The 55468-nt window shown below is 72.9% G+C and carries 60 protein-coding genes and 1 pseudogene (1 of these 61 cut by a window edge); 26 read left to right on the top strand and 35 right to left on the bottom strand.

Going from position 1 to position 55468, the window contains the following annotated elements; genetic code table 11:
- Together ACN28F_RS11615 and ACN28F_RS11620 are read right to left on the bottom strand one after the other, a co-directional pair.
- Positions 1-177, bottom strand: partial view of a UTP--glucose-1-phosphate uridylyltransferase gene (locus tag ACN28F_RS11615; RefSeq protein ID WP_289208004.1) — the 5' end (the start) only. Its footprint begins 783 nt before the window's first position; the window shows 177 of its 960 coding nt (coding positions 1-177); its start codon is at positions 175-177; its stop codon lies off the left edge, out of view.
- 9 nt (positions 178-186) lie between these two features.
- A complete protein-coding gene (locus tag ACN28F_RS11620; RefSeq protein WP_421357697.1) occupies positions 187-2481 on the bottom strand; it encodes a diguanylate cyclase in 2295 nt (764 codons plus the stop codon).
- Between the two features lie 84 nt (positions 2482-2565).
- Here ACN28F_RS11620 and ACN28F_RS11625 point away from each other — a divergent pair, with 84 nt between their 5' ends.
- Together ACN28F_RS11625 and ACN28F_RS11630 are read left to right on the top strand one after the other, a co-directional pair.
- Positions 2566-3165, top strand: a complete 600-nt coding sequence (locus ACN28F_RS11625) for a 5-formyltetrahydrofolate cyclo-ligase (RefSeq protein ID WP_421357698.1) — start codon at positions 2566-2568, stop codon at positions 3163-3165.
- A 99-nt stretch (positions 3166-3264) separates the two neighbouring features.
- Positions 3265-3687, top strand: coding sequence for an FmdB family zinc ribbon protein (locus tag ACN28F_RS11630; RefSeq protein ID WP_289208007.1), 423 nt, complete (start codon positions 3265-3267; stop codon positions 3685-3687).
- 7 nt (positions 3688-3694) lie between these two features.
- On the opposite strand, the gene ACN28F_RS11635 is transcribed toward ACN28F_RS11630, so the two are convergent.
- A complete protein-coding gene (locus tag ACN28F_RS11635; protein WP_289211152.1) occupies positions 3695-3880 on the bottom strand; it encodes a hypothetical protein in 186 nt (61 codons plus the stop codon).
- Positions 3881-3948: 68 nt separating this feature from the next.
- On the opposite strand from ACN28F_RS11635, the gene ACN28F_RS11640 reads away from it, so the two are divergent.
- The 3 genes from ACN28F_RS11640 to ACN28F_RS11650 all read left to right on the top strand — a co-directional run bounded on the left by ACN28F_RS11640 (position 3949) and on the right by ACN28F_RS11650 (position 5826).
- Positions 3949-4287, top strand: a complete 339-nt coding sequence (locus tag ACN28F_RS11640) for a translation initiation factor 2 (RefSeq protein WP_421357699.1) — start codon at positions 3949-3951, stop codon at positions 4285-4287.
- A gap of 88 nt (positions 4288-4375) precedes the next feature.
- Positions 4376-4795: a Fur family transcriptional regulator gene (locus ACN28F_RS11645; RefSeq protein WP_421357700.1), complete on the top strand. Its 420-nt coding sequence runs from the start codon at positions 4376-4378 to the stop codon at positions 4793-4795.
- Positions 4792-5826 carry an oxygenase MpaB family protein gene (locus ACN28F_RS11650; protein ID WP_421357701.1) on the top strand — a complete coding sequence of 345 codons (1035 nt, stop codon included), beginning with the start codon at positions 4792-4794 and terminating at the stop codon, positions 5824-5826. Before ACN28F_RS11645 ends, ACN28F_RS11650 begins: the two co-directional genes overlap by 4 nt.
- On the opposite strand, the gene ACN28F_RS11655 is transcribed toward ACN28F_RS11650, so the two are convergent.
- The 9 genes from ACN28F_RS11655 to ACN28F_RS11695 form a co-directional block, all read right to left on the bottom strand.
- A complete protein-coding gene (locus ACN28F_RS11655) occupies positions 5786-6643 on the bottom strand; it encodes a RecB family exonuclease (RefSeq protein ID WP_289211126.1) in 858 nt (285 codons plus the stop codon). The genes ACN28F_RS11650 and ACN28F_RS11655 overlap by 41 nt on opposite strands.
- Positions 6644-6768: 125 nt before the next feature.
- Entirely contained in the window at positions 6769-7383 is a 615-nt protein-coding gene (locus ACN28F_RS11660) for a MarC family protein (RefSeq protein WP_289208011.1), read from the bottom strand.
- A gap of 102 nt (positions 7384-7485) precedes the next feature.
- Entirely contained in the window at positions 7486-8343 is an 858-nt protein-coding gene (locus ACN28F_RS11665) for a PHP domain-containing protein (RefSeq protein WP_289208012.1), read from the bottom strand.
- The gene (locus tag ACN28F_RS11670; protein ID WP_421357702.1) at positions 8340-9641 is read right to left on the bottom strand and encodes a hypothetical protein; all 1302 of its coding nucleotides are present in this window, start codon (positions 9639-9641) and stop codon (positions 8340-8342) included. Before ACN28F_RS11670 ends, ACN28F_RS11665 begins: the two co-directional genes overlap by 4 nt.
- Positions 9642-9742: 101 nt before the next feature.
- Positions 9743-10447, bottom strand: coding sequence for a SigE family RNA polymerase sigma factor (locus tag ACN28F_RS11675; protein ID WP_421357703.1), 705 nt, complete (start codon positions 10445-10447; stop codon positions 9743-9745).
- Positions 10448-10522: 75 nt separating this feature from the next.
- Complete coding sequence (locus ACN28F_RS11680) at positions 10523-11389, bottom strand: PH domain-containing protein (protein WP_282225421.1); 867 nt, start codon at positions 11387-11389, stop codon at positions 10523-10525.
- 6 nt (positions 11390-11395) lie between these two features.
- Entirely contained in the window at positions 11396-11554 is a 159-nt protein-coding gene (locus ACN28F_RS11685; protein WP_282225420.1) for a hypothetical protein, read from the bottom strand.
- A 106-nt stretch (positions 11555-11660) separates the two neighbouring features.
- A complete protein-coding gene (locus ACN28F_RS11690) occupies positions 11661-12326 on the bottom strand; it encodes a DUF6758 family protein (protein ID WP_353850589.1) in 666 nt (221 codons plus the stop codon).
- A gap of 225 nt (positions 12327-12551) precedes the next feature.
- Positions 12552-13172: a TrmH family RNA methyltransferase gene (locus ACN28F_RS11695; protein WP_289211128.1), complete on the bottom strand. Its 621-nt coding sequence runs from the start codon at positions 13170-13172 to the stop codon at positions 12552-12554.
- Positions 13173-13857: 685 nt separating this feature from the next.
- On the opposite strand from ACN28F_RS11695, the gene trxA reads away from it, so the two are divergent.
- Entirely contained in the window at positions 13858-14220 is a 363-nt protein-coding gene (gene trxA, locus ACN28F_RS11700; protein WP_289208015.1) for a thioredoxin, read from the top strand.
- A 98-nt stretch (positions 14221-14318) separates the two neighbouring features.
- Here the strand turns inward: trxA and ACN28F_RS11705 are convergent, their stop codons facing one another.
- Together ACN28F_RS11705 and ACN28F_RS11710 are read right to left on the bottom strand one after the other, a co-directional pair.
- Positions 14319-15197 carry a sugar phosphate isomerase/epimerase family protein gene (locus tag ACN28F_RS11705; RefSeq protein WP_421361355.1) on the bottom strand — a complete coding sequence of 293 codons (879 nt, stop codon included), beginning with the start codon at positions 15195-15197 and terminating at the stop codon, positions 14319-14321.
- Between the two features lie 91 nt (positions 15198-15288).
- A complete protein-coding gene (locus ACN28F_RS11710; protein ID WP_421357705.1) occupies positions 15289-16461 on the bottom strand; it encodes a Gfo/Idh/MocA family protein in 1173 nt (390 codons plus the stop codon).
- A 227-nt stretch (positions 16462-16688) separates the two neighbouring features.
- On the opposite strand from ACN28F_RS11710, the gene ACN28F_RS11715 reads away from it, so the two are divergent.
- From ACN28F_RS11715 to ACN28F_RS11730, 4 genes are all read left to right on the top strand, one after another.
- Complete coding sequence (locus tag ACN28F_RS11715) at positions 16689-17720, top strand: LacI family DNA-binding transcriptional regulator (RefSeq protein ID WP_289208017.1); 1032 nt, start codon at positions 16689-16691, stop codon at positions 17718-17720.
- Positions 17721-17800: 80 nt separating this feature from the next.
- The gene (locus ACN28F_RS11720; protein WP_289208018.1) at positions 17801-18886 is read left to right on the top strand and encodes an Rv2578c family radical SAM protein; all 1086 of its coding nucleotides are present in this window, start codon (positions 17801-17803) and stop codon (positions 18884-18886) included.
- Between the two features lie 69 nt (positions 18887-18955).
- Positions 18956-19405 carry a CoA-binding protein gene (locus ACN28F_RS11725; RefSeq protein ID WP_289208019.1) on the top strand — a complete coding sequence of 150 codons (450 nt, stop codon included), beginning with the start codon at positions 18956-18958 and terminating at the stop codon, positions 19403-19405.
- A 78-nt stretch (positions 19406-19483) separates the two neighbouring features.
- A complete protein-coding gene (locus tag ACN28F_RS11730; protein ID WP_289208020.1) occupies positions 19484-19705 on the top strand; it encodes a DUF4190 domain-containing protein in 222 nt (73 codons plus the stop codon).
- Here the strand turns inward: ACN28F_RS11730 and ACN28F_RS11735 are convergent, their stop codons facing one another.
- Positions 19706-20635, bottom strand: a complete 930-nt coding sequence (locus ACN28F_RS11735; protein ID WP_421357708.1) for an SDR family NAD(P)-dependent oxidoreductase — start codon at positions 20633-20635, stop codon at positions 19706-19708.
- A 179-nt stretch (positions 20636-20814) separates the two neighbouring features.
- Between ACN28F_RS11735 and ACN28F_RS11740 the strand changes: the two genes are divergently transcribed.
- Both ACN28F_RS11740 and ACN28F_RS11745 read left to right on the top strand, forming a co-directional pair.
- Entirely contained in the window at positions 20815-21312 is a 498-nt protein-coding gene (locus ACN28F_RS11740; RefSeq protein WP_289208021.1) for a DUF4190 domain-containing protein, read from the top strand.
- A gap of 77 nt (positions 21313-21389) precedes the next feature.
- Positions 21390-21788, top strand: coding sequence for a DUF4190 domain-containing protein (locus ACN28F_RS11745; protein ID WP_289208022.1), 399 nt, complete (start codon positions 21390-21392; stop codon positions 21786-21788).
- Positions 21789-21816: 28 nt separating this feature from the next.
- Here ACN28F_RS11745 and ACN28F_RS11750 read toward each other — a convergent pair whose 3' ends face one another.
- Together ACN28F_RS11750 and ACN28F_RS11755 are read right to left on the bottom strand one after the other, a co-directional pair.
- Positions 21817-22476: an MOSC domain-containing protein gene (locus tag ACN28F_RS11750; RefSeq protein ID WP_421357710.1), complete on the bottom strand. Its 660-nt coding sequence runs from the start codon at positions 22474-22476 to the stop codon at positions 21817-21819.
- Positions 22477-22485: 9 nt separating this feature from the next.
- Positions 22486-23454 (bottom strand): DMT family transporter, encoded by a 969-nt coding sequence (locus tag ACN28F_RS11755; RefSeq protein WP_289208024.1) that lies wholly within the window; start codon positions 23452-23454, stop codon positions 22486-22488.
- Between the two features lie 63 nt (positions 23455-23517).
- On the opposite strand from ACN28F_RS11755, the gene ACN28F_RS11760 reads away from it, so the two are divergent.
- Entirely contained in the window at positions 23518-24045 is a 528-nt protein-coding gene (locus ACN28F_RS11760; RefSeq protein ID WP_421357712.1) for a pyridoxamine 5'-phosphate oxidase family protein, read from the top strand.
- 30 nt (positions 24046-24075) lie between these two features.
- Here the strand turns inward: ACN28F_RS11760 and ACN28F_RS11765 are convergent, their stop codons facing one another.
- Complete coding sequence (locus ACN28F_RS11765; RefSeq protein WP_421357714.1) at positions 24076-24960, bottom strand: PhzF family phenazine biosynthesis protein; 885 nt, start codon at positions 24958-24960, stop codon at positions 24076-24078.
- A 38-nt stretch (positions 24961-24998) separates the two neighbouring features.
- Between ACN28F_RS11765 and ACN28F_RS11770 the strand changes: the two genes are divergently transcribed.
- Genes ACN28F_RS11770 through ACN28F_RS11780 form a run of 3 tightly spaced genes read left to right on the top strand, consistent with a single transcriptional unit; the run spans position 24999 to position 27973 of the window.
- Complete coding sequence (locus tag ACN28F_RS11770; protein WP_421361357.1) at positions 24999-26258, top strand: magnesium transporter MgtE N-terminal domain-containing protein; 1260 nt, start codon at positions 24999-25001, stop codon at positions 26256-26258.
- Positions 26251-26796: a DUF1003 domain-containing protein gene (locus tag ACN28F_RS11775; protein WP_289208028.1), complete on the top strand. Its 546-nt coding sequence runs from the start codon at positions 26251-26253 to the stop codon at positions 26794-26796. Before ACN28F_RS11770 ends, ACN28F_RS11775 begins: the two co-directional genes overlap by 8 nt.
- 28 nt (positions 26797-26824) lie before the next feature.
- A complete protein-coding gene (locus ACN28F_RS11780; RefSeq protein ID WP_289208029.1) occupies positions 26825-27973 on the top strand; it encodes a P-loop NTPase in 1149 nt (382 codons plus the stop codon).
- 33 nt (positions 27974-28006) lie between these two features.
- Here ACN28F_RS11780 and ACN28F_RS11785 read toward each other — a convergent pair whose 3' ends face one another.
- Positions 28007-28447: a preprotein translocase subunit TatB gene (locus tag ACN28F_RS11785; protein ID WP_289208030.1), complete on the bottom strand. Its 441-nt coding sequence runs from the start codon at positions 28445-28447 to the stop codon at positions 28007-28009.
- A gap of 75 nt (positions 28448-28522) precedes the next feature.
- Positions 28523-29848: a S1C family serine protease gene (locus ACN28F_RS11790; RefSeq protein ID WP_421357717.1), complete on the bottom strand. Its 1326-nt coding sequence runs from the start codon at positions 29846-29848 to the stop codon at positions 28523-28525.
- 280 nt (positions 29849-30128) lie between these two features.
- On the opposite strand from ACN28F_RS11790, the gene ACN28F_RS11795 reads away from it, so the two are divergent.
- On the top strand, positions 30129-30701 hold the full coding sequence (locus tag ACN28F_RS11795) for an O-methyltransferase (RefSeq protein ID WP_289211130.1): 573 nt from the start codon (positions 30129-30131) through the stop codon (positions 30699-30701).
- A gap of 80 nt (positions 30702-30781) precedes the next feature.
- On the opposite strand, the gene ACN28F_RS11800 is transcribed toward ACN28F_RS11795, so the two are convergent.
- Entirely contained in the window at positions 30782-32404 is a 1623-nt protein-coding gene (locus ACN28F_RS11800) for a leucyl aminopeptidase family protein (RefSeq protein WP_421357719.1), read from the bottom strand.
- Positions 32405-32501: 97 nt separating this feature from the next.
- Positions 32502-32669: a DUF3117 domain-containing protein gene (locus tag ACN28F_RS11805; protein WP_007455245.1), complete on the bottom strand. Its 168-nt coding sequence runs from the start codon at positions 32667-32669 to the stop codon at positions 32502-32504.
- Positions 32670-32858: 189 nt separating this feature from the next.
- Between ACN28F_RS11805 and ACN28F_RS11810 the strand changes: the two genes are divergently transcribed.
- Together ACN28F_RS11810 and ACN28F_RS11815 are read left to right on the top strand one after the other, a co-directional pair.
- The gene (locus ACN28F_RS11810; protein WP_289208032.1) at positions 32859-33656 is read left to right on the top strand and encodes a PaaX family transcriptional regulator C-terminal domain-containing protein; all 798 of its coding nucleotides are present in this window, start codon (positions 32859-32861) and stop codon (positions 33654-33656) included.
- Between the two features lie 89 nt (positions 33657-33745).
- The gene (locus ACN28F_RS11815; protein ID WP_289208033.1) at positions 33746-34537 is read left to right on the top strand and encodes an enoyl-CoA hydratase-related protein; all 792 of its coding nucleotides are present in this window, start codon (positions 33746-33748) and stop codon (positions 34535-34537) included.
- 70 nt (positions 34538-34607) lie between these two features.
- Here the strand turns inward: ACN28F_RS11815 and ACN28F_RS11820 are convergent, their stop codons facing one another.
- From ACN28F_RS11820 to ACN28F_RS11835, 4 genes are read right to left on the bottom strand one after another with little or no spacing between them, the layout of a single operon-like run.
- Positions 34608-35234, bottom strand: coding sequence for a hypothetical protein (locus ACN28F_RS11820; RefSeq protein WP_289208034.1), 627 nt, complete (start codon positions 35232-35234; stop codon positions 34608-34610).
- A 33-nt stretch (positions 35235-35267) separates the two neighbouring features.
- Positions 35268-35849, bottom strand: coding sequence for a DNA-3-methyladenine glycosylase I (locus ACN28F_RS11825; RefSeq protein WP_421361359.1), 582 nt, complete (start codon positions 35847-35849; stop codon positions 35268-35270).
- A 32-nt stretch (positions 35850-35881) separates the two neighbouring features.
- Positions 35882-36367, bottom strand: coding sequence for an SRPBCC family protein (locus ACN28F_RS11830; protein WP_289208035.1), 486 nt, complete (start codon positions 36365-36367; stop codon positions 35882-35884).
- Complete coding sequence (locus ACN28F_RS11835) at positions 36364-36918, bottom strand: DivIVA domain-containing protein (protein ID WP_289208036.1); 555 nt, start codon at positions 36916-36918, stop codon at positions 36364-36366. The genes ACN28F_RS11830 and ACN28F_RS11835 overlap by 4 nt, the downstream gene beginning before the upstream one ends.
- Positions 36919-37062: 144 nt before the next feature.
- On the opposite strand from ACN28F_RS11835, the gene folP reads away from it, so the two are divergent.
- Complete coding sequence (gene folP, locus ACN28F_RS11840; protein WP_421357725.1) at positions 37063-37932, top strand: dihydropteroate synthase; 870 nt, start codon at positions 37063-37065, stop codon at positions 37930-37932.
- A 91-nt stretch (positions 37933-38023) separates the two neighbouring features.
- On the opposite strand, the gene ACN28F_RS11845 is transcribed toward folP, so the two are convergent.
- Positions 38024-38401: an NADH-quinone oxidoreductase subunit A gene (locus ACN28F_RS11845; RefSeq protein ID WP_282225398.1), complete on the bottom strand. Its 378-nt coding sequence runs from the start codon at positions 38399-38401 to the stop codon at positions 38024-38026.
- 307 nt (positions 38402-38708) lie between these two features.
- On the opposite strand from ACN28F_RS11845, the gene ACN28F_RS11850 reads away from it, so the two are divergent.
- Positions 38709-40556: a 2-oxoacid:acceptor oxidoreductase subunit alpha gene (locus tag ACN28F_RS11850; RefSeq protein ID WP_289208038.1), complete on the top strand. Its 1848-nt coding sequence runs from the start codon at positions 38709-38711 to the stop codon at positions 40554-40556.
- Complete coding sequence (locus ACN28F_RS11855) at positions 40549-41616, top strand: 2-oxoacid:ferredoxin oxidoreductase subunit beta (RefSeq protein WP_289208039.1); 1068 nt, start codon at positions 40549-40551, stop codon at positions 41614-41616. Before ACN28F_RS11850 ends, ACN28F_RS11855 begins: the two co-directional genes overlap by 8 nt.
- A gap of 52 nt (positions 41617-41668) precedes the next feature.
- Here the strand turns inward: ACN28F_RS11855 and ACN28F_RS11860 are convergent, their stop codons facing one another.
- A complete protein-coding gene (locus ACN28F_RS11860) occupies positions 41669-42688 on the bottom strand; it encodes a potassium channel family protein (RefSeq protein ID WP_289208040.1) in 1020 nt (339 codons plus the stop codon).
- Positions 42689-42909: 221 nt separating this feature from the next.
- Here ACN28F_RS11860 and ACN28F_RS11865 point away from each other — a divergent pair, with 221 nt between their 5' ends.
- Together ACN28F_RS11865 and ACN28F_RS11870 are read left to right on the top strand one after the other, a co-directional pair.
- Positions 42910-43170 (top strand): hypothetical protein, encoded by a 261-nt coding sequence (locus ACN28F_RS11865; protein ID WP_421357728.1) that lies wholly within the window; start codon positions 42910-42912, stop codon positions 43168-43170.
- Positions 43171-43335: 165 nt separating this feature from the next.
- Positions 43336-43866, top strand: coding sequence for a phospholipase (locus tag ACN28F_RS11870; protein WP_289208042.1), 531 nt, complete (start codon positions 43336-43338; stop codon positions 43864-43866).
- 36 nt (positions 43867-43902) lie between these two features.
- Here ACN28F_RS11870 and ACN28F_RS11875 read toward each other — a convergent pair whose 3' ends face one another.
- Together ACN28F_RS11875 and ACN28F_RS11880 are read right to left on the bottom strand one after the other, a co-directional pair.
- The gene (locus tag ACN28F_RS11875) at positions 43903-46683 is read right to left on the bottom strand and encodes an ATP-binding protein (RefSeq protein WP_421361360.1); all 2781 of its coding nucleotides are present in this window, start codon (positions 46681-46683) and stop codon (positions 43903-43905) included.
- A gap of 171 nt (positions 46684-46854) precedes the next feature.
- Complete coding sequence (locus ACN28F_RS11880) at positions 46855-47082, bottom strand: FmdB family zinc ribbon protein (protein WP_289208043.1); 228 nt, start codon at positions 47080-47082, stop codon at positions 46855-46857.
- A 58-nt stretch (positions 47083-47140) separates the two neighbouring features.
- Between ACN28F_RS11880 and ACN28F_RS11885 the strand changes: the two genes are divergently transcribed.
- On the top strand, positions 47141-48463 hold the full coding sequence (locus tag ACN28F_RS11885) for a lytic murein transglycosylase (protein WP_421357729.1): 1323 nt from the start codon (positions 47141-47143) through the stop codon (positions 48461-48463).
- Positions 48464-48535: 72 nt separating this feature from the next.
- A complete protein-coding gene (locus ACN28F_RS11890) occupies positions 48536-49552 on the top strand; it encodes a GNAT family N-acetyltransferase (RefSeq protein WP_289211133.1) in 1017 nt (338 codons plus the stop codon).
- Between the two features lie 12 nt (positions 49553-49564).
- Here ACN28F_RS11890 and hemB read toward each other — a convergent pair whose 3' ends face one another.
- From hemB to ACN28F_RS11915, 5 genes and pseudogenes are all read right to left on the bottom strand, one after another.
- A complete protein-coding gene (gene hemB, locus ACN28F_RS11895) occupies positions 49565-50542 on the bottom strand; it encodes a porphobilinogen synthase (RefSeq protein WP_289208044.1) in 978 nt (325 codons plus the stop codon).
- Positions 50543-50576: 34 nt separating this feature from the next.
- The gene (locus tag ACN28F_RS11900) at positions 50577-52157 is read right to left on the bottom strand and encodes a uroporphyrinogen-III synthase (protein ID WP_289208045.1); all 1581 of its coding nucleotides are present in this window, start codon (positions 52155-52157) and stop codon (positions 50577-50579) included.
- Positions 52158-52239: 82 nt separating this feature from the next.
- Positions 52240-53181: pseudogene (gene hemC / locus ACN28F_RS11905) on the bottom strand (hydroxymethylbilane synthase); the annotation flags it as partial.
- A complete protein-coding gene (locus tag ACN28F_RS11910; RefSeq protein WP_289208046.1) occupies positions 53178-54566 on the bottom strand; it encodes a glutamyl-tRNA reductase in 1389 nt (462 codons plus the stop codon). The pseudogene hemC and the gene ACN28F_RS11910, both read right to left, overlap by 4 nt.
- Positions 54563-55363 carry a redox-sensing transcriptional repressor Rex gene (locus ACN28F_RS11915; protein ID WP_289208047.1) on the bottom strand — a complete coding sequence of 267 codons (801 nt, stop codon included), beginning with the start codon at positions 55361-55363 and terminating at the stop codon, positions 54563-54565. Before ACN28F_RS11915 ends, ACN28F_RS11910 begins: the two co-directional genes overlap by 4 nt.
- Positions 55364-55468 lie beyond the last annotated feature (105 nt).

A 55468-nucleotide genomic window follows, 5' to 3' on the forward strand; every position in this document is an offset into this window, starting at 1 on the left:
CTCGACGATGTACTGCAGGACCGGCCGGTCGACCAACGGGAGGAGTTCCTTCGGTACGGCCTTGGTGGCGGGCAGGAACCGGGTGGCGAGCCCGGCGGCGGGGATGACCGCCTTCACCGCCCGCCGGTCCGTGCCGGCGGTGGGGGTCGTTGCTGGGGTGGCTGCATGCTCCGACATGCCGCGAGACTATCGGCCACGGGTCTGTCGCGGCGGTTGTGGCCCGAAAGACGCGCCGCCGCCGGGGGTCTGTCCGCCCTCCGGGTCGGCCGCCGCGCCACCGGCGGGGACCCGGGCGGTGCGTTGCGGAGCCCGGTTGGCCACCTGGAACGTGTCGCGGCCAGCGGCTTTCGCCGCGTACAGCGCGTCGTCGGCGACATCGAGGACGGCGTCTCCGCCGTCGGCGTGGTCCGGGTAGACGGCAATCCCGATCGATACGGTGACCGAGACCGTCGCCGGTCCCCGCCGACCGGAGCCGGTGTGCGGTTCGACCCGGAACGGGCTGGCCCGGATCACCTCGCAGAGTCGCTCGGCGACGATCACGCCGCCGCGTACGTCCGTCTCCGGCAGCAGCACGACGAACTCCTCGCCGCCCTGTCGGAAGGCCAGGTCCACTTCGCGGATCTCCATGCGTACCCGGCGGGCGAACTCGACGAGCACGGTGTCCCCGGCGCCGTGCCCGTACGTGTCGTTGATCTCCTTGAAGCGGTCCAGGTCGAGCACGAGTACGGCGAGCATCCGGCCGAACCGGTTGGCCCGCTCGATCTCCCGGTTGATCGACTCCCGCAGGTGCCGGTAGTTCCACAGCCCGGTCAGCGGGTCGGTCACCGACAGCCGCTCCGCCTCCTTGTGCATCCGGACGTTGTTGACGGCGACGGCCGCGTGCCCGGCGAACGTCCGCAGCGTCATCAGGTCGGCGTCGTCGAACTCGTCCCCACCGAGGCGGTCGTAGACGGCCAGCACCCCGAAGGCCGCCGGACTGGTCGACTGGCGGCGGGCGGACCCGCGCGGACCGGCGGACCCCGCGCCGGCGGTCGCGCCGTCGTCGCTCCAGTTCGGCACCGAGAACGGCACCGCCACGTAGGTCCGGCAGGCCGGCTCGTACGCCGACAGCACCGGGCCGTCACGTTCGATCCGACCCCGCCGGGGTTTGCCGCTGACCGCGACCGAGCCGAGCAGGCCGCTGCCGAGCGGGACCTGCAGGGTGTCCGACGGTGCCGGTGCCGCGCCCGGTGGTACCGGCACCGCGCCCGCCGGCGTCGGTGTGGCACTGATGGCCGCCGGGTCGGAGCCGGCCGGTGGTCGCGGCTGGGACGACTGCCCGACCAGGACGCCGGCGGCCGGGTCGAGCACCAGTACGGCGCCGTCGCGGCCGCCGGTGGCGGCGAGCGCGGTCTGCAGGATCACCCGCAGGATCCGTTGCAGGTCGTGGGTGCTCGACAGGGTGTCGCCGAGGATCGTCAACTGGCCGCGCAGCTGGTCCCGGCTCGCGGTGAGGGCCTGGACGTAGGAGTGGGCCTCCCGGGTCATCCGGTTGAAGATCGTCGCCAGTTCACTGACCTCGTCGGTGCCGCGTACCGGCACCCGCGCGGTCAGGTCGCCGTCGACGACCCGGCTGGCCGCGTGCGCGAGCTCGGCCAACGGTTGGGTGGTGGAGCGGGCCAGCCACCAGGCGGCGACGACGGCGAGCAGTCCGGCGAGGACGACGGTGGCCACCAGGATCGTGTACAGCCCGGACAGCTGCTCCCGTGGGGTGGACAGGGCCAGCGGCAGCGGCTGGCCGTCGGCCGGGCCGAGCCGCCGGACGTGTCGTCCGGTGTCGTCGGTGGCGGTGTCGCCGTCGGTCAGGGCGGCGGCGGTCGCGGCCACGCTGGTGCGGACCGTCGCCGGTTCGGTGCTGTAGACCACCGTCGTGGCGTCGGTGTCGGCGAACAGGGTCACCCCGACCCCGCTGGCGGCGGCGAGCCGGGTGACGAACGTGGCATCCAGCAGCTGCGCGGCCGCGACCTGGCCGACCAGGCTGCCGGCCGGGTCGCGGACCTCCACGTGGGCGACGACGGCCAACGCGTCGGTGGTCGGCCGGCCGGTCGGCGCGGAGTCCGTCGCGGCGGCCCCGCCGGCGGCGGTGCCGCTGAGACAGCCGATCCACGGCGACGGTGGCGGGTCGCCGATCTGGGCCACCACGGTGCCGTCGGCCCGGCTGACCCGCACCGTCGAGGCGATCCCCCGGGCCACCACCTGGTTCGCGGCGTCGGTGACCTGCCCGGGTTCGGGCAGTACGGCGATCGACCCGGCCGCCGCCTCCAGCTGCGCGCACATGGCGTTGATCGAGGTACGGACACTGGCGGCGGCCAGTTCCAGCCGCTCCAGCGACCGGCTCTGCCCGACGGCTGCGACGGTGGCGCCGACGAAGAACGCGCCGAGCAGCACCGGTCCGAGCACGACCAGGAGGAAAGCGGTGGTCAACCGTCCACGCAGGGTCACGCTTCCCCCAGAGGATTCTGCACCTGTTGCTGCGATGCTGACACAGCTCGGAATTTTCGCGGCGGTTGCCACCAGGAGTGTTGAGTGTCGGTTTTTCCCGATGAAGCGAACGGGTACGCATCGACCAAGGGCCGGGTCCGTACCGACATCCTCGCGCGGCGGCGCAAGTTGACCGTCGCGCAGCGGGCCGCAGCCGACGACCGGATCGCCGCTGGGCTGCGCGAACTGCTCGCTGTGCGGCGCCCCAGCCTGGTCGCCGGGTACGTTCCGTTCGGCACCGAGCCCGGTGGCGACGGTCTGCCGCTGCTGCTCGCCGAAGCGGTCGGCGGCACCGACCGGGTGCTGCTGCCGGTCCTGCTGGCCGACCGGGACCTGGACTGGGTGCCGCTGCACGACCCGGCCGGTGAACGGTGGGGCACGGCGGCGGTTGCCGGCGTGGACCTCGTCGTGGTGCCGGCGCTCGCCGTCGACCGGCGTGGGGTGCGGCTGGGTCGCGGCGGCGGTTCGTACGACCGGGCGCTGGCCCGGGTGCCCGCCGGAGTACCGGTCGTGGCGCTGCTGCACGACGGGGAGCTGCTGCCCCGACTGCCGGCGCAGCCGCACGACCGACCGGTGACGGCGGTGGTCACTCCTGGCGGGCTGCACTGGTTGGCCGATCAGGGTGGTGGCCGTCCGGCGGGGTGAGCCGGACCGGCTCCCGCTGGACGTACCGGGGTCCGATGACGCACCATTGGCACTCGAACAGGTTGAGTGCCAAACGGCCAGCCAAGCTCGGAGGAGACCGTGCCTACGTACCAGTACGCCTGCACCGCGTGCGGACACCAGCTCGAGGCGGTGCAGTCCTTCACCGATGAACCGCTGAGCGACTGCCCGTCCTGCGAGGGCCGGCTCCGCAAGGTCTTCAACTCGGTCGGCATCGTCTTCAAGGGCTCCGGGTTCTACCGGACCGACTCCCGCAGCGGCGACGGCAAGGGCGCGGCCGGCAACGGCTCCTCGACCGGGTCGGAGAAGTCGGCGACGGAGAAGAAGGACTCCGCTGCGGCCAGCGGCTCCGGATCGACCTCAAGCTCCGGATCGGCCTCGGGCTCCGGATCGACCTCAGGCTCCGGATCGTCGTCGAACGGCGGTGCGGCCTCCAGCGGCAGCGCACCGGCCGGCTCGACCTCGTCGTCCAAGGCGTCGGCCGGTGCCGGGTCGGCCAGCTGACCGGCGCTCAGCCCCAGTGCGGCGGGCGCTGCTCCAGCAGCCAGTCGTCGTGCTGCCCGACCCGGTCGCCCCAGCCCTGATCGGTGTCGTCGCGGGTCTGCTCCGGTAGCAGCGGCGCGTCGTCGTCGCCGAGGTCGACGACCCGGTCGGCATCGCCACGGGCGTCAGCGGGGACGGCATCCAGGTTCGGCACGGTCCCCAGGCTACCGGCCGGGAACTGCTGCCGACGCCACCGGCCGAGGGTTGGTAGCGTCGTCGACCGTGACGACAGATGACGGCCCGGCACCGGACGCGTACTGGCGACGCCCCGATCCGTCGTCGGACGGCCCGGCCGACGACGCCGGCCCGGGCCGGGGCGCTCCCCCTTCGCCGGCTGTCCCGCCCTATCCCGGACCGCCCGTCGGTGCCCCGCCACCGCCGGGCTGGCGGCCGCCGCTGGTGGTCAACCCGGCCCCGCCCGGTGCGCTGCCGCCGCAGGACACCGCGGCGGTGGACAGTGCCGAACGCAGCGCCCGTACGGTGACCTACGGGGTCGGCATGATCGCCGCCGCCGTCATGATCATCCTGACCTGCCTGCTCTGCTCCCGACTGATTTTCTGAGCCCGGCCGGCCGACCGGCCTGTGGCCACGGCCACCACCGGCACGGCGTCGTCTTGTCCCGCACCCACCTGCGTGTTTCGATGGACAGATGCGGGCGGAGGAGGAGCTGCGGAGCCGGGGCCTACGGGTGACCCGCCCCCGGCTCGCCGTGCTCGAGGTCCTCGCCCGGGGCGGGCACCTCGGGGTGGACGACATCGCCCGACAGGTCCGCGACCGCATCGACTCGGTCTCCACCCAGGCCGTCTACGACGTGCTGAACGCGCTGACCCGGGCCGGGCTGGCCCGGCGCATCGAGCCGGCCGGCGGCGCGGCCCGGTACGAACGACGCACCGGGGACAACCATCACCACGTGGTCTGCCGGCGCTGCGGGGTGGTCGGCGACATCGACTGTACGGTCGGTGCCGCCCCCTGCCTGGAGCCAGGTGCCGACCATGGCTTCGTCATCGACGAGGCGGAGGTCACCTTCTGGGGGCTGTGCCCCGACTGCCAGCAGCGGGCGGCGGGATGACCGACGCCGCAGGTGGGCACCGCTCCGCCGACGCCGCAAGTGGGCACCGGTCCGCCGACGGCGACGGTGGGCACCGGTCGTCCGACGCGGACGACCTCGGGCTGTTCGGGCCCGACTCGGTGACCTGGCGGGTACACGACGAGCCCATCCTGATCGTCGCCGGGCTGCGCAGCCTCTACCTGCAGGCGTTGCACCCCCGGGCGATCGCCGGGGTGGCGCAGAACTCGCACTACCGCGCCGACCCGTTCGGCCGGCTGATGCGCACCTCGATCTACGTGGCGACCACCGTGTGGGGCACCACCGCCGAGGCGAACGCCGCCGCCGCCCGGATCCGCCGACTGCACGCCCGGCTGCGGGCCACCGACCCGGCCACCGGAGTGGAGTTCCGCATCGACGAGCCGGAGCTGCTGCGCTGGGTGCACGTGACCGAGGTCGAGTCGTTCCTGTCCACCGCGACCCGGGCCGGGCTGGACCTCACCCCCGCCGAGATCGACCGCTACTACGCCGAGCAGCGGCGCAGCGCGGAGCTGATCGGCCTCGACCCGGCGACTGTTCCCGGAAGTGCCGCCGAGGTCGCCACGTACTACCGGGCGGTCCGCCCGCAGCTGCGGATGACCCGGGACGCGGCGGACACCGCGTTGTTCCTCACCGCGCCCCCGGTGCCCGGCCAGCTCAGCCTGCCGTGGCGGATCGGGCTCGGGTTCGGCCCACCCCGGCTGGCGTACCTCGGGGTGGCCGCCACCGCGACGGGCCTGCTGCCGGCGTGGGCCCGGCGCATGTACGGCGGTCCCGGCCTGCCGACCACCGACGTCTGTGCGGCGGTGTCCGCGCGTGGCCTGCGGCTGGCACTGCGGGCGGTGCCCCGCAGCCTGGTCGAGGGCCCGATCCGGCAGGCCGCCCGACGCCGAGCCGAGCAGGCTGCCCGTGACGCCGAGCAGGCGGGGCCAGCCCGCGACGGGGCCGAGCAGGCGGGCCGCGCCGGCGGGCCGGTCAGTCCTCGGCCGCGGCCCGCGGCTGCGGCGACGGGTTGAGCAGCCGGTCGACCGCCGCCCACTGCTGCTGCTCCGGATAGCCGGCCCCGGCCGGGCAGGTCCGGCGGTAGTCACACCATCCGCAGAGCGTGCCGGGCGTCGCCGGGAACGCCTCGTCCGGATCCGTCCCGTCGGCGACCGCCCGCTGTGCGGCGGTGATGTCCCGGGCGGTCGCCTCGGCCCGCGCCACCTGCCGGTCCAGCGACTCGTCGCTGTGCTCGAACGCGCTGACCGTACCGGTCGGCAGGTGGTGCAGCTCCACCCGGCGACAGGGCCGGCGGAACGTCCGCCGCGCGGCGTAGGCGTACAGCGCCAGGGCCTGCGACCCACGGGCGTCGTCCGAGGTCAGACCGGACCGACCGGTCTTGTAGTCGACGATCACCGCCTCCGAGCCGTCCGGCCCGGGTCGGGCGTCGATCCGGTCGGCCCGACCATTGAAGGCCAGCACCGACGTCTTGACCGCGACCACCCGTTCCACCCCCAACGGCTCGACCGTCGGGTCCAGCGCACCGAGATACGCTTCCAACCACTGCAGCGCCTGCCGGTAGGCGGCCCGTTCCTGCTCGTCGTCACGGTAGCCGTCGCGTACCCAGGTGTTCTTGAGCAGCGCGGCCGCCGCCTCCGGACGGCGCTCGGGCACCGGCCGGGCGTACCAGGCCCGCAGCGCCGTGTGCACGCTGGCCCCGAGCGAGTTGTGCGCCCACGGTGGCCCCTTCGGCGGGGCGGGCCGGTCCAGGTAGGTGTAGCGGTAGCGGCGGGGGCAGTCGGCGTAGGCGGCGAGTTTGCTCGGCGTACAGACGAACAGCTTCTCGGGCATACCGTCGAAGCCGAGCTGCTCGGCCTGGGGCGCGCCGGCACCTGGGCGCCGCTGGCCCGCTGGGGAGGAAGGTCGGGGCACCCGCCGATCCTGCCACGGCACGCTCACCACCGCGTGGCCGAGGGTCAGCCGCCGGCCACATAGGAGCGGACGAAGGCGGCCACCGCGTCGGCGATCAGCTGGACCGCGATCGCGGCGAGCAGCAGCCCGGCGATGCGGGTCAGCACCTCGATACCACCGGGCCGCAGCACCTTGACGATGAACCCGGAGAAGTGCAGCGTCAGCCAGACCACCACCATCACCGCGACGATGCCGAGCGCGATCGCCACGTAGTCGGCGGTCGCCTCGGCCCGCTGCACGAACAGCATCGTCGCCACGATCGCCCCCGGCCCGGCCAGCAGCGGCGTGCCCAGCGGGACCAGCGCGATGTTCGACGTCGACTGCTGCCCGGGGTCGTCGGCCTTGCCGGTGAGCAGTTCCAGCGCCACCAGGATCAGCAGCAGGCCACCGGCGGCCTGCAGCGCCGGCAGGTCGATGTGCAGGTACGCGAGCAGGGTCTGGCCGGCGACCGCGAACACCACGATCACCCCGAGCGCCAGCGCCACCGCCTGCCAGGCGGCCCGACGGCGTTCCCGCAGCGGCAGCGCCCCGGTGAGCGCGAGGAAGATCGGCACCATGCCGGGCGGGTCGGTGATCACCAGCAGGGTCACGAAGACCTCGCCGAACAGCTTGACGTCCACCCGCTCAACCTAGTGGCCGCCCGATCGGCGGTCCCGGTCAGACCAGGTCCCGGTCAGACCAGGTCCCGGTCAGACCAGGTCCCGGTCAGACCAGGTCCGGGTCTACAGCGGCGGTACGCCGTGCGCCTTCGCGATCAGCTGCTCGTACGCGTCGACGCTGGTGGTGTTCGCGCCCAGCTCGACCGTCTTGTGGCTGCCGTGGTAGTCGGACGAACCGGTCGCGACCAGACCCAGGTCGTCGGCGAGTCGGCGGCCATGGGCCCGCTCGGCCGGGTCATGGTCGACGTGGTCGACCTCCAGGCCGGTCAGCCCGGCGGCCGCCAGCTCGGCGATCATGCTGTCCGGCACGGTACGGCCCCGGCGGTTCGCCAACGGATGGGCGAAGACCGTGACCCCGCCGGCTTCCTGCACCAGCCGTACGGCGGTGAAGACATCGAGGTCGTTCTTTGGCAGCCGGTACCGCTGGCCGAGCCACTGCGGTTGGAACGCCTCGTCGGTGCTGGCGACCAGACCGGCCCGGATCAGCGCCTGGGCGATGTGTGGCCGACCGACGGTGCCGCCGGCGGCGTAGCCGAGCACCTCGTCCCAGGTGATGTCGATGCCGTCGGCGCGCAGCAGGTCGACGATGCGTTCGCCGCGTACCGTCCGTGCGGCGCGCACCCGGTCGAGTTCGTCGGCCAGCGGCGGGTAGGTCGGGTCGAACAGGTAGCCGAGCAGATGCAGGGAGACCGCCGGTCGCGCCCCGTGCCACCGGCAGGAGATCTCGGCACCACGGATCAGGGTCAGCCCGGTCGGTCGGGCCCCGGTGGCCGGTGCCCAGCCGGCGGTGGTGTCGTGGTCGGTCAGCGCCAGCACGACCAGGCCCGCGTCGGCGGCCCGGCCGACCAGCTCCGCCGGGGTGTCGGTGCCGTCGCTGGCGTTCGAATGCGCGTGCAGGTCGATCCCGGTGCCGACGGTCATCGTCGGTCCGGGTATCCCGCGACCAGCACCGGCACGGTCCCGGCCGCCGAGAGCGGCACGTCGAGCTGCTCCACCGCGCCCTCCTGCTCGTTGCTGATCCGGTCCACGTTGATGCGTACGACCTGGTCGACTCCGGCGGCGTGCACCACGGTGACCTGGTCGGCCCAGACGGTCGCCCCGGTCAGCCGCTGGCCGGCCTCGCGGACCGAACCTACCTGATCGTCGAAGACTTTCTCCAGGTCGACCAGCATCGCCAGCTCCGACTCGCTGGCCGAGCGGGCGTCCGCCACGCCGTTGGCGACCAGCCACCGGCCGTCGGCGGAGACGGCCCCCCGGCCGTCGCCGGTCAACGGGAGTGCGCAGGCGCTGCGGGTGGTGACGAGCTCGCGGGCGACGTCCAGCAACGCCAGGCAGGACCGGCCGCCACCGTCGCTGACCTGCGCGACCACCGTACGCCCGTCGGGCAGCGCCCCGTACACGGCGCTCGCGGAGTCGGTCCAGCGCGGAAGCCCGCCCTGACCGGGCAGCCAGACGCCGAGTGCCCGGCCGTTGCCGTCGCTGTCGCTGTCGCGGGCCAGCAGTACGGCGTCGCCAGCGAAGCCGACCGGCCGGCCCGGTTCCGGCGCCTTGCTGGTGGTGGTGTCGGTCAATTCGCCGCTGACCAGCGACGCGACGCCCAACTGCGTGCCGTGCCGCCAGGCGATCCGGGAACCGGCCGGGTCGACCGCGACCGCGTCGACGTCGGTGAGCACCGGCTTCGGCGGGGCGTCCGGCGTCACGAACCACACCCCGGCGGGGTCGTCGGCGGGCGCGGCACCGACCAGCAGCCAGCCGTCGGAGATCCGGCTCGCCTGGGCGACGGCCTCGATCGGGCCGAGATCGACCTGGCGGCCGTCGGTGGTGTGCAGCTCACCGGCGACCACCAGGTCCACCGGCAGGGGCGGCGCCGCAGCGAGCGGCTGCCGGCGCAGGTCGCCGTGCAACGGCAGCGGTGCGGCCGCCGCCGGCGCGTGACTGGCGGTCTGCACCGGTGGCGGCGGTGCCGCCGGCTCGGCGAGCAGCGTCGGTGCCCCGCCCGACGCTGGCAGCACCTGGCCTGAGGCGACGCTGGCGGCGGCCAGTAGGCAGACGCCGAACGCCGCCGCGCCGCCGGCCCGTACCCGACGGTGGCGGCGGGCCCGCCGGATCGCCCAGTCCGCCACGTCGGCGGTGGCCACGGCGCCCGTGGTACGCGGTCGGCCGGCCGCGTGGTCGGCGAGGCAGCGTCGCAGCGCCTGCTCGAGGTCGTCGGTCCTCACGCCAGGTGAACGCGGCCGTACGGCGCTCAGGTTGTCGCGGATCGGGCCGTCGGCGCCGACCGGCGGGAACCTCCCCGGGCTGGGCGGCGTCGTCGGAGAAGTCACCGTTTCGCCACCAGTTTGCTGGCGAACGGCCCGATCGGCATGATGCCGCCGGGCACCGTGGCGGTCACCGGGGTGGACTGTGCGGGGACGGCCGTGCCGGCCACCGCCGACTCGGCAGGTGAGCCGACGATGGATGGGCCGATGACGGGTGAGCCGACGACGGGCTGTCGGCGGGCGGCGGAGGCGAACTGAGGTGCCGGGTCGTACCCTTGCGCGATCAGCTTCTTGCGCAGCGTGCCGAGGGCCCGGGAGGTCTGACTCTTCACCGTGCCGGGTGAGATGTTCAGCAACGCGGCGGTCTGCGCCTCGGAGAGGTCCTCGTAGAACCGCAGCACCAGCACCGCGCGTTGGCGGGCCGGCAGGGCCTTGACGTGTCGCCAGAGGACGTCGCGGTCGAGCTGTTCCTGGATCGGATCCGGGCCGGCCTGCTCGGGCAGTATCTCCGTCGGACGTTCGCCGTGCCAGCGTCGGCGCCACCAACTGGTGGCGGTGTTGACGAGCACCCGCCGGGTGTACGGCTCGACGGCTTCGATGTGGCCGAGGCGTTTCCAGGCCAGGTAGGTCTTGGTCAGCGCGGTCTGCAGCAGGTCCTCCGCCGTGGCCCAGTCGCCGGCGAGCAGGTACGCGGTGCGCAGCAGTGCGCCGGACCGGGACGCGACGAACTCGCGGAAGTCTTCCTCCATCGAGTCTCTGGGCGTCACCGGCTGCCTCCCGTCCCTCGTTACGGTACGCCGGCCGGGCCAGCTTCGGCGGGCACGCCACGACGGCGACGGCCGTCAGCCGTCGTCCTTGGCAGCCGCCTCTTCCTTGCTCAGCCGTGCCTCGACGGCCTGCGGCTCGTACATCTCCTCGACGACCCGCAGGTAGAGCTCGTTCGGGTTGGGCAGGTTCTTGACCTCGCGCAGGGCCTGCTCCTGACCGGCGGACTCGAGGATGAACGTGCCGTAGTTGAGGAAGCGACCGAGCGGTGACTGCTCGTACTTCATGTCGGTGACCCGCAGCAACGGCATCATCGCCACGTTGCGGGTGATGATGCCGTTGACCACCATCACCCGCTTGTTGGTCAGGATGAAGCGGTCGAACCACCAGTCGGCGATCTTCCAGCCGACCCAGCCGAGCACACCGAGCCAGATCAGCACCGCGACGGTGGTCAGGCCGCCGACGTCCTGACCGGCGAGGAAGCCGGAGAGGTAGCCGAGCACGAAGGTCGCCACGACGCCGACGAGCAGCGGGGTGAGCAGATGAATCCAGTGTCGCTTCCACTCGCCGCGGTAGCGCTCGGTCGGAAAGAGGTACCGCGCGACCAGCGGGGTCGGCTCGTCCTCCAGGGGCAGGACCCGACGCGGCTGCACCGGCATGCCGGAGGCGTCGGCCTGCAGGCCGGCGATCTCGTCGGCGGAGATGTCGGGCGGTGAGTAGCTGATGATGGGTTCGTCGTGCACCCGCCGGGTGCCGCCGCCGTACCCAGCGTCAGCGGAGTAGGACGGACCGTCGGAGTACGACGGACCGTCGCTGTAGGACGGCCCGGCACCGAAGTGCGGGCCGTCCTCTGGGCGAACGCGCGGAATCGGTTCGGTGTCACGTTGGCGGCGCCGTCGGGCGGCGTCGTCATCGGCGTCAGGGGGCTCGGAGGGGTTGCCCATGGGCGACTAGGCCACGAGGCTGGTGAAGAAGTCGCCGAAACCCTGCGCGACCTCGACGATGCCGCCACCCACCGACTTGAACACGTCGGCCGCCGAATCTGGCCGGAACGCGACGAAGAAAATCAAGAACGCGATTCCGCCCCAGGTGAGGACCTTCTTGACCATTGCGGGCCATCCCCCTCCGTGTGGCGCGCCGCGACCCTCGTCCCGGCGATACTAGAATATCAGTCCTTCGTCCCGTGGTGGTGTAGTTGATCGTGGGAAAAGGTGTTCACGCTTTCCCGTGCAGGTACGGCGACGGCGCTCCGTACATCATCCCTGGTGGGACCTCCTCGGACAGATCGTGCAGCACGATGTCCTCGGCCAGCAGGTAGCCCGCGTCGGCCGGCCAGGTCACCGCGTACAGCCACAGTCCTCTGGCCTCACCCGCGTAGGCGCAGCGGCCCGGCTCGGCCTCGACCGACCACAGCGGAGTCGGGTGGCCGTCGGCCCGGATCTTGGCGTGCGGGGCACCGCTGCCGAGCACGTCGGCCAGTGAGTCGCCGGGATCGGGTCCGGGCAGACCGGCGAACCGGGTACCGAGCCCGACGCCGGGCTCCTCCGCGACGAGCACCAGGTCGGCGGGTCCGCCGGAGACCGGCGCCGGTCCGCTGAACGCGGTGACCGTGGCCCGGACCGCTCCGCGCTGTTCGCCGACCCAGCCGACCCCGGTCAGCGTCCACCCCGGCAGCAGCGGCCAGACGGCCCACATCGGCACCGGCCCGGGTGGGGCGGCGACGTCGGCGAGCAGCCGGGTCACCGCGCTGGCCACGATGTCGGGTCCGATGTGCTCGGCGACATGCAGCGGCGGCACCGGCCCGCAGCTGTCACAACGGGTCTCGGTGTGCATCAGGTCGGGCGGCCGCACCGGACCGCCGCACCGGGGACAACTCACCATCACGCCCACGTCACCTACGTTGCGCGTCCGCCGCTCACCCGTCAAGCGAACCGGCTTTTTCGGTCATTCTTTCCCTCTGCTGCGGGCCGGGCGTCCCGCGCGGGACGGGACCGGACGCACTTGCGCCCGTACGCACCCGGGCCGCCCGCCGCTCACCCACCCCCCACCCGGGCCGCCCGCCGCTCACCCACCCCCCACCCGGGCCGCCCGCCGCTCACCCACCCCTCACCCGGACCGCTCGCCGGTCACCGGATCCGGTGGCGGTCCGGCGTGGGCCCGGATCCAGGCGTGCATCGCGATCCCGCTGGCCACTCCGGCGTTGATCGACCGGGTGGAGCCGTACTGGGCGATGGAGTACAGCAGGTCGCAGCCGGCGCGGGCGGCGTCGGACAGCCCCGGCCCCTCCTGGCCGAACAGCAGCACGCAGCGCCGCGGCAGGTGTACGGTCTCCAGCGGCCGTGAGCCGGCGAGGTTGTCGATGCCGATCACCGCCAGCCCGGCCCGCGCGGCCCAGTCCAGCAGGTCACCGATGTCCGGATGGTGCCGGACGTGCTGGTAGCGGTCGGTCACCATGGCACCGCGCCGGTTCCACCGCCGGCGACCGACGATGTGCACCTCGGCGGCGAGGAAGGCGTTGGCGTTGCGCACCACCGTGCCGATGTTGAGGTCGTGCTGCCAGTTCTCGATCGCGACGTGGAACTCGTGCCGGCGGTGGTCGAGATCGGCGACCACCGCCTCCCGCCGCCAGTACCGGTAGCGGTCGACGACGTTGCGGCGGTCGCCGGCGGCGAGCAGCTCAGGGTCGTAGCGCGGGTCGGTCGGCCACTCGCCCGGCCAGGGACCCACTCCGACGACTACGGCGTCCGCGCCGGCTTCGGCCCCGACCGGATGGGTGGTCGGCGGTACGGCGGGGGAAGGCTCCGTCGACCGCCCGTCGACGGGTGGCGTGCTCTGCTGTCGTTCCACGCTCTGCAGAGCGTACGGAGGCCGCTCGGACGGCCGGGACACCAGTGCGGCGGAGCTGATCCTGCGGCGGGCCGATCGGGCGGTGCGGCCCGGGTACTACCGGAATTTCCGACCCTGGACGCAATGAACGGCGGGGCCCTCCCCGGCACCCGCCGTCCACGCTCTGATAGCTAGAGATTCTGCCGGACCCACCACCGCCCGGGAAGAGCCCGGACCGAGACGGAGGTCACAGTTATGCTTTTGTTACATTACAAAGAGTAATTACCGCCGTCAACTTCTGCGGTCGCGACATCGATCGTTTGCCCATGTCATCCCGACAGAACGGGCCACGAACCGCCGCCACCTGCAAAAACAGCTGGAAACGCTCCCATCACTTTCGGTAGCCGTACTGGATTCGTCTTTCCGCACTCCCAGATCGGGTCTCGCGGCCCGCTCCGCCACGGTCCGAGCCTCGTCGCGCCCCGGGTTTCCGCGCCCACCGATCGGGAATGCCACCGACCCCGGCGTCGTTTGCCTCGGTAGACCCGGGGCGTCACCGCCCCAAATCTGGCGATCGGAGACATCGATGGCGACCGTTGAGCTGACCACCCACAACTTCGACGAGGTGACCTCCGGCGACGGCATCGTCCTGGTCGACTTCTGGGCCAGCTGGTGCGGGCCCTGCGTACGGTTCGCCCCGGTGTACGAACGGTCCGCCGGCAAGCACACCGACATCACCTTCGGCAAGGTCGACACCGAGGCACAGCAGGAGCTCGCCGCGAAGTTCGACATCCGGTCGATCCCGACCATCATGGCGATCCGCGACGGGGTCGTCGTCTTCGCGCAGCCCGGCGCGTTGCCGGAGTCCGCACTGGAGTCCCTGATCGAGCAGGTGCGCGCGCTGGACATGGACGACGTCCGGCAGAAGCTCGCCTCGCACCAGCACTGACGGGCAGGCCGTCCGACGGGTCTGGTCCGGTCCCGGTCCGGGACCGGACCCCCGCCCGCCAGCGCGTGCCGCAGGATCCGGGACCGGACCGGCGTCGGTCAGCGCGTGCCGGCTCCGTCGGCCACCGCATCGATCCGCCCGGCCACCGTGTTGTCGATCCGGCCGGCCACCGTGTCGATCCGGCCGGCCAGCCCGTCCAGCACCGCCCGACAGCCCGCGACCGCCTCGGCCAGCACGTCGGCACCGGGCCGCGCCCAGACCTCCTCGTGGAAGACCTCGACCTCGACCGGCCCGGTGAACCCGGCCGCGTCGACCGCCGCGACGAACCGGTCGAGCGCGATACAGCCGGTGCCGGGCAGCCCCCGCCCGAGCAGGACCCCGGCCGGCAACGGAGTGATCCAGTCGGCCAGTTGGAAGCAGGCGATCCGCTGCGCCCGTCCCGCCCGGGCGATCTGCGTCCACACCTGGTCGTCCCACCAGAGGTGGTACGTGTCCACCACGACGCCGACCGCCGCCGCCGGATAGGGATCAGCCAGGTCCAGCGCCTGACCGAGCGTGGACACGACGCACCGGTCCGCGCAGAACATCGGATGCAGCGGTTCGATCGCCAGGCGCACCCCGGCGTCGAGCGCGTGCGGCACCAGCCGGCCGATCGCCTCCCCGACCCACGACCGGGCACCGTCGAGGTCCCGGTCGGGCCGGCCAGCCGATGGCCCGGCACCGGCCGTGGGTAGTCCGCCGGAGACCAGGACCAGCACCGGCGCCCCGAGCGTGGCCGCCTCGTCGATGGCGCGCCGGTTGTCGTCGTACCAGTCGTCGTCGGCGAAGAACCCACCGCGGCACAGTGAGGTCACCGCCAGGCCCGCGTCGCGCACCAGTGCGGCGGTCCGGTCCAGTCCGTAGGCGGCGGTCTCCTCGCGCCACAGCCCGATCCCCCGGACGCCGGCCGCGACGCAGCCGGCCACCATCTCCGCCATCGGCCAGAACTTCGTGGTGGCGGCGTTGAGCGCGAACCGCGCCGGTGCCGGCGTGCCGGCACCCGACGGATGCCCGGCACCGGGTGCCGGGTCACTCACCGGTCAGCTCCGGGATGTCGATCCGACGGCCTTCCCGCGCCGACCGCAGGCCCAGCTCGGCCAGCTGCACCCCACGTGCCCCGGCCCACAGGTCCCAGCTGTACGGGGTGTCCTCGACGACGTGCCGCAGGAACAGCTCCCACTGGGCCTTGAACCCGTTGTCGAACTCCTCGTTGTCCGGCACCGGCTGCCACTGGTCGCGGAACTGCTCGGTCGCCGGCAGGTCCGGGTTCCACACCGGCTTGGGGGTGGTCGACCGGTGCTGGACCCGGCAGTGCCGCAACCCGGCGACCGCGCTGCCCTCGGTACCGTCTACCTGGAACTCCACCAGCTCGTCGCGGTACACCCGGACCGCCCAGGAGGAGTTGATCTGGGCGACGACGCGGCCACCGTCGGGGCCGGGCCGGTCGATTTCGAAGATGCCGTACGCCGCGTCGTCGGCGGTGGCGTCGTACGGCGCGCCCGTCTCGTCCCAGCGGCGGTCGATGTGCGTCGCGACGTGCGCGGTCACCGACCGGACCCGACCGAAGATCTGTTCCAGTACGTAGTGCCAGTGTGGGAACATGTCCACAGTGATCCCGCCGCCGTCGGCCGCCCGGTAGTTCCAGGACGGGCGTTGGGCGGGCTGCCAGTCGCCCTCGAACACCCAGTAGCCGAACTCGCCGCGTACCGACAGGATCCGGCCGAAGAAGCCGCCCTTGACCAGTCGGTCCAGCTTGCGCAGGCCCGGCAGGAAGAGCTTGTCCTGGACCACACCGTGTTTGATGCCGGCGGCGTCGGCCAGCCGGGCGAGATCCACCGCGCCGGCCAGGTCCTCGGCGGTCGGCTTCTCGGTGTAGATGTGCTTGCCGGCGTCGATCGCCAACCGCAGGGCCTTCTCGCGGGCCGCGGTGACCTGCGCGTCGAAGTAGATCCGGGTGTCCGGTCGGGCCAGCGCGGCGGCCAGATCGGTGGTCCAGTCGGTCAGCCCGTGCCGGTCGGCCAGCTCGCGGAGCTTGTTCTCGTTGCGCCCGACCAGCACAAGTTCGGGCCAGAGCCGGGTGCCGTCGGCCAGCGGCAGTCCACCCTGGTCACGAATCGCGAGCAGGGACCGGACCAGATGCTGCCGGTAGCCCATCCGGCCGGTGACGCCGTTGAGGACGATCCCGATGGGGGTACGGGACATGCCTCGCCTCCTTGACTGGTCGGGAACGGTGCGCCACGCGGTAGGTAAGCGCTTTCCTGCGTACGTTACTGGTTGCACTCATCCCACGGCAAGGGCTTTCCGGCCGACCGGAGCCGCGCCACGCTATCCTCAGCGACAACGTCTCCGGACCGCCCGCGAGGCAGTGCGCCCGCAGCCGGCGCAGCGCCCGACCGGGTCGCGCGTGGAGTCCGGGAGAGGAGCGGATCGTGGCCACGCTCGCGGACGTCGCGAAACGCGCCGGCGTGTCACCGGCCACCGCCTCACGGATCATCAACGGCAGCAGCAAGCCGGTCACCGAAGCGCTGCGCGAACGGGTCCTCGCCGCCGTCGAGGAGCTGCAGTACGTGCCGAACGCGCACGCCCAGTCGCTGGCCCGGGCCCACCGCAGCGCGGTCGGCGTGATCGTCCACGACGTGTCGGATCCGTACTTCGCCGAGATCACCCGGGGCCTGCAGCGGGTGGCCACCGAGCACGGCCGGCTGGTGATCATCTGCAACAGCTACCGCGACCCGGACAAGGAACTGCAGTACGTCGAACTGCTGCGCGCCCACCAGGCGGCGGCGATCGTCCTGGCCGGCTCCGGCTACCACGACGAGACGTTCACCGCCCTGCTGGAGAGCAAACTGCGGGTCTACGAACGCACTGGCGGCCGGGTCGCGGTGATCGGCCGGCACTCCCACGCCGGGGACGCGGTGGTGCCGGACAACGAAATGGGCGGCTACCTGCTCGGCGCCGAGCTCTACTCGCTCGGACACACCCACTTCGGGGTGGTCGCCGGCCCCAAGGTGCTGACCACGACCACCGACCGGCTCACCGGACTGCGACGGGCCGCCCGGGAACACGGCCAGAAGCTGCCCGCCCGGCGGATCGCGTACGCCGATTTCGACCGCGCGAGCGGCGCGGCCGCCGCCGCCGGCCTGCTCGACGCCGAGCCCGGTCTCACCGCGATCGCCGCGCTCAACGACTCGATGGCCATCGGCGTCCTGGCGCTGCTGCGCTCGCGCGGCATCGCGGTACCGGAGCAGTTCAGCGTGGTCGGCTTCGACGACATGCCGGTCGCCCGCGACGTGACCCCGGCGTTGACCACCGTACGGCTGCCGCTGGCCGAGATGGGTGCCCGGGCGATGACGATGGCGCTGCAGGTGTCCGGCGGCCCACGGGCGGCCATGATCGAGGAGGTCGGCGCCGAGCTGGTGCGTCGCGACAGCGCAGGGCCGCCACCACCGGCGGTCGGCTGACGTCGCGACGTCGGTGGTCGCGCGGGCCGACCCGCGCGTCGCACTTGCCCCCCGATCGTACGTGTGTTCGAATGGACCACATGCGTTGGGACACCTTGTCGGCTCCCCCCGACGGGGCCGGCCCACCCGGGGCAGCGCCAGCGGCTCCACCCCTGCCGCTGGCGCTGCCCGAGGCCGTCCCGCGCACCTTCGACACCCCCGGCTTCGCCGGCATGACGTTCTACGAGATCCACGCCAAGTCGATCATCAACCGGGTGCGCGGTGGTTCCCGGGTGCCGTTCGAGTGGACGGTCAACCCGTACCGTGGGTGCAGCCACGCCTGCGCGTACTGCTTCGCCCGCAACACCCACACCTACCTCGACCTCGACGCCGGGCTCGATTTCGACAGCAAGATCGTGGTGAAGGTCAACGCCGCCGAGTTGCTGCGCCGCGAGCTGGCCGCACCGGGCTGGTCGGGCCAGCCCATCGCGATGGGCACCAACGTCGACTGCTACCAGCGGGCCGAGGGGCGCTACCGGCTCATGCCGGAGATCATCGGCGCGCTGCACGACGCGGCCAACCCGTTCTCGATCCTCACCAAGGGGACGCTGATCCTGCGGGATCTGCCGCTACTGCGCCGCGCCGCCCGGGCGACCACGGTCAGCCTGGCCGTCTCGGTGGGCTTCGTCGACGAGTCACTGTGGCGGGCCGTCGAGTCCGGTACGCCCAGCCCCGCCCGGCGGCTGGCGACCGTCCGCACGCTGACCGACGCCGGGTTCGACGTCAGCGTACTGATGGCACCGATCCTGCCCGGCCTGACCGACGACGCCGAGTCGATCGACACGACCGTCGCCGCGATCGCCCGTGCCGGGGCGGTCAGCGTCACTCCGCTGCCGCTGCACCTACGGCCCGGTGCCCGCGAGTGGTACGCCGCCTGGCTCGGCCGCACCCACCCGCACCTGGTCGCCCGCTACCGCGCGCTGTTCCGGTCCGGCGCCTACCTGCCGCAGTCCTACCAGCGGGAGATCGTCGCCCGGGTGCGGATGGCCGCCCGCCGGCACGGACTCGCTCCGGCCGGCCCCGGCGCCGCCCGCCAACTCGCGGGCACCGACACCGCGGGCACCGACACCGCGGGCCCGCCGGGCACCGCCGACCGCCAACTCCCCGGCCAGCTCGCCCTGCTGTGAGCCGGTCATCGGCTGAGTCGGTCGGCCGGTAGCCGGCCACGCGCCGCCCGCCGCGCATACGCTCGACCGATGAGAAACCCGCAACAGATCCTGGCGGACGCGCGGACGATCGCGGTGGTGGGTGCGTCCCGCGATCCGGCGAAACCGGCCCACAGCGTTCCGGCGCAGCTCATCCGGTACGGCTGGCGGGTGATCCCGGTCAACCCGTACGTCGACGAGATCTTCGGCGAACGGACCTGGCCGAGCCTGGCCGACCTGCCTGTCCCGGTGGACCTGGTCAACGTGTTCCGGCCCGTACCGGATGCGATCGACGTCGTGCGCGACGCCGTCCGCGTCGGCGCACCCGCCGTGTGGCTGCAGAGCGGGATCGCCTCGACGCAGGCCCGGGAGATCGCCGACGCCGCCGGAATCGACTACGTCGAGGACCACTGCATCGCGGTGGAACGGGCCCTGGCCAGACTCACCGGACCCGGCTGGTCGGCCGCCGACCCGACCGCGTCACCGGGCCGACCGGGCTGAGCCATGGGCCGACCGGTGCCACCGGACGCGGACCGACCGCCGCCAGGCCGGCCAGCACCGCCGGCCCGGGGTCTGAACATGCTGGCGGTCCTCACGCTGGCCAGCGCCTTCGTGTTCGCCCCGGCCGCGATCGTGCTCGGACACCTCGCGAAACGCCAGATCCGGCGGACCGGTGCGGACGGCTGGGCGCTGGCCGACTGGGGACTGTTCCTCGGCTACCTCGGCACCGTCGTCGGCCTGCTGTGCTGCTGCGGCCTGCTCGTCGTGACCATCCGCAGCGCCGGGCTCGGAACGCCCTGATCAGCGGTACTGGGCCTCCTGGACGCTGTTGCCACCGTCCACGACGAGCATCTGGCCGGTGATGTAGGAGGCGGCCGGCGAACAGAAGAACGCGATCGCCGCCGCTACCTCGTCCGGGGTGCCGGGGCGGCCGATCGGCGTACCGATGCCCTGCTTGAGCTCGGTCACCGTGGACGCCGCCGTGTAGATCGTCCCCGGGGCGACCGCGTTGACCGTGACCCCGTCGGCGACCAGCTCCATCGCCAGTGCCCGGGTGAGCCCGACCACCCCGGCCTTGGCCGCGGCGTAGCCGGCCTCGGTCGGCAGGGCGTTCACCGGGCCGGCGGTGGCCGCCAGGTTGACGATTCGGCCCCAGCCCCGCTCCGACATCCCGCCGATGAAGGCCCGGCTGCACAGGAAGGCGGTGGTCAGGTTCCGGTCGATCTCCGCCCGCCACTCGTCGAAGCTGAGCTGCGCGACCGGGCGCAGCACCTCCGGGCTCGCCCGGCTGGCCAGTCCGGCGTTGTTCACCAGGACCTCGACGTCGCCGAGCTGCTCGGCGACGGCATCGGCCAGGGCACCCACCTCGGCCTCGTCGGTCAGGTCCGCCACGAAACCGGTCGCGCCGAGCTCGGCGGCCCGCTCGTGGATCCGGCGGGTGGTGGAGACGATCGCGACCCGGGCACCGAGCTGACCGAGCCGGCGCGCGGTGGCGTACCCGATCCCGTCCGAACTGCCGGCGCCGGTGACCAGGGCGACCCGCCCGTCCAGCCGCAGGCTGCTCGGCTCCGGCCAGGGGCCGCCGGCCACCGTTACCCCGTCGGGGTCGGCCGGGCCCGATCCGACCCGGGTGGTGGCGTCCGGCCCGGCGCCCGGCGCCGGGAGCGCGGACGGACCGGACGGTCGGGTCGGTGCGCTGGAACGGAGCACGGTACGTGCGTCAAAGCCCATGCGCTGATCCTGCCCGCTGGCGTCGTCAGGAGCAACGACGTGCGGCAGCCGCGCGTTGGCGGCGACCGTCTACCCTGTGCGCGCAGCCTGCTGCGACAGTGGGCCACCGCGCTCCGGCCGGACGCGCCGTCCGTTCCGACCGCGGGCGACCGGCCACTTCGACAGAAAGACCTACGGTGATGAGCCAACCCCAGCAGCCCGGCAACTGGAGCGACCCCTCCTGGCAGGGTCAGCAGCAGCCGTACGGCTCCTACGACCCGGCCGGGCAGGTCAGTGGGCAGCCGGCCGCTCCGGGCTACCCGGCGTACCCGGATCAGCAGGCGTACGCTCCGGGCGCCGGGTACGCCACCCCGGGCTATCCGGCGGGTTACCCCTACCCGGTGGCCGTTGCCAACCCGGTCAACGGTCGGGCGATCGCGGCGCTGGTCCTGGGGATCCTGGGCATCCTCGGCCTCTGTGGATACTTCGTCCCCGGCCTGATCGGCATCGTCGGCGCGCTGCTCGGCCACTCCGCTCGGCGGCAGATCCGCACCGCCGCCGAGCAGGGCCGCCCCGAACAGGGCGACGGGATGGCGGTCGCCGGGATGATCACCGGCTGGATCTCGTTCGGGATCTCGCTGCTCGCCTCCATCGTGATCGCCATCGCCGTCATCGCGAGCATCAGCCAGAACCAGTAGTCCACGGTCCGTCCGGGTGACGCCGGTGCGCACAGTTCACCGACCATCGTGTCACCGACCATCGTGAGGGGAAGACGATGTACGACTCAGATCCCGGCAAGTCCGACCAGCCGCCGACGCCGGGCCACCCGGGCGGCCCCGGCCAGCCGTACCCGCCGGGTCAGCCGTACCCGCCGGCCGGCGGGTGGCCCGGTTACGCCCCACCGCCACCGACCAACACGATGGCCCTGGCCTCGTTCATCGTGTCGCTGGTCAGCCTGTTCAGCTGCCCGCTGATCGGCATCGTGTCGATCGTCCTGGGCCGCCGCGCCCGCGACGAGATCCGGCGTACCGGGGAGCAGGGCGAGGGGCTCGCCCAGGCCGGCGTGATCATCGGCTGGATCGGCGTCGCCCTCGCCGTACTGGGCGCCCTGGTGTTCCTGGCCTACTTCGGCTTCATTTTCCTGATGGTGAGCAACTCGACCGCCGCCTACTGACCCGCGCCGGTGCTCGCGGCGGCGCGGGTCACCGGGCGGTACGGCGGTCCACCAGCTCGCGGACCGACGAGGGCAGTGCGGTGGCCGGGCGCAGTCGGGGCAGCAGCTCCGGCTCGCGGGTCAGCGCCCGGAACACGGTCGCGACCGTCACGTCGTGGTCCGGGCTGGCCAGCACGGTCACCGGGTCGCCGGCCCGTACCGGGCCGTCGGCGACTACCCGCAGGTACGCGCCGGGCCGGACCGCCTCGGTGAACCGGACGACCCAGCGCTGCTCGGCCATCCAGTGGGCGAACGCGCCGCACGGGATCCGGGGCGCGCTGACCTGCAGCCGCAGCTGGTCGCCGATCAGCCACTCCTGCCCGATCGGGGCACCGTTGACGTCGATCCCGGCCAGGGTGAGATTTTCGCCGAAGACACCGGCCGGCAACGGCCGGCCGAGTGCGGTCTGCCAGTGGTCGAGGTCCTCCCGGGCGTACGCGTAGACCGCCTGGTCGTCACCGCCGTGGTGGCGAGTGTCGAAGATCTGGTCGCCGACGAGTCCGCTGGGCGGGCCGCCGCTGCCGCGCGGCCCCGGGGCGTGCACCTGGACCGGGCCGGTGACCGGTCGTTTGTCGATCCCGGTGACACCGGTCTGCTTCGCCGGGTTCGGCCGGGGCACCGCCACGTTCACCGAGAGGACCTCACCCATACGTCCAGCTTAGGCCGGCGGGTGTTCCGGCGGGCCCGCCTCCGGTGGCAGTGGTGGGGGCGTCCGGACCCGGGTGCCGCCGAGCACGACCACGGCGACACCGACCAGCAGCAGCCCCAGGCCGGGCAACGCGGCGGCCCGGGGCACCTGCCCCAGCCAGGCCCAGGCGATCAACGCGGCGCCGGGCACCTCCAGCAGGATCAGCACGCTGACCGTGGTCGCCGGGATCTTGTTCAGGGCGTAGCTGAACATCGAGTGGCCGAGCAACTGCGCCCCGACCACCAGGCCGAGCACGGCGAGCCAGGTGGAGCCGGGAAAACCGGTCAGCGGTACGCCGGCGGCGAGGCAGACCACCAGCAGCACCACCGCGCAGACGCCGTAGCAGATCGTCGTGTACGTGGTGGTGCTGACCGTCCGCCGGGCGTGCTCGCCCAGCGCGGTGTAGATCGCGGCGAAGATCGCACCGGCGAGTGCCAGCAGGTCTCCGGCGACGGCACGGGCGTCGAAGCCGATGTCGGCACCGGTGGCGAGCGCCGCGCCGAGCACCGCCACCGCGATCCCGACCCAGGTCAGCAGCGGCAGGCGGCGGCCCTGCCCGAGCGCGATGAGGCCCTGCCAGACCGGCTGGGTGGCGACCAGCGCGGTGGCTGTCGCCACCGAGGTCAGCTGGGCGCTCGGCATCCAGGTGCCGAAGTGCGCGGCGAGCGCGACCCCGGCCAGGACACACCAGCCGAGCTGGCGGCGGCCGACCGGCGCGGCCAGCGCCCGCAGCTCCGGGCGGCGGCGGGCCAGCACGAAGGGGGCGACCGCGCCGGTGGCCAGCAGGTTGCGCCAGAAGGCGACCGCCAGTGCCGGCGCGGCGGCGAACGCGATCAGCGGTGCCGACGTCGACACGGCCAGTACGGCGATGGCCGTGGCGCCGGTGGCGAGCAGTTCGCCCCGGCCGGCCGGGGCGGGGTTGCGGGCACCGGAGGACACGGGACACGATCCTCACAGATCGCGGCAGCGGACAGGTCGGCGGGTTTGCGGCACGATGGCAGGGTGACCAAGGACGAATCCGCCCCGCCCGAACCCGCCGGGTCGACCCCGCTGATCGCCGAGGCGGTCCGTAAGGCGTCGGTCGCCTGGATCGCGACGGCGGGTGGACCGGCCCGGGTGATGTGGTGTCATCCGGTCGACGGTGCGCTGTACCTGGTCACCGGCGCCGGCGAGCAGTCCGGTGCCGACCTGGTGGCCGGCGAACCTGCGTCGGTCACGCTCCGCGGCGACCACGGCGGGCGGATCGTGACCTGGCCGGCGGAGGTGGCGTTGGTCGAGCCGGGCAGCGCCGACTGGGACGCGGTCGCTCCGCAGGTGGCCGCGAAGCGACTCAACGCCGCCGAGAACCCCGCCGACCTGGTCAGCGCCTGGGCGACGCGGTGCCGGCTGTACCGGCTCACGCCGGCCGACGGCCCGGTCGCGGCCGGGTCGACGTTGCCCGACGACTCCCTGGCCGCGCCGCCCCGGCCCAACCCGGCCGTCCGGCGCACCCGGCGCCCGTTCCGGCTGCACCGGGTGCGGCGCCGCTGATCAGGCGACGTGGGAGGTCGGCCGGGTAGCTCAGCCGACGAACGGCGGGACGGCGATCTGGCCGGCCGCGACCGGTACGACATGGCCGGCGACCGTCGCGCCCCGGGCCCGCCCACCCAACGCGGTCACCGTACAGTCCATGGTAGACGGTCGATGGATCTCCGCGCCCTGCCGGACGACGTACCGTGACTGCCCGTTGGCCGGCAGCAGGGCACTGGCCACCGCCCACACGCCGAGGCCGAGGGCGGCCGAGCCGGTGGCCGGGTCCTCCACGACGCCGGCACCGGGGCAGAACACCCGGCTGTGCGCCACCGGACGGTCCGTACCGGTCGCCGGGCCCCAGGAGAAGACGCTGATCATCCCGACCCCGGCGGCCTGCGCCGCGCCTGAGTCGAGCACCGCGCGGGCGACGGCTTCCGGCCGTACGGACAGGTAGTCGAACTCCAGCCCGCAGCCGGCCCGACGCGGCGCCGGACCGGCGTGGTCCGCCGGGCCGAGTCCGACGGCGGCCAGCAGCGGCTCCGGATCCTGCGGTGCCCCCACGGTCGGCTCACCGCCACGCAGCGCCGCGTAACCATCCTCGGACAGTTCGATCGGCAGCAGCCCGGCCCCGCACTCCTGCACGACGGTGCCGGCCGCCACCAGCCCTCGTCGGGCTGCGGTCGCCGCCGCCCCGACGCTCGGGTGGCCGGCGAACGGCAGCTCCTGCTCGGGTGTGAAGATCCTCACCCGGTAGTTCGCTTCGGCGGCCCGGGCCGGCAGCACGAAGACGGTCTCGGACAGGTTGAACTCCCGGGCGATCGCCTGCATCTGGTCGCTGGCGAGCTGCTGGGCGTCGAAGACGACGGCGAGTGGATTGCCGGCGAACGGCCGGTCGGTGAAGACGTCGACGATCTCGTAGCCGAGGCTGGACATGAAAGAAACACTACGGCCCGTAGGCTGTGCCCGTGACTATGGCGAACAGGGTGTACATCGCCCGGCTCGCCGGGCTCGCCGTCTTCGACCCCAACGGCGACCAGGTCGGGCGGGTCCGGGACGCGGTGGTACGGCTACGCACCACCAACCGGCCCCCTCAGGTGGTCGGGTTGGTGGCCGAGATGCCGATGCGTCGGCGGATCTTCCTCCCGATGGGCCGGGTGACCGCGGTCGACCCGGAGTCGGTGCTGCTCGGCACCGGCACCCTCAACCTGCGGCGGTTCGAGAAACGGCCGAACGAACTGCTGGTGTTGGAGGATCTGCTGGACCGGCGGGTCGCCTTCGACGCCGACGAACGCCCCGGCACCGTCGTCGACGTGGCAATGGAGGCCAACCGCATCGGCGAGTGGTCGCTGACCCGGGTCGCGGTCCGGGAGATCACCGGTCGGTTGACCCGGCGCGGCCACCTGCACCAGCTGGACTGGCACCGGGTGCGCGGGCTGATCGGGCTGCCGGACACCCAGGGCACCGCCGGACTGTTGTCCGTACTCGACCAGATGCGGGCCGCCGACCTGGCCAACGCCCTGCAGGATCTCCCGGACAGCCGCCGGCACGAGATCGCCGCCGCGCTCGACGACGAACGCCTCGCCGACGTACTGGAGGAGCTGCCCGAGCACGACCAGGTGGCGATCCTGACCGCGCTGGACCGGGAACGCGCCGCCGACGTTCTGGAGGAGATGGACCCGGACGACGCGGCCGACCTGCTGGCCGAGCTGCCGCCGCCGGAGCAGGACGTGCTGCTGGACCTGATGGAGCCCGACGAGGCCGACTCGGTGCGTCAGCTGCTGCAGTACCAGGCGGGCACCGCCGGAAGCGTGATGACCTCCGAGCCGGTCATCCTCACCCCGGACGCCACCGTAGCCGAGGCGCTGGCCCGCATCCGTGAGCCGCAGCTGCCGCCGGCGATCGCCGCCCAGGTCTTCGTCGCCCGGGCGCCGATGGCCACCCCGACCGGCAAGTACCTGGGCGTGGTCCATTTCCAGCGGCTGCTGCGGGAGCCGCCGGCGGAACTGCTCGGTGGAGTCGTCGACAACGGCATCGACCCGCTGCAGCCGGAGACGCCGCTGCTGGAGATCACCCGACGGATGGCGACCTACGACCTGGTGGCGATGCCGGTGGTCGACGCGACGAACCGGCTGGTCGGCGCGGTGACCGTGGACGACGTGCTGGACCATTCGCTGCCGGCGGACTGGCGGGACCGGGACACCCCGCTCGACGACGGGAGCACAGATGGCTGAGCACCGCCGGACCGTGCGTCTGGACCAGCCGCGTGATCCTGGCCGGCTGTCGCTGCCCCGCTACGACCCGGAGGCGTTCGGGCAGTGGGCGGAGGCGATCGCCCGGTTCATGGGCACCGCCCGGTTCCTGGTCTACATGACGGTCTTCGTCGTCGGCTGGATCGCCTGGAACACCCTCGCCCCGGCGGACCTGCGCTTCGACCCGTACACCTTCACGTTCCTGACCCTGATGTTGTCGGTCCAGGCCTCGTACGCCGCGCCGCTGATCCTGCTGGCGCAGAACCGGCAGGCCGACCGGGACCGGGTCTCGCTGGAGGAGGACCGGCGGCGCGCAGCGATGCAGAAGGCCGACACCGAGTACCTGGCCCGGGAGATCGCCTCGCTGCGGGTGGCGGTGGGCGAGGTGGCGACCCGTGACTTCCTGCGCTCGGAGCTGAGCCGGCTCGCGGAGGAACTCGACGAACAGGCACACCGCCGACACCGGCTGGAACGCCGGCCGCTCGAGGGACCGCAGCAGGTCGACGGCGACCGGCGCTGACCGGTCACCGCGACGTAGCATGGCGGTCATGTCCGCACCGACCAGCACCGTCACCGACGCCGTCAATGCCGCCCTGACCACGGTCAACGACCCGGAGATCCGCCGGCCGATCACCGAGCTGGGCATGGTGCGCTCCGTCGTGGTCGGCGCCGACGGCCTGGTACGGGTGGAGCTGCTGCTCACCGTCGCCGGCTGCCCGCTCAAGGACAAGTTGCGCGGCGACATCACCGAGGCGGTGACCCGGGTCTCCGGGGTCACCGGCGTCGAGATCGAGTTCGGGGTGATGAGCCCGGAGCAGCGCAAGGCGCTGCAGGAGCAGTTGCGCGGCGGCAGCGCGGGCGCCGAACCGGTGATCCCGTTCGCCCAGCCCGGCTCCCGGACCCGGGTGTACGCGGTGGCCAGCGGCAAGGGCGGGGTGGGCAAGTCCAGCGTGACGGTGAACCTGGCCGCCGCCCTGGCCGCCCGGGGGCTGTCGGTCGGGGTGATCGACGCCGACATCTACGGACACTCGGTGCCCCGGATGCTCGGTGCCCAGGGCAAGCCGACCCGGGTCGAGGAAATGATCATGCCGCCCCAGGCGCACGGCGTGAAGGTCATCTCGATCGGCATGTTCACCGCCGGCAACGCCGCCGTGGTCTGGCGCGGGCCGATGCTGCACCGGGCGTTGCAGCAGTTCCTCGCCGACGTCTACTGGGGCGAGCTGGACGTGCTGCTGCTGGACCTGCCGCCGGGCACCGGCGACGTGGCGATCTCCCTGGCCCAGCTGCTGCCCAACGCCGAGATCCTGGTGGTGACCACGCCGCAGGCGGCGGCCGCCGAGGTCGCCGAACGCGCGGGTGCCATCGCGTTGCAGACCCATCAGCGACTGGTCGGCGTGGTGGAGAACATGTCCTGGCTCGAGCTGCCCACCGGTGAGCGGATGGAGATCTTCGGCAGCGGCGGCGGCACCACCGTCGCCGAGTCGTTGACCCGGACGGTCGGCGCGGCGGTGCCGCTGCTGGGGCAGATTCCGCTGGACACCCGGGTCCGGGAGACCGGCGACGCGGGCAATCCGATCGTGCTGGCCGACCCGACGGCCGCCGCCGCCAAGGCCCTCGTCGGCGTCGCCGACCGGTTGGCGGTCCGACGCGAGTCGTTGCTCGGCAAGCCGCTGGGGCTACGCCCGGCCGGCCGCTGATCCGCCGCCGACCGCCACCTCGATCCGCCGGACTCAGGTGGCGTCGACGTCGACCGGCTTAGCGGGCGCGGCGGGCGCGGTAGCTGCCGGCGCGGACCGCACGGCCGCGTCGCGCGCCGGCGCCGTCGTCGACTTCAGGTCGGCCGCCGCCGCGACGTCGCGCAACTCGTCACGCACCCCACCGATGTCGGACCGCAGGTCGTCGTAGACGCCCTGCAACGGCTTGCGCAGCGCCGCCTCGTCCTCCTCGCTGATCAGATGCTTGCGGATGAACGCCTTGGGGTGCAGATCCTCCAGCTGGATGTCGGTGCCCAGCTCGCGGCTGAGGTCCGAGGTGGCGTTGCGAGCCATGTTGCGCAGATTGCGCACCATCCGCAGACCGTCGGAGATCACCTGCGGCAACCGGTCGCCGAAGATCAACAGGGCGAGCATCAGGATGAGCCCGATCTCCCACCAGTTCAGGTTGTCGAACACGAAGTCGCCTCCCTCGCCGCCGTCGAAGGCAAGAGTACGCACGTCGCGGGCCGGTCCGGGAGGGCCGACCGGTTGTTACTTGGCGTCGGCGGCCAGAGTCACCGACGCCGACCGGCTCTCCGTACCGCGTCGGTAGTCGACCGCGACCACCGCGCCCGGCGGATACTTGCGCACCAGGGCGATCAGATCGGTCGCCTGGTCCAGCGGGCGGCCGTCGATGCGCAGCACCACGTCGCCGGCCTGTAGGCCGGCCGCAGCCGCCGGGCCGCCGTCGACGACGTCGCTCAGCCGTACGCCGGCCCCCGGCGTGCCGGCCGCGTCGGTGACGTTGGCGCCGAACACGGTCCGCCGCGCTTTCCCGGTGTTGATGATGTCCAGGGTGATCCGCTGAGCGTGGTTGATCGGGATGGCGAAGGCGAGACCGATGTTGCCGGCGGTCTCCTCGTCGGCGGCCAACGACTTGATGACCGAGTTGACGCCGATCACCCGGCCTGCCCCGTCCACCAGCGGTCCGCCTGAATTGCCCTGGTTCACCGCCGCGTCGGTCTGGATGGCCGCGTAGTAGCGCTGCTGCCCGCCGGGCTCCCCCGCCCGGATCGTCCGGTCGATCGCGCTGACGATGCCCGAGGTGACCGTGTTGGTCAGCGCCAGCGGCGAGCCGAAGGCCAGCACCGGGTCACCGACGGCGATCGCGTCGGAGTCACCGAACTCGACCGGGGTCAACCCGGTCCGGTCGACCTTGATCACCGCGACGTCGGACTCCGGATCCTGCCCGACGATCGACGCGCCCGCCGTCGACCCGTCGCTGAACAGCACCACCGCCTCGCGGGCACCGACGCCCACCACGTGGTCGTTGGTGATCACGTAGCCGTCCGCGGTCGCCACGAACCCCGAACCGACGCTCTGCCCGGCGGCGCCGCTCACCTGGACGGTGACCACGCTCGGCAGCACCCGCTGCGCGACACCGGCGAACGAGTCGGCCGGACGTTGCGCCAGGCCGGGCGGCTCCCCCGGGCCGGCGCCGAGCGCCGTACCGCCGGTCGCGGCCCCACCGCGAACCGCGAAGGCGAACCCGAGCGCCCCGCCGAGGCTGCCGGCGAGCAGCGCGGTGATCACCGACACGATCACCAGCGGGGTGAGCCCGCGCCGGGCGGTCGCATCCGGGTCGGACACCACCTCCGGCCCACCGGCGGTGCCCGCGCCGACCGGCGGCACCTCGACCACCACCGCCGACGGGGCGTACGGGTCACGCCACGGATCCCGCAACGCGTCCGACCACCACGGCGACGCCGTCGACCCGGACGGCAGCTGTGGTCGCGTCTGCGGCCAGCCACCGACCGGCGGCTGGTGCCCCGGCACCGGGTTCCCGTCGGCCCGGTGCCAGTTACCGCCGTCGGTCACGATTGCCTCCCAGTCCATCCCCCAGGGCGACGGCACCCGTCCGTACGGCGACATCGCTCACCGTCCAGGATTGCACGGAAAATCGAGGAACATTCAGCGGTCGCCGAAGGGTTTCCGGGCCGGGCGGGTCGGACCTGCGGCGGCGCTCTACGCTCGTAGCGGCAACCGCCACCCGACCCCCCGCTGGAGGTGCGCCATCACCCCGGTCACCCGCCCCCCCGCCTGGACGACCGCACCCCAGGCCCTCCAGTTCGTCGCCGGATACGCCGCCGAGGACCTGGTGCTGCGTACCGCCCGCAGCCTGGCCGAGGAGGTCGGACTGCGGGCGGTGAGCGCGGACACCGGCGCCGCCCTGCGGCTGCTCGCCGCCGCCGGCAACGCCCGCGCGGTCGTCGAGATCGGCACCGGCACCGGAGTCAGCGGCGTCTGGCTGCTGCGGGGCATGCGCGCAGACGGCGTACTCACCACGATCGACGTGGAGAACGAACACCAGCGGATGGCCCGCCGGATCTTTCTGGAGGCCGGGTTCGCCGCCTCGCGTACCCGGATCATCACCGGTCGGGCGCGCGACGTACTGCCCCGGTTGGCGGACGCGGCGTACGACATGGTGGTCGTCGACGGCGACAGCGCCGAGTACGGCGCGGTCGTGGACGCGGCGCTGCGGCTGCTGCGCCCCGGCGGCATCCTGGCGGTCAACGGCGTGTTGGCCGACGGCCGGATCGGCGACCCGACCGCCCGCGACGCCGAGACGGTCACCATCCGCGAGCTGGTCAAGGCCGTCCGCGAGGCCGACGAGTGGGTGCCGGCGCTGCTGCCGGCCGGCGACGGGCTGCTGGCTGCGGTCCGGCGCTGAACGTCGGCCGGCCACGCCGACTGTGCCGACCGGACGGCCTGCCACGCAGCTCACGCCGCTCACGCCGACCGGACGGCTGGTCATGCGGGCGGGTCGACGGCGGCCAGCCAGCGCACCAGCGTCCGTACGCCCCAGCCCGTCGCTCCCCGGGTCAGCTCGGCATGTTCGTCGTCGGACCAGGACGGCGCGGACATGTCGTAGTGCGCCCAGCGGTCCCGCAGCGCACCGGTGAACTCGCGCAGGTAGAGGGCGGCCACCACCGAGCCGGCCCCCCGGTCCGGCGCGCTGAACAGGTCCGCGATCTCACTGCCCAGGTACTCGACGTAGTCGCCGGGCAGCGGCATCCGCCAGGCGTTCTCACCGGCGGCCGCCGAGGCGGCGAGCAACTGTCCGGCAAGCGCGTCGTCGTCGCTGTACAGGGCCGCCGTCCGGCGGCCGAGCGCGACGGCGTTCGCGCCGGTCAACGTGGCCAGATCGACAAGGTGGTCCGGTTCGTACCGGCTGACCGCGTAACCGATCGCGTCGGCCAGCACCAGCCGCCCCTCCGCGTCGGAGTTGGTGGTCTCGCTGGTCCGCCCGTCGTAGTGGCGCACCACGTCGCCGGGGCGCAACGCGCTCCCGCTGACCATGTTCTCCGCGAGCGGGGCCAGCACGGTCAGGCGTACCGGCAGCGCCAGGTCGGCGACGGCGAGCGCGGTGGCCACCACGGCGGCGGCACCACCCATGTCCTTGCGCATCAGCTTCATGCCGTCGACAGGTTTGATCGAGACACCACCGGTGTCGAAGGTGATGCCCTTGCCGACCAGGACCACGTGCCGGCGGGCCGCCGGCGGTGCCCAGTCGATCTCCACCAGCCGTGGCGTGGACGCGGAGCCGGCGCCGACCGCGAGCAGTGCGCCGAATCCCTCGGCGGCGAGCTCCCGCGGGCCGCGCACGGTGACGGTGAGCCCCGGCCGGGTCGCCGCGGCGGCGAGCACCTGGTCGACGAACCAGGCCGGGTTCTTGACCGAGGACGGCATGTTGGTCAGGTCGCGGGCCAGCAGGGTCGCGGCGGCGGTGACCCGGGCCGTGTGCAGCGCTTGCCCCACCGCCGGGGTCGACTCGGCGGCGAGCAGGATCTGCGGCGTACCGGCCGGACCGGGGTCGGGCTGCGGCCGGGCCGACGCGATCGCCGCGCCGTCGCCCGGCGGCGGGACGGCGAACCGGTAGCCGGCCAGCCAGCATCCCTCGGCGAAACCCCGGACCGCGTCCGGAACGGTCTCGGACCCTGGTGCCGTGGTCGGATCGGGCCCGACGGCGACCAGCCAGGCACTGTCGGACGGCACCTCGACGGCCTGCTCGTGGCGGATCATCCCGCCGATGGCGGCACCCGCCGTCCGCCAGCCGGCCTCGTCGCCGGCACCGACCCCGACCAGCACCACCCGGTACGGGGCGAGCCGTGGCCGGTGCAGTACCTCGATCTCACCGGGGTCGCCGGTGTGGCCGGTCCGGGCCGCCAGCGCGGCGGCGGACGCGACCAGCTCCGACCGGTCGCCCTCGACGTGCAGTTGCTGTGGTGGTGCGGCGATACGGATGTCGACGCCGGCACGCGCGGCGGTGACGGGCAGGACGACGGTGTCGGCGACAACGGTGTCCGCCGGCAGACGGATGGCGAACACGCCGGGGTTACCTCCTGGGACGCGAACGACTGATGCCCACGGCATACCGAGTCCGCCGACCCGGTGGGGACCGGGTCGGCGGACTCGTCAACCGTCGCTATGTCGACCCGTGGGCCAGCGCTGCCCCGCGGGTCCGGCTCGATCAGCCTGCGGCGGCCTTCAGCGCGTCACCGAGCGCGTTGGCCTCGTCGGGCGTCATCTCGACGACGAGTCGGCCCCCGCCCTCCAGCGGAACCCGCATGACGATGCCCCGGCCCTCCTTGGTGACCTCCAGCGGACCGTCGCCCGTCCGCGGCTTCATCGCCGCCATGTTGTCTCCCCTCAGACTTGCCCCAGGGCCGCTGGGTGTGCCCCAGCCACCTCGTCAGTCTCACCGCGTGCCACTGCCACGGTGCCGACCAACGATTTTCCCTGATGAACACCGCCGGACCCAAACCGAGGCCACAATGCTGTGACAGCATCTAGCATATCTTGAACTGGGCTGTCACAATGTGCGGTCATGCAGGCACGGTCGGCGCTCTTCGACCTGTTCGGTGACCACCTCCGCCCACGGGGCGGTCGGGCACCCGTCGCTGCCCTGGTCAGACTGCTCGCCCCGCTCGGCATCGCGCCGCCGGCGGTGCGGACCGCAGTGTCCCGGATGGTGCGCCAGGGCTGGCTGCACCCGTCGCGAATGGCCGCCGGGCCAGGCTATCTGCTGACGCCCAAGGCCGCCCGGCGATTGGACGAAGCCGCCGCCCGGATCTACCGCACCGGTCGGATCGGCTGGGACGGCAAGTTCGACCTGCTGGTGCTGGACGCCCCGAGCGCCCGCCGGGAGCGGCAACGGCTCTGCGCCAACCTGAGCTACCTCGGGTACGGGATGCTCGACGAACACACCTGGGTGGCGACCCGGACCGCCAGCGAGGTGGACGGTCTGCTGGCCGAAGCCGGCGTCCGGTTCGAGCGGTTCACCGCCGCGCACACCGGCGGCACCGCCGGCGCCGCCGCGCTGGTCCGCCGGGCCTGGAACCTGGCCGAGATCGGGCAGGCGTACGAACGGTTCGTCGCCGAGCAACGCCCGCTGCTCGCCCGGGTGACGGTCCGCAGCAGCGACGAGGAGGCCTACGCCGCCCGCTTCCGGCTGGTGCACGCCTGGCGGGGATTCCTGTTCCAGGATCCGCAGCTGCCGCCGGCGCTGCTTCCGGAACGGTGGCCCGGCACCAGCGCCGCCACCTTCTTCGACCGGCACGCCGCCCGGTTGCGACCCGCCGCCGACCGCTACGTCGACACCTGCCTGGACATCAACCACCGCTGAAACCACCGCCGACCCGTACCGACCCGTACCGACCGCCGCTTGCCGGTCCCGATCGTCCGGCGGCCAGCAGACGAAAGGGACCACCAGCTGTGACCGACCCACTGCTCGTCGACCGCACCGACGCGGTCGTGACACTGACCCTGCACCGCCCGGAGTCGCTCAACTCACTCGACGTCGCGCTCAAGGAGGCGCTGCGCGAGGTCCTGGCCGAGTGCGACAGCGACCCCGGTTGCCGGGCCGTCGTCCTCACCGGTGCCGGCCGTGCCTTCTGCGTCGGCCAGGACCTGCGGGAACACGTCGCGACGCTGGAGTCGGGCGACCGCGATCCGCTGGACACCGTACGGGAGCACTACAACCCGATCGCCGCCCGGCTGGCCGGGCTGTCCAAGCCGGTCGTGGCCGCCGTGCGGGGCGCGGCGGCCGGCGCCGGTGCCTCGCTCGCGATGCTCGCCGACCTGCGCATCGGCGGCCCGGGGACCAGCTTCCTGATGGCGTTCGCCAACGTCGGCCTGGCCGGCGACACCGGGGCGTCCTGGACCCTGCCCCGACTGGTCGGCTTCCCGAAGGCCGTCGAGCTGATGCTGCTGGCCCAGCCGGTGCCGGCCGCCGAGGCGCACCGGATCGGGCTGCTGCACCGGCTCGTCGACGACGACGAGCAGGTGCTGCCGGCCGCCCAGGAACTGGCCGCGCGGCTGGCGGCCGGGCCGACCGTCGCGTACGGGGCGATCAAACGCCAACTGTCGGTCGGTGCCTCCGGCACGCTCGCCGACGCGCTGGCCGCCGAGGAACATGCCCAGTCACTGTGCGGCGGCACCGCCGACCACCGGCACGCCACCGCGGCGTTCGTCGCCAAGCAGCGGCCGGTCTTCGACGGCCGCTGAGACGAGCCGTACGCCGGGACGAGCCGTACACCGGGACGAGCCGTACGCCGATCCGGCCCCACGGCACCGGTCAGTCGTCCTCTTCCGGGTCCTGGTTGGCCTCGGCACCGAGCACGAACGCCTGCATCGCCAGTTCGTCACCGGAGGGGTACACGAAGGCCGGCAGTTCCCGTGGCCCCAGCTCCCGCACGTACGACCAGAACACCCGGACCGCCTCGGCCGCCGTCGGCGCCTCGATCGGCAGATCGACACTGACCAGCCAGGTCCGTCGGTCGCCGGTCGGCGCCAGCTGGCCGGCGAGGCTGCGGTAGGTGGCGACGTCGACCGCCGTGACCGGGCCGGCGAGCACGAGCGCGGACGCCGGTACCGGATCGTCGAACGCCCGGCAGGTGTAGTGGACCACCAGTGGTGGCGGGCCGCCGGCCCGGGTCTCGCCGCCCTCGGTGCCGCCGCCGGCGGCACCGACGCGACCCAGCGCCACCACGAACGGCTGTTCGCCGTCGGTCACCACCAGCACCGGTGCGCCGAACGCGGGGCGCGGCCCGCCGTCCAGGCCGGTCAGCTCGAGGGAGTCGTGGTGGAACAGCCGCTCCGCCTCGTACCGTTGGGCCGGGATCACCACCGCCCAGGCGCCGGTGCCGCCACCCGCGTCGGAAGTGCCCGTCGGCGGGTCGGATGGGGTCGTCTCGTCTTGCATGTCCCTATCCCACCACGGCACCCGGTGTGCGGATCAGCGCACCGGCAACGGTGGTGGCACGTGGCAGCCGTCGACGTGGTCGTCCACCATTCCGGTCGCCTGCATGAGGGCGTACGCGGTGGTCGGGCCGACGAACCGGAAACCGTGCCGCTTCAGCGCCCTGGCCAGTGCCGTCGACTCCGGGGTCCGGGCCGGCACGTCGGCCGCCGACGCCGGCCGACCGGCGCGCGGCGGCGGTGCGTACGACCAGAGCAGGTCCGCCAGGCCGGCCGGCAGGTCCAGGGCGGCCCGCGCGTTGGCCACCGCCGCTTCGATCTTGGCCCGGTTGCGGACGATACCGGCGTCGGCGAGCAGGCGCGTCACGTCGGCGGGACCGTACCCGGCGACCTTCGCGATCCGGAAGCCGTCGAACGCGGCGCGGAACGCCTCCCGCTTACGCAGGATCGTCAGCCAGGACAGCCCGGACTGGAATGCCTCCAGGGTGAGCCGCTCGAACAGCGCGTCGTCGCCGCGTACCGGGCGCCCCCACTCCTGGTCGTGGTAGCGGCGGTACTCCGGCGGGTCGGCACCCCACGCGCAGCGGGCCAGGCCGTCCGCGCCGGCACTCAGCCCGATCGGCAGGGTCGGCACGGTCGGCCCACCGGCGGTCACGGCAGCGCCCCCGCCTCGACCAGCCGGCCGAACTTCTTCAACGCCTGGGTGAGACTGACCTTCGAGCCGGGCCACAGCAGTGGCCAGGCCAGCCGGCCGGCGACACCGCCGGGCAGGTGGAACCACTCGTGCCAGACGACCTGGGTCCGGTCGTGGTCCATCTGCGTGCAGCGCAGCACTCCTGGGCCGCGCAGCAGCGCGCCGCAGTGCACCACCCGGACCTCGTACGGCGGATCCACCCGGACCACCCGCATCTCGTCGCGCAGCGACACCGGACCGACCGCGGTGACCGCCACGATCAGGCTGCCCTCGCCGCCGTCGCCGGAGGCCACCGTCACCTCGGTGAACGGAATCCAGTCGGACTGGCGCTCCCAGGCGGTGAAGGCGGCGAACACCCGCGCGGCGGGGGCCCGGACGATGACGGTCGCGGTGACCTCGCCGGAGCCGGGAGTCGCGGCCTCGGCCTCGCCGGACGTGCTCACCTGGCCGCACCGTCGCCGGGCCGCGCGGCGGTCGACCCGGTGCCGTCGGCCGGGCCGGCCGGCACCGTGACGCCGGCCTGCTCCGCCGCAGCCGCGTCGTTGTCCCGCTCCGGCGCCGCCGCGTCGCCGCTGCCGGACCCGGGCGGGGCCGTCGCGAGGTCGATGTCGGCCGTGGCCGGCTCGGCTGCCGCCACCAGCGCCGCGTCGCGGGCCCGGCGCAGCACCTCGGCGTCCTCGGTCCGCCCCTCGCGCAACGCCGCCACCTCCGCCTGGAGCACCTCGATCAGCTCGTCCTTGTAGCCGATGTCGTACGCGGCCCGGCGCAGCGCCTGGTCGACCTGCGCCATCCGGTAGCCCCGTACCGCCGTGTCGAACCGGACCCGGGTGATGTCCTGCTCCAGCAGTGGCCGGGTGCCGGGCAGCGGCACCGCCCGCCCGTCCGGCTCCACCGGCGTCAGGCCGGGATCGTTGCCGGTGACCAGGACGGTGACTCCGAAGACGACCCCGGCGACGGTCAGCGCGGCGACCAGGACGAGGAAAAACTGATCCATGACCGAATCGTGGCATGTCGACGCGGCGAGGGCGACCCCCCGACGGCGAGTCGCGGTCCGCCCGACGCCCTCCGGCACCCGACTACCCTCACTGACGCGGACCGCCGCAGGCGGCGCCGGCGCGGACTGCGGCAAGGAGGTGCCATGGCGGACCCGCTACGGCTGGGTCGGCGGGTCTTCGCCGCCAGCGACCTGGCGGTGATGGCGATCGTGAACCGTACGCCCGATTCGTTCTTCGACCGGGGCGCGACCTTCGCGGCCGACGCCGCGTTGCGCGCCGTCGAACAGGCCGTCGCCGACGGCGCGGACATCGTCGACATCGGCGGGGTGAAGGCCGGACCGGGTACGGCGGTCGGCGTCACCGAGGAGATCGACCGTACGGTCGGCACCATCGCGGCGGTCCGGGCCGCCTTCCCCGACCTGGTCATCTCGATCGACACCTGGCGGGCCGAGGTCGCCCGGGAGGCGGTCGCCGCTGGCGCGGACCTGCTCAACGACACCTGGGCCGGCGCGGATCCGCAGCTCGCCGAGGTGGCTGCGGCGACCGGGGCCGGGCTGCTCTGCTCACACACCGGTGGGACCACGCCACGTACCCGGCCGCACCGCGCGGCGTTCGACGACGTCGTGGCCGACGTGGTCGCCACGGTGGCCGGGCTCGCCGAGCGGGCGGTGGCGCTGGGGGTACGCCCGGACGGGATCCTGATCGATCCCGCGCACGACTTCGGCAAGAACACCCGGCACTCGCTGGAGGTGACCCGCCGTCTCGACGAGCTGGTCGCCACCGGCTGGCCGGTCCTGGTCGCCCTGTCGAACAAGGATTTCATCGGCGAGACCCTCGACGTACCGGTCGACCAGCGGCTGACCGGCACCCTGGCCACGACGGCGGTCTCCGCCTGGCTGGGCGCCCGGGTGTTCCGCGCGCACCAGGTGGCCGCGACCCGACAGGTCCTGGACATGGTCGCGTCGATCCGTGGCGACCGGCCACCGGCGGTGTCCCGCCGCGCGCTGGCCTGAGCCCGCCGGTCCGGCGCGTCCGTCAGCCCCGGCGCAGCGCGTCCGTCAGCCCCGGCACGGCGCGTCCGTCAGCCCCGGCACGGCGCGTCCGTCAGGTCCAGCGGAGCACGTTGCGGCGCCAGGCGTAGAGGATGCCCAGCGCCAGCACCGCGACGAAGATCCCCATCTCGGCGACGGTGACCAGGCCGAACCCGGGCCGGTCGAAGATCACCGCCCAGGGGAAGAGGAACACTGCCTCCACCGCGAACAGCACGTAGAGGAAGGCGTACACGTAGTAGCGGATCTGGGCCTGCGCCCAGTCGCCGCCCACGGGGTCGAGGCCGCACTCGTAGCTGGCGCGTTTACCGACCGGATCGGCCGGCCGGGCCGGGCGCAGCAGCCGGTTGGCACCGTACGCCACGACGAAGAACGCCACGCTCACCAGCAACAGCAACCCCAACGTCGCGTACGAGCCGAGGTAGCCCTGCATGTCCGGCAGTCTACCGGCCGACGGGCCAAGGGTGCCCGCCCGTCCGGGTGTCGCCGGGCCCGCCACCCGGACCGCGCCCGGGTGAACACGAGGTGATTCCAGTCCCACCCGGCGGACCCGAGCCGGGTATCCGACTGGATCCGACGTAGGCTTTCCCGAAGGTGCGAGGATGGTTAGGACGCCCTTACCCTGGCACCGACAGTCGCCGCGTCGCGGCACCGGCGGGCTCGCGCCGCACATTCGGGCAGCAGCTGGCGAGGCGGACCGTGGTCCGCGCCGCCGGCCGGAAACGAGGAGGTCAGCGCACGTGGCCAAGCAGGTCCGTCAACTGGATCGGGTGGTCATCCGGTTTGCTGGCGACTCCGGCGACGGGATGCAGCTGACCGGTGACCGGTTCACCTCGGAGACCGCGCAGTTGGGCAACGACATCTCCACGTTGCCGAACTTCCCTGCGGAGATCCGGGCACCCGCCGGCACCCTGCCCGGCGTGTCCAGCTTCCAGGTGCACTTCGCCGACTACGACATCCTCACCCCCGGCGACTCGCCGAACGTACTGGTCGCGATGAACCCGGCGGCGTTGAAGGCCAACCTGGCCGACCTGCCGCGCGGGGCGGACATCATCGTCAACACCGACGAGTTCACCCGGCGCAACCTGGCCAAGGTCGGGTACGCGGCGAACCCGCTGGAGGACGGCTCGCTCGACGGCTACGCCCTGCACCCGGTCGCGCTCACCTCGATGACCATCGGCGCGCTCGCCGAACTGTCGGTCTCGAAGAAGGACGCCGAGCGGGCGAAGAACATGTTCGCGCTGGGCCTGCTCTCGTGGATGTACTCCCGGCCGTACGAGTCCACGATCCGGTTCCTGCAGCGCAAGTTCGCCAAACGCCCGGACCTGGTCGAGGCGAACATCGCCGCGTTCAGGGCCGGCTGGAACTTCGGCGAGACGACCGAGGACTTCGCGGTGCGCTACGAGGTCAACCCGGCCCGGATGCGCCCCGGCACGTACCGCAACATCACCGGCAACGCCGCCCTGTCGCTCGGCCTGGTCGCCGCCGGGGTGCGTGCCAAGCTGCCGGTCTTCCTCGGTGCCTACCCGATCACTCCGGCCTCGGACATCCTGCACGAGCTGAGCAAGCACAAGCGGCTCGGGGTGATCACGATGCAGGCCGAGGACGAGATCGCCGCAGTCGGTGCGGCGCTCGGTGCCTCGTACGGCGGGGCGCTCGGCATCACCACCACGTCCGGCCCCGGGGTGGCCCTCAAGAGCGAGACGATCTCCCTGGCGGTGGCCCTGGAGCTGCCACTGCTCATCGTCGACGTGCAACGGGCCGGCCCGTCGACCGGGATGCCGACCAAGACCGAGCAGGCCGACCTGAACATGGCGTTGTTCGGCCGACACGGTGAGGCACCGGTCGCGGTGATCGCGCCCCGCTCACCGTCGGACTGCTTCCACGCGGCGATCGAGGCCGCCCGGATCGCCCTGACCTACCGCACGCCGGTGCTTCTGCTGTCGGACAACTACGTGGCCAACGGCTCCGAGCCGTGGCTGCTGCCGGAGGTCGACTCGCTGCCGGACCTGCAGGTCGAGTTCGCCACCGCGCCCAACGACGCCGACGGCAAGACCTTCCTGCCGTACCTGCGGGACCCGCAGACGCTGGCCCGGCCGTGGGCGATTCCCGGCACGCCCGGCCTGGAGCACCGCATCGGCGGACTGGAGAAGGCCGACAAGACCGGCGACATCTCCTACGACCCGGCCAACCACGACTTCATGGTGCGCACCCGTCAGGCCCGGATCGACACGATCCCGGTGCCCGACGTCGAGGTCGAGGACCCGGACGGCGACGCCCGCACGCTGGTGCTGGGCTGGGGATCGACGTACGGCCCGATCGGTGCCGCCTGCCGCACCCTGCGCCAGCGCGGGCTGCCGGTGGCCCAGGCACACCTGCGGCATCTGGCACCGCTGCCGGCCAACCTGGGCGACGTGCTGCGCTCCTACGACCGGGTGGTGATCCCGGAGATGAACCTGGGCCAGTTGGCGCACGTGATCCGGGCCCGGTACCTGGTCGACGCGATCGGCTACAACCAGGTCCGTGGCCTGCCGTTCACCGCCACCGAGCTGGAGACCATGCTGGAAGAGGTCGTGAAGAATGTCTGAGCCCGCTCCCAACGGCCGCGCTGGCACCGGCACGCCGGTGGCACTCAAGCTCACCGCCAAGGACTTCAAGTCCGACCAGGAGGTGCGCTGGTGCCCGGGCTGCGGCGACTACGCGATCCTCGCCGCCGTGCAGTCGTTCATGCCCGAGCTGAACATCCCGCGCGAGCGGACCGTCTTCGTCTCCGGCATCGGCTGCTCGTCGCGCTTCCCGTACTACATGAACACGTACGGGATGCACTCGATCCACGGTCGCGCCCCGGCGATCGCCACCGGCCTGTCGGTCTCCCGTCCGGACCTGTCGGTGTGGGTGGTGACCGGCGACGGTGACGCGCTGTCGATCGGCGGCAACCATCTGATCCACGCGCTGCGGCGCAACGTCAACCTGAAGATCCTGCTGTTCAACAACCGGATCTACGGGTTGACCAAGGGCCAGTACTCACCGACGTCGGAGCTTGGCAAGGTCACCAAGTCGACGCCGGTCGGGTCGGCCGACTCGCCGTTCAACCCGCTGTCGCTGGCGCTGGGGGCCGAGGCGACCTTCGTCGCCCGGACGATCGACTCCGACCGCAAGCACCTGCAGTCGGTGCTGCGGGCCGCCGCCGAGCACAACGGGTCGGCGTTCGTCGAGATCTACCAGAACTGCAACATCTTCAACGACGGCGCCTTCGACCAGCTCAAGGAGCCGGCCACCCGGGACGACTACCTGATCCGGCTGGAGCACGGGCAGCCGATCACCTTCGGCGCCGAAGGCCGGTTCTGCGTGGTCCACCCGCCGGGCGGCTTCGGCCTCGAAGTGCGCGAGACGGCCACCGTACCGGCCGAGGAGATCGTGGTGCACGACGCGACGATCGACGAGCCGGCGTACGCGTTCGCCCTGTCCCGGCTGCCCGGTGCCGACCTGCGCAACACGCCGATCGGGGTGTTCCGCAGCGTGCCGCGGCCCAGCTACGACAGCCTGATCCAGGCACAGGTCGGCGCGGCGATGGCCCAGGCCGAGGGGACCCCGGAGGAGCAACTGGCCGGGCTGCTGCGCAGCGGCGACACCTGGTCCATCGACTGACCCCCTGACCCCGCGCGAGGTCGGCCCTGGTCGACCGGCTGGCCGCACGCGGTCAGCTGGTCGACGGGGTGCTCGCTGAGGTCCGGTCGTCGCGGACGTAGACGAGCAGGTCCCCGGTCTCCACCTCGACGCTGTCCGGCTCGGCCAGGGACACCACCCGGCCGCGCCGGATCAGCGCGATCACCAGGTTGTTCAGCTGTCGGGGCGGCAGTCCGACCTCGTCACGGTTGGCCGAACGCATCGCCAGTGCCATGCCCTGACCAGGGGTGAGCAGATCCTCGACGACGTCGATCAGCGGCGGCGCCGAGGTGGACAGGCCCAGCAGCCGGCCGGCGGTGGCGGACGACACGATCACGTGGTGCGCCCCGCTCTGGCGCAGCAGGGCGGCGTTCTCGGCCTCGCGGGCGGCGGCGATGATCCGTACCTTGCCGGCGGTCAGTTGGCGGGCCGTCAGGGTGACCAGGACGGAGGCGTCGTCGCTGTCGGTGGCGATGATCACCGCCTTGGCGTGCTTGACGTGTGCCTCGTTGAGGACCGACGAGCGGGTCGCCGATCCCTCGACGGCGACCAGGCCGGCGGCGGTGGCCTGGCGCAGCGCGATGCCGCTGCTCTCGACGACGACGATGTGCTGCTTGTCGAAGCCGTTCTCCAGCAGGGCCGACACGGCGCTGCGGCCCTTGGTGCCGTAGCCGCAGATGATGACGTGGTCCTTCACTTTCCTTCTCCACCGGGTCAGTCGAAGGTTCGTCCGGTACTGCTCGGTGAGCACCTCGAGGGTGGTACCGACCAGGATGATCAGGAACACCACCCGGGCCGGCGTGATGATCAGGACGTTGACCAGCCGGGCACCGTCGCTGATCGGCGCGATGTCGCCGTACCCGGTCGTGGAGAGGCTGACGACCGCATAGTAGAAGCAGTCGAGCAGCGAGATCCCGTCGCCGTTGGCGTCCCGGTAGCCGTCGCGGTCGGCGTAGACCACCGCCACGACCGCGAAGACGAGGGCGACCGCGGCGAACAGGCGCAGGCTCAACGCCTTCAACGGGCCCTGGCGGACGGCGGGAAAGTGAATCACCGCCGGTCCACCTTCACTTTCGGGTCCCCGTTCACGTCCACAACATAGTCGTTGCGGACCAGCGGATCGCGATCACCTGGACATCACCTCGGCCCGAATGCGTCCGTCCGGCGTCGGGTCGTATCCCGTCGCCTCAAATCTTGCTTAGAGACATTGCTTTGGGACTGTGTGTTGTCGATGCTCTCTCGGCGAGCCGTCAACCGCCAGTTTCGGAGCAGCCTGTGAAACCGCCGTCACGACCCACCATTCCCGCGATCTCCCCGGGGACGGTCCTGCAACTGAACAAGGAGGACTGGCGGTACGGCGGATACCAACTGATCCTGAAGGTTGAACAGGTACGGCCCGATCTGTCAGCGTATTACGACAACCGGTGGGTGTGGATCATCGGACGTTCCATCGGGATGGACGGCACCGGCGACGACCGCGTCGTCGCACTGGTCCGGGTGGCGGCACTGCCCGGCGCCGAGGCCGCCGCCAGCTGAGTGCCCGTTCGGCGGCGGATGGTCTGTTTACGCGCCGGTCGACAAAGAAACAGGCGCCCTAAAGATCGATGTCAGCGGATACGGCAAGACTGTGGACACGCTTGTGACCCACCGGTAACAAGCACCGACGCCACACACCACGAGCCGTCCACCGGAGGTATCGCGATGTACCGTCGCACGTCCGCACTGCTCAGCGCCGTACTGCTCGGCCTCACCGCCGCCCTCGGGTTCGCCACCCCGGCCAGCGCCGTTCCCGCCGACAAGCCCGCGGTGCTGTCCAACTGGACGCAGACCAGCGCCAGCAGCTACAGCGCATGGAACTCGGCCCGGGCCAACCCGGGCCCCTGGGCCGCCTACCAGTTCGACTGGTCCACCGACTACTGCTCGTCCAGCCCGGACAACCCACTCGGCTTCGACTTCCGGCTCTCCTGCCACCGGCACGACTTCGGCTACCGCAACTACAAGGCGATCGGCCAGTTCTCCGCCACCAACAAGGCCCGGGTGGACAGCGCCTTCTACGAGGACCTCAAGCGGGTCTGCGCCCGGTACAGCAGCGTCGTGCGGCCGGCCTGCCTCAGCCTCGCCTGGACCTACTACCAGGCGGTCCGGATCTTCGGCGCGCCGATCGTCGACGCCGCCGACCTGCAACGCGCCGAGCGGCTCGTCCCGGCCGGGCACCTGACGGCCGTCGGATAACCACCAACGCCACCGTACGGACGCGCCGCCGGCGGCTCAGCCGGCGGCGCTCCCGTCGCCGGTCGACCGGTCGGTCACCAGCCCGGACCGGTCGACGACCAGCCCGGACCGGCCGGCCGCCAGCCCGGTCGGGTCGTCGCCGAACCAGCGGGCACCCGAGTTCAGGTCCGGATGCTCCACCGCCAGTGCCAGCGCCGCCGCCTCGACCAGGCTCATCCGACTGCCCTGCGCGTAGCCGGCGTCGAAGGCGGCATCGCCGATCACCGCCCGCACCCGGTCCTGCTCCTGCGCCCAGTAGCCGCCGAACATCCCGGCGCTGCTGCGCAACGCCGTACGGGTCGCCTGCGCGGCACCGAACAACCGGGCCGCCGTCGCCGGATCCCCGCCCTGCGCGCAGCGCACCGCCATCGCGTTCAACGTGTCACAGGCCCGCCGGTGGAAGCCGTACCGCATCCGGGACCGCAGCGCGACCACCAGGTGGTCGTGGGCGGCGACCAGGTCCACCCGGGCCAACGCCACCAGGCCCAGCAGCATGTCGACGGTCCGCCGGCCACGCTCGGCCGGCCGGGCGGCCTCGGCTGGCCGGGCACCCGCCAGCACCTCGGCCGCCTCGTCCAGCGCTCCCCGCCGGCACAGCAGTTCCGCGAGACTGTAGACGGCGAACAACGCGTCACCGGCCACCCCGTTGGCCGCCGCCCAGTCGATGACGTCGCGGCACACCCGCTCCGCCTCGTCGAACTGACCGATGTCGATCAACGAGGCGCCCCGGCCGGCCAGCACCCGGGCCAACAGGCCCGCGTCGCCGGCCTGCCGGGCCACGGCCTCGGCCCGGTGCGAGAACCGCAGCTCCTCGCCGAACTCACCGTCCGCGCCGGCATGCTGCGAATGCATGTGGTACGCGGCCGCCAGCTCCGCCTCGGGAATCACCTCGCCGGTCTCGGCGATCCGCCCGTACAGCCGGAACAGCCACAGCCGCCCCTCTCTGGCCAGGCCGCGCTCCCGCCACCACTGGTCCAGCCCGCTGGCGAGCTGCAGGCCACGCCGGGCGCTACCGCCGGTCGCGCTCCACCGCAACGCCGCCCGCAACTCGTCGGCGAGCGGATCCAACGCGTACAGCGACAACGTGACCGGCTGCCCGTCCGGGCCCAGATAGGCACGCTGCAACGCGTGCAGGGCCCAGTCGACGTGCCGGTCCCGGGCCGACTGCTCCTCACCTGCCTCGACCAGCCGCCGGGCGGCGTACGCCCGGATCGGGTCGAGCATCCGGTAGCTGGTGTCGCCGGCCGCCGGCTCGGCCTGGATCATCGACTTGTCGACCAGCACCGCCAACGGGCCGAGCGGGTCGTCGTCGAGCAGCCACTCCACGGTGGCCAGGTCGACCGGGCCGGCGAAGACGGACATCCAGCGCAGCAGCCGGGCGGCCCGGGGCGCCAACGTACGGTAGGACCAGGTGACCGTCGCCTGCAGGGTGCCGTGCCGCCGCCCGGCGGAGCGGTCCACCCCGGCCGGCTCCTCCCGGCCCGCGTCCAGCACCCCCAGTACGTCGTCGAGCCGATCCACCAGTTGCCCGACGGAGAGCACCCGCAGCCGGGCCGCCGCCAGCTCGATCGCCAACGGCAGCCCGTCCAGCCGGGACGCGACCCGGTGCAGCTGGCCCGACTCGGCCGGCGCCAACGGCCGGCCGCCCCGGGCGGCCACCGTACGGTCCAGCAACAGCGCTACGGCGTCGCTGGGCCCGCCGGCCGGGCCGGGCTCCGCCGACAGCGGCGGAATCCGCCACACCACCTCACCCGGTACGCCCATCGGCTCCCGGCTGGTGGCCAGCACCCGGACCTGCCGACCGCCGGTGAGCAGCCGGGTGATCACCTCGGCGCAGGCCGCCGGTTGGGCGTCGCAGGTGTCGAGCACCAGCAACAACCGTCGGGCGGCGGCGTACTCGACGACCGTGTCCAGGATCGGCCGTCCCGGCTCTGGGCGCAGCCCGAACACGGCGGCGATGGCGAACGCGACCAGCCCGGGGTCGGTCACGGTGGCCACGTCGACGAACCAGACCCCGTCGGGGTAGCCGGCGGTGCCGGACGCGGTGTCGACGTCGCCGGATGCGGTGTCGGACGAGGTGTCGACGGTGCCGGACGCGGCGGCGACCTCGACCGCGAGCCGCGTCTTGCCGGAACCGCCGGCACCGACCACGGTGACCAGCCGGTGCGCGGCGACGAGTCGTCGCAGCTCCCGGCGTTCGATCCGCCGGCCGACGAAGGAGCTGATCTGGTTCGGCAGGTTGTGACTGGCCGCGTCGGCGGTACGCGGCCGGGGGAACTGCCGCTCCAGACCAGGAGCGATCAGCTGGAACAGGCGTTCCCGGTCGTCGAAGCCACGAAGCCGGTGCAGGCCGAGGTCGAGCAACGAGACGTCGGCCGGCAACGGATCGGCAGCCCGGGCGGTCGCCGCCGAGCAGAGCACCTGCCCGCCGTGTGCCGCCGCCGCGATCCGGGCGGCCCGGTGCACCTCGGGACTGGTGTACTCGCCACCGACCGGTTCGGCGTACCCGGTGTGCAGCCCCATCCGGACCCGGGGCACGGCATCCGGCGCGGACCAGTCGTGCGCGGCGAGCGCCCGCTGGGCCCGGCGGCAGGCGTCGAGAGCGGCGGCCGCATCAGCGAACGCCGCGAAGAACGAGTCGCCCTCGGTGAACAGCTCGGTGCCGTCACTGGCGGACAGCGTCCGCCGGACCAGCCGTCGGTGCTCGCGCAGCATCGGACGGTAGTCGCCGCCGAGCAGGCGGGCCAGCCTGGTAGAGCCTTCGATGTCGGTGAACATGAAGGTGACCAGGCCGCTCGGCAGTGCGGTCGATGCCGACACCGGTGGAACCTCCGCCCCGCTGGAAGTCGCAGTTCATCCTGCCGCAGGTCGGCAACCTGGCCAGTCACGAAGGAGGCGGGTAGCTGACCTGCGGCGTCGTCGGTGACGGTCAGCGGGGCGCGGTGGCGGTCAGCATCCGCACCCGCCGCCGCAGCACCCGCCACCACCGGACGGTGGTGCGGTCGGCAGCGCTCCCACTGAGCCGCCGCCCCGGCCGGTGAGCGCGACGGTGGAGAGCAGTTTGACTGTGTCGGCGTGGCCCTGAGGGCAGGACGCCGGCTCGCCGGCCTCGGTCATCGGACGGTTGACCTCGAATGTGTCGCCGCAGGCGCGACAGCGGAACTCGTACCGGGGCATGTGGATAAGGGTACGGCGGGAACTGACGTCGTCGGCCGGATGGGTGATACTCGACGGCATGGTCGAGGACGGGGCAGGTACGCCGACGGCACGGCTACGTCCGGCGGTGCCGGCACCGGCACCTGAGTCCACGTCGGCCGCACCGACGCCGACCCCGCCGACGGAGCCGACGGCGGATCGGACGGCGGAGCCGCCCACGTCGGCGACGTCGCAGAGCCCGACGCCGGACCTGCCGACGCCGGACCTGCCGGAGCAGCGAACGCCGGCTGAGGCCGGGCCGGATCAGCCTGAAACCGGGGCGGAGCCGGCCGGCCAGGCGGGGACCGGGGCGGAACCGACCAGCCAAGCGGGGACCGGGGCGGAACCGACCAGCCAAGCGGGGACCGGGGCGGAACCGACCAGCCAAGCGGGGACCGAGCCGACTCCGGCCGGTCGACACCGACGCGACGATCCGCCGTTCACCCGCCGGGTCGGTCGGCTGCACCCGGCACGGTTGCGGCCCATCGCCCGACCGGTCGCCCGCTCCGGCCGTCGCGCGGCCCGCGCGGTCGGTGCCTGGTGCCGCCGTCCGAGCGGGCGTCTGGCGCTACCCGGCGTGCTGCTGCTGGCACTGATCGCCGGCAGCGGTACGGCAGGCGCGGTGCTGGTGCCGGCCGCCGCTGGACTGCGGGAACCCGTCAGCACCCCTGGGCCGGTCGAGACGACCGCCGTCCCGGACGTACCCGCGCTCACCGACCCGGACCTGCTCGATCCGACGACGCCGCCACTCGACGACCCGGGCGGGCCGGTGCCGCCGCTCGGGCCGACCCGCCCGGCGGCGGTCCTGACCGGTTGGGCGACTCAGACCGCCAGCCGGCTGGCCATCCCGGTGGTCGCGTTGGAGGCGTACGGCTACGCCGAACTGGTCCTGGCGACCACCACTCCCGGCTGCCGGCTGAGCTGGACCACCCTGGCCGCGATCGGGATGATCGAGTCGACCCACGGCACGGCCAACGGATCGAGGTTGGACACCGAAGGGCGGGCCGTACCACCGATCGTCGGGCTGCCGCTCGACGGGGCCGGCGGCCGGCAACGAATCGCCGACACCGACGACGGACGCCTCGACAATGACGTGGTCTACGACCGGGCGGTCGGTCCGATGCAGTTCATCCCGACGACGTGGGCGGAATTCGGGGTGGACGCCGACAACGACGGGGTGGTCGATCCGCAGGATATCGACGACGCGAGCCTGGCCGCCGCTAACTACTTGTGCCGGAACGGACGCGATCTGTCCACACCTTCGGACTGGTGGAGTGCCATCCTGTCGTACAACAACGTCCAACCCTACGCCCAGTCGGTCTTCGACACGGCCAACGAGTACGGGGTACGGAGTCGCACTTAGCGCAATCGGTCGGGCACAATTCTGCGCCTGCCACTTTCGCATCAGCCGCGTTGCCGGCAAGCTAGACGCGTGATGGTGCGCGAGTGGGACCCCCGAACCGCGTCGTCCGCCGAGATCTCGTCTCTGCTGGACTGTCTCAACCAGGTTTTCCGGACCGATCTTCCGGGCGACCCGCTGTGGCGACCGCATTTCCTGCGGGAGTACCTGACCGAGACGATGCCGGGGGTCCGGCGGATCTGCTGGCTGGCGGAGCAGCCCGACGCTCGCGGCGGCACCGAGGTCGTCGGACACGTGAACGTACTGCTGCTCGGCGACATCGGTGTCCTGGAGATCCTGGTGCGTCCGGACGTGCGGCGGACCGGCCTGGGCCGGCAGTTGCTGTCGCTCGCGGTGCGTCGGGCGTACCACGAGGGTTTCAGCTCGGTCGGGGTCGAGGTGATCGGCGGCACCTGCGCGGTGGAGTTCTACGAGTCGTTCGGTTTCGCCCGGCAGTTCCGGGAGATCCGCAGTGTCCTGCGGCTGGCCTCGGTGGACTGGGCGGCGATCGAGAAGATGGCCCAGGACACGGTCAGCGGCTACGAGGTGGAGTTCCACCCCGGTGGACCGCCGGACGATCTCGTCGAGGCGTACGCCCGGACCAAGGCCGAGCAGAGCGACCCCGCCGACGGTGACCTGGACCTGCGGCCCAGTTCGTACGAACCGGAACGGCTGCGGGAGAGTCTCGGCTGCCTGCACCGACGGGGCATGACGCCGTACATCGTGCTGGCCCGGCACCCGGCCAGCGGCGAGGTCGCCGGTCTGACCGAGGTGGTGGTGCCGGCGCAGCACCCGACCCGGGCCGACCAGTACGACACCATCGTCGCCCAGGCACACCAGGGACGCGGCATCGACCGGGCGATCAAGGCACGGATGCTGCTGGAGCTGCGTGCCGTCGAACCGGCGCTGGCCGAGGTGCAGACCTGGAACGCCGAGGGCGACGAGGAGATCGTCTCGATCAACACCGAGATCGGCTACCGGTCGGACCGGGACTGGTGGGACTACGGCGCGGACATCCCGATGTTGATGCACCGCCTGGGCGTACGCAGCTGAGCCCAGGTCGGATCAGCCGGCCAGGGCCTCGGCCGCCTCGACCGCCCAGTAGGTGAGGACGACCTGGGCGCCGGCCCGCCTGATCGACGTCAACGTCTCCATGATCACCCGGTCCCGGTCGACCCAGCCGTTGGCGGCAGCCGCCTCGACCATCGCGTACTCGCCGGAGACCTGGTAGGCGGCGACCGGGACGTGCACCCGCTGGCGGACCGCCGCGATCACGTCCAGGTAGGGCAGCGCCGGCTTGACCATCACCAGGTCCGCGCCTTCGGCGACGTCCAGCTCGACCTCCCGCAGCGACTCCCGCAGGTTCGCCGGATCCTGCTGGTAGGTACGTCGGTCGCCGACCAGGGCCGACTCCACCGCGTCACGGAACGGACCGTAGAACGCCGAGGCGTACTTCGCCGCGTACGCCAGCAGGGCGGTGTCGGTGTGCCCGGCGGCGTCCAACGCTCGGCGGACCACGCCGACCTGCCCGTCCATCATTCCGGACGGGCCGAGCATGTCGGCGCCGGCTTCGGCCTGGGCGATCGCCAGCTGCCCGTACGCGGCGAGGGTGGCGTCGTTGTCGACGGTGCCGTCCGGGGCGAGCAGCCCACAGTGCCCGTGGTCGGTGAACTCGTCGAGGCACAGGTCGCTCATCACGACCGTGGCGTCGCCGACCTCGGCGACCACGTCACGGATCGCCACGTTGAGCACGCCCGCCGGATCGGTGCCGGCGGAGCCGACGGCGTCGCGGCGGGCCGGCACCCCGAACAGCATGATCCCGCCGACGCCGGCGGCGACCGCCTCGGCGGCGGCCTTGCGCAGCGAGTCCCGGGAATGCTGCAGCACGCCGGGCAGCGAGGGAACCGGTCGCGGCTCGGCCAGCCCTTCCTTGACGAACATCGGCAGCACCAGCTCGGCCGGGGCCAGCCGGGTCTCCTCGACCAGCCGGCGTACCGCCGCGGTCCGGCGCAGCCGTCGGGGCCTGCTCTGCGGGTACGTCATCGACGCGCTCCCCTGGCTCGGCGGCGTCCGGTGCTCAGCGGAACCGCAGCGCGGTCGGACCCTGCACCTTGGAACCGCGCCGCTGCTTCGCCGGCATCGCCACCAGCTTCTCCCGCAGCTCCACCGCGTAACCGGCGAGCGCCTCGACCAGGTCCGGTACGGAGGCGTGCGGCGGCTGCACGTCGACCCGCAGGCCGAACTCGGTGGCGGTCTCGGCGGTCTTCGGGCCGATCACCGCGACCACCGTGCGGGCGTGCGGCTTGCCGGCGATACCGACCAGGTTGCGCACGGTCGACGACGAGGTGAACAGGACCGCGTCGAAGCCACCGGACTTGATCGCGTCGCGGATCTCGGCCGGCGGCGGCGCCGCCCGCACCGTCCGGTACGCGGTAACGTCGTCGACCTCCCACCCGCGCTCGGTCAACCCGGCGGCGAGGGTCTCGGTGGCGATGTCGGCGCGCGGCAGCAGCACCCGGCCGACCGGGTCGAGGATCTCGTCGTGCGGCGAGAACTCCGCCAGCAGCCCTTCGGAGGACTGCTCACCGGCCGGCACCAGCTCAGGCTGGATGCCGAAGTCACGGACCGCGTCGGCGGTCGCCTCACCGATGCAGGCGATCTTGACGCCGCCGAAGTGGCGGGCGTCCAGCCCGTGCTCGGCGAACTTCTCCCACACCGCCCGTACGGCGTTGACCGAGGTGAACACCACCCAGGCGTACCGGCCGTCGACCAGGCCCTTGACCGCGCGTTCCATCTGCGCCGGGGTACGGGGCGGCTCGACGGCGATCGTCGGCACCTCACACGGGATGGCACCGTACGCCCGCAGTTGGGCGCTCATCACCCCGGCCTGCTCCTTGGTCCGGGGAACGAGCACCTTCCAGCCGTACAGCGGCCGGTTCTCCCACCAGCTGAGCTTGTCCCGCTCGGTGACCCCGGCACCGAGGGTGAGCACCACCCGGCCGGTGAAGCCGAGCGCCGCCGCGACGAAGTTGTCCACGGTCGACGTGGTCGTGTACTGGGTCTCGCCGGTGCCGTCGCCGGTCACCGCGACCGACGTCGCGCCGTCGACGCCGGCGGCGAGCAGTCCGTCCCGTACGGCGGCCAGCTCACCGGCGTCCACGGCGACGGCCAACGAGCCCCGGCCGATCGCGGCGGCGAGCGCGTCGAAGTCCAGACCGGCCGTGTCGTCGACGTCGGCCACTGTCCGTACCCCCGGCAGCGGGACCCCGGCGTAGCTGGCCACCCCTTCGGCCTGGCTGACCCCGGGCACCACCTCGAACGGCACCGCCGTGCGGGCGACCGCCTGCACCTCGGTCACCACGCCGTGGTGACCGAACGGGTCGCCGGCGACGAGCCGGACCGCCGCCTGCCCGGAGCGGGCGGCGGAGATCAGCACCTTGGCCACGTCGCCGGGGGCGCCCTCGGCCGGGCTGAGCTGGGCGTCGGCCTTGGCGTTGGCGCGGACCGCCGCGAGCAGGCTCTCCGGCACGGCACGGTCGAACACCACCTGGTCGGCCTCGACCAGGGCGTCGTGCGCCCGGCGGGTCAACAGGCCCGGGTCGCCGGGGCCGGCCCCCACGAACGCGATGTGGCCTGCGAGCTTACGGGTGCGGGTCATTTATGCTCCCCATGTTCTGGGTCGTCGCGCCGGACCGATCGGGCGCTGAAGGTCGCTGGGTGACCACCCCGACCTGCGCGGCCCCGGTCGGGCCGCCGGGCGTGGTCCCCGGAAGGATCGTGTCGGCACCGGCGTCGAGCAGATCGGCGGCGAGTGCCTTACCGATCTCGGCGGCGGTGTCCGGGGGACCGGTACGCGACAGGCGGATCTCCCGGAGTCCGTCCGGGCTGATCACCGCCCCACGCAGATAGATCTCGTCGCCGTCATCCCCCTCGGCGACTTCGGCGTACGCCGCGACGGGTGCACTGCACCCGGCCTCCAGCGTCGCCAGCAACGACCGCTCCGCGTCGACCGCGGCCCGGGTCGGTGCATGGTCGAGCACACTGAGCAGCTCGACCAGGTCGGTGTCATCGGCCCGGCATTCCACGGCCAGCGCTCCCTGGGCGGGAGCGGGCAGCATCAGCATCGGGTCGAGGGTCTCGGTGATCTCGTCGAGGCGCCCCAGCCGGGCCAGCCCGGCCCGGGCCAGCACGACCGCGTCGAGATCTGCCTGCGGGCCACGGACCCGGCCGATCCGGGTGTCGACGTTGCCCCGGATCGGGGTGACCGCCAGTTGGCGGCCGAGCGCGTTCAGCTGGGCGATGCGACGCAGCGCCCCGGTGCCGATGGTCGCGCCGGGTGACAGCTCGGCGAGCATCCGGCCGTCCCGGCTGAGCAGCGCGTCGCGGGGATCCTCGCGGGGCGGCACCGCCGCGATCAGCAGCCCGGCCGGGCCGGCGGTGGGCAGGTCCTTGTACGAGTGGACCGCGAAGTCGATCTCCCGCATGGCGAGGGCGTCGCGCAGCGCGGAGACGAAGACCCCGACACCGAGCGCGGCCACGGGTGCCGAGGACCGGTCGCCGGCCGTGACGATCTCCACCAGTTCGACGTCGCGGCCGGTGGCGGCGCGCAGCGCGGCGGCGACCCGGCCGGACTGGGCCATGGCCAGCGCGCTGCCCCGGGTGCCCAGCCGCAGCGCGTTCACCGGTCACCTCCATGCTCCGGGGCGCCGTCGCCGGTCACGCCAGGTGCGCCCGCCGTCAGGTCCGGGACGCCAGCCGCCGTCAGGTCCGGGACGTCGCCGGCGGTGGAGGTGCCCGGCACCTCCAGGTCGAACAGTTGCCGCAGCAGCGCGGCGTACTGGTCACCGCCGGGTTCGGCGGCGAGTTGACGGACCCGCACGGTCGGCGAGTGCAGCAGGCGTTGCACGACCCGGTGCACGGTGTGGGCCACCTCGGCCCGCTGCTCGTCGGTCAGGTCCGGCCGGCGCTGGGCCAGCCGGCGCAGTTCGGCGCCGACCACGTCGTCGGCGCGCCCGCGCAACGCCGCCACGGTCGGGGCCACGTCCGCGCCGCGCAGCCAGCTGAGGAACGCCTCCACCTCGGCGGTGACGATCCGGCCGACGGCAGCGGTGTCGGCGGCGGCCGGCGCCTCGGTGAGCGCGTCGGCCAGTCCGTCGATGTCGATCACCGCGACGCCGGGCAGCTCACCGGCGGCCGGCTCGACGTCGCGCGGAACGGCGAGGTCGAGCAGGACCAGCGGCCCGGTCCGGTCGCCCGACCGCCCGGCGAGGACGGCGGCGACGGTCTGCCGGGTGAGCACCGGTTCGGTCGAGGCGGTCGCGGTGATCACCAGGTCGACGTCGACCAACGCCGTGGTCAGGTCGGCGTACGGCACGGCGGTGGCGCCGTAGCTGCCGGCGAGGCGGACCGCACGGTCGTCACGCCGGTTGACCACCTGGATCGACGCCACGCCGAGCCGGGCGAGGGTGGCGACCGCCAGGGCGCCCATCGCCCCGGCCCCGAGGACCAGCACCCGCCGGCCGAGCAGCCCGCCGGGCAGCAGATCGGCACCGACCCGCAGGGCGGCACTGACGACGCTCTGCCCGGCCCGGTCGATGCCGGTCTCGGCGTGGGCCCGCTTGCCGACCCGCAGCGCCTGCTGCATCAGCTCGTGCAGCAGGCGGCCGGTGGCGTCGGCGTCGTTGGCGACGTGGTAGGCGTCACGCAGTTGGCCGAGGATCTGCGCCTCGCCGACGACCATGGAGTCGAGTCCGGCGGCCACCCGGAAGGTGTGCTCGACGGCGGCCTGCCCGTAGTGCACGTACAGGTGCTCGGCGAGGTCGTTGGGCTGGCTGCCGGAACGTTCGGCGAGCACCGCGCAGATGTCGGCCAGACCGCCGTGGAAGCCGGTGACCGCCGCGTAGATCTCGACCCGGTTGCAGGTGGAGAGCACGACGGCCGCGTCGACGTACGGCTGGGCGAGCAGCCGACGCAGGGTGGCGGGCACCTCGGCCGGGGCGACCGCGAGCCGTTCCAGGGTGGCGACCGGCGTGGTCCGGTAGGACGCGCCGACGACGAGAAGATTCATGAGCCAACCGCCTCCGCTGGGGCGTCGTCGTAGCTGGCCGGGCCGGTGGAGCCGGTCACGGTGGCGTCCAGCCCGCCGGGGATGGCGGTCAACGCCGAGCTGCGGCGCTCCCGGAACGACGCCGACTTGCGGTGCTCGTGGAACGACAGGATCTGCAGCTCGATCGCGAGGTCGACCTTGCGGACGTCGACCCCGGCGGGAACCGCCAGTACGCAGGGAGCGAAGTTGAGGATGCTGGTGACACCGGCGGCGACGAGCTGATCGGCGACCTGCTGCGCGGCGGTCGCCGGGGTGGCGATCACGCCGATCGCGATGGACTCCTCGGCCGCGACGGTCGGCAGGTCGTCGATGTGCCGGACCACCAGTCCGTTGATCTGCTCACCGACCTGGGCGGTGTCGGCGTCGAACAGGGCCGCGATCCGGAAGCCCCGGCTGGCGAAGCCGGCGTAACCGGCGAGGGCGTGACCGAGGTTGCCGACGCCGACCAGCGCGACCGCCCGTCGGTGGGTGAGCCCCAGGACGTACTCGATCTGCTCGATCAGCAGGGTGATGTCGTAGCCGACGCCCCGGGTGCCGTACGAGCCGAGCTGGGAGAGGTCCTTGCGCAACTTGGCGGAGTTGACCCCGGCGGCGCTGGCCAGCCCTTCGCTGGAGACCGTCTCGTGACCGGCCTCGGCGAGGGCGTGCAGGGCGCGGAGGTACTCCGGGAGTCGGGCGACCGTCGCCTCCGGGAGGTCTGGCAGCGCCGGAACGGCGTCGACCCGGCCGGACGCGCCTGGCTCGCGGTGCTGACTCAATGTGTCTCCGTGCGATGCGATAATTGACCCGCCGGCCCGGCCGGTCAGTCCGGTGCCCCCTGTGGCGACCGCCGTCACCTGTTGTGCTATCGGGGCTCGTCAGGG

It is taken from the genome of Solwaraspora sp. WMMA2101, from assembly GCF_049179175.1.
Lineage (GTDB): Bacteria > Actinomycetota > Actinomycetes > Mycobacteriales > Micromonosporaceae > Micromonospora_E.

Bases quoted from the DNA above. Each gene is read 5' to 3' on its own strand.
- ACN28F_RS11705 (WP_421361355.1), bottom strand. From the start codon at position 15,197: ATGGCGGAGATGGTGGCCGGCTGCGTCGCGGCCGGCGTCCGGGGGATC.
- ACN28F_RS11885 (WP_421357729.1), top strand. From the start codon at position 47,141: ATGGTCGAGGACGGGGCAGGTACGCCGACGGCACGGCTACGTCCGGCG.
- ACN28F_RS11780 (WP_289208029.1), top strand. From the start codon at position 26,825: ATGTCCGCACCGACCAGCACCGTCACCGACGCCGTCAATGCCGCCCTG.
- ACN28F_RS11910 (WP_289208046.1), bottom strand. From the start codon at position 54,566: ATGAATCTTCTCGTCGTCGGCGCGTCCTACCGGACCACGCCGGTCGCC.
- folP (WP_421357725.1), top strand. From the start codon at position 37,063: ATGGCGGACCCGCTACGGCTGGGTCGGCGGGTCTTCGCCGCCAGCGAC.
- ACN28F_RS11765 (WP_421357714.1), bottom strand. From the start codon at position 24,960: ATGTCCAGCCTCGGCTACGAGATCGTCGACGTCTTCACCGACCGGCCG.
- ACN28F_RS11870 (WP_289208042.1), top strand. From the start codon at position 43,336: ATGTACCGTCGCACGTCCGCACTGCTCAGCGCCGTACTGCTCGGCCTC.
- ACN28F_RS11835 (WP_289208036.1), bottom strand. From the start codon at position 36,918: ATGGATCAGTTTTTCCTCGTCCTGGTCGCCGCGCTGACCGTCGCCGGG.
- ACN28F_RS11720 (WP_289208018.1), top strand. From the start codon at position 17,801: ATGCGTTGGGACACCTTGTCGGCTCCCCCCGACGGGGCCGGCCCACCC.
- ACN28F_RS11770 (WP_421361357.1), top strand. From the start codon at position 24,999: ATGGCGAACAGGGTGTACATCGCCCGGCTCGCCGGGCTCGCCGTCTTC.
- ACN28F_RS11775 (WP_289208028.1), top strand. From the start codon at position 26,251: ATGGCTGAGCACCGCCGGACCGTGCGTCTGGACCAGCCGCGTGATCCT.
- ACN28F_RS11805 (WP_007455245.1), bottom strand. From the start codon at position 32,669: ATGGCGGCGATGAAGCCGCGGACGGGCGACGGTCCGCTGGAGGTCACC.
- trxA (WP_289208015.1), top strand. From the start codon at position 13,858: ATGGCGACCGTTGAGCTGACCACCCACAACTTCGACGAGGTGACCTCC.
- ACN28F_RS11725 (WP_289208019.1), top strand. From the start codon at position 18,956: ATGAGAAACCCGCAACAGATCCTGGCGGACGCGCGGACGATCGCGGTG.
- ACN28F_RS11900 (WP_289208045.1), bottom strand. From the start codon at position 52,157: ATGACCCGCACCCGTAAGCTCGCAGGCCACATCGCGTTCGTGGGGGCC.
- ACN28F_RS11645 (WP_421357700.1), top strand. From the start codon at position 4,376: ATGCGGGCGGAGGAGGAGCTGCGGAGCCGGGGCCTACGGGTGACCCGC.
- hemB (WP_289208044.1), bottom strand. From the start codon at position 50,542: ATGACGTACCCGCAGAGCAGGCCCCGACGGCTGCGCCGGACCGCGGCG.
- ACN28F_RS11875 (WP_421361360.1), bottom strand. From the start codon at position 46,683: ATGTTCACCGACATCGAAGGCTCTACCAGGCTGGCCCGCCTGCTCGGC.
- ACN28F_RS11745 (WP_289208022.1), top strand. From the start codon at position 21,390: ATGTACGACTCAGATCCCGGCAAGTCCGACCAGCCGCCGACGCCGGGC.
- ACN28F_RS11690 (WP_353850589.1), bottom strand. From the start codon at position 12,326: ATGGTGAGTTGTCCCCGGTGCGGCGGTCCGGTGCGGCCGCCCGACCTG.
- ACN28F_RS11710 (WP_421357705.1), bottom strand. From the start codon at position 16,461: ATGTCCCGTACCCCCATCGGGATCGTCCTCAACGGCGTCACCGGCCGG.
- ACN28F_RS11665 (WP_289208012.1), bottom strand. From the start codon at position 8,343: ATGACCGTCGGCACCGGGATCGACCTGCACGCGCATTCGAACGCCAGC.
- ACN28F_RS11650 (WP_421357701.1), top strand. From the start codon at position 4,792: ATGACCGACGCCGCAGGTGGGCACCGCTCCGCCGACGCCGCAAGTGGG.
- ACN28F_RS11655 (WP_289211126.1), bottom strand. From the start codon at position 6,643: ATGCCCGAGAAGCTGTTCGTCTGTACGCCGAGCAAACTCGCCGCCTAC.
- ACN28F_RS11880 (WP_289208043.1), bottom strand. From the start codon at position 47,082: ATGCCCCGGTACGAGTTCCGCTGTCGCGCCTGCGGCGACACATTCGAG.
- ACN28F_RS11800 (WP_421357719.1), bottom strand. From the start codon at position 32,404: ATGCCGTGGGCATCAGTCGTTCGCGTCCCAGGAGGTAACCCCGGCGTG.
- ACN28F_RS11685 (WP_282225420.1), bottom strand. From the start codon at position 11,554: ATGGTCAAGAAGGTCCTCACCTGGGGCGGAATCGCGTTCTTGATTTTC.
- ACN28F_RS11680 (WP_282225421.1), bottom strand. From the start codon at position 11,389: ATGGGCAACCCCTCCGAGCCCCCTGACGCCGATGACGACGCCGCCCGA.
- ACN28F_RS11890 (WP_289211133.1), top strand. From the start codon at position 48,536: ATGGTGCGCGAGTGGGACCCCCGAACCGCGTCGTCCGCCGAGATCTCG.
- ACN28F_RS11750 (WP_421357710.1), bottom strand. From the start codon at position 22,476: ATGGGTGAGGTCCTCTCGGTGAACGTGGCGGTGCCCCGGCCGAACCCG.
- ACN28F_RS11730 (WP_289208020.1), top strand. From the start codon at position 19,484: ATGCTGGCGGTCCTCACGCTGGCCAGCGCCTTCGTGTTCGCCCCGGCC.
- ACN28F_RS11810 (WP_289208032.1), top strand. From the start codon at position 32,859: ATGCAGGCACGGTCGGCGCTCTTCGACCTGTTCGGTGACCACCTCCGC.
- ACN28F_RS11740 (WP_289208021.1), top strand. From the start codon at position 20,815: ATGAGCCAACCCCAGCAGCCCGGCAACTGGAGCGACCCCTCCTGGCAG.
- ACN28F_RS11820 (WP_289208034.1), bottom strand. From the start codon at position 35,234: ATGCAAGACGAGACGACCCCATCCGACCCGCCGACGGGCACTTCCGAC.
- ACN28F_RS11855 (WP_289208039.1), top strand. From the start codon at position 40,549: ATGTCTGAGCCCGCTCCCAACGGCCGCGCTGGCACCGGCACGCCGGTG.
- ACN28F_RS11735 (WP_421357708.1), bottom strand. From the start codon at position 20,635: ATGGGCTTTGACGCACGTACCGTGCTCCGTTCCAGCGCACCGACCCGA.
- ACN28F_RS11845 (WP_282225398.1), bottom strand. From the start codon at position 38,401: ATGCAGGGCTACCTCGGCTCGTACGCGACGTTGGGGTTGCTGTTGCTG.